This window comes from Alicyclobacillus sp. SO9 (assembly GCF_016406125.1).
In the GTDB taxonomy this organism is placed as follows: domain Bacteria; phylum Bacillota; class Bacilli; order Alicyclobacillales; family Alicyclobacillaceae; genus SO9.
Genome location: NZ_CP066339.1, coordinates 5,132,528 through 5,190,198 on the forward strand (window position 1 = coordinate 5,132,528; position 57,671 = coordinate 5,190,198).

Genomic DNA, 57,671 nt, shown 5'->3' on the forward strand with positions numbered 1-57,671 from the left:
GTAATCGTTCCTCCGCCGAGCATATCCATAGTTCCCCAGTTTTGTGCTTTCCGCAAGCTTTCAAGACAGTCTTTTAAAGCGGCTTTCGCATCCTGTGCAGCTGCCAACACCTCCTCGGTCTCCTGAACCTCTGCATTCAAGTCCGCTTCCTTATGCGTATATTCGAGTAACCGCTGCGCCAACAGACTGTTTTCCTCGGAAGCAATAGCTTGTTCTTTCTCGCGCAGAATGTTCTGGTATTGCTGCTCAATCCCACCTGTGAGCTTCAAATCACGCTGCAGTTGGAATTCATCCGCTTCCAGCCTCTCTACGAGCCCAACTGCAGTAGTCAATTTACCATTAAGTTGTACTGCTTCACGATGAATCTGTTCTTCCTTCGTGTCCTCAATCCCCTTAATGAGCACCATTAAATGCAGGAATGATAATCCATGCAATTTGTCCGGCACGTGCTGTTTGTCGGAGAGTCCTTCACGTAAATTGCTCACATGCCGTCTTGCTTCATCCAGTTGCAGCTGACATGCCTTCAATTTGCTTTGCTTGCGATCGCGAATCCGAATTTGTTCCTTCAGTTGACCGAGTTCGTCATTAAATGCGTCGAACAAGCCCTCATCCTCCAATTCTCAGTTTCTTGCAGTTTTTGTCCTATGAAGCAGTGCACATACTCCTCATGGTGCCAAAATTACGGGTGAGTTACGAGCTGTGAGCATGGGTACAGTTCTGTCAATCTTAAGAAATTCTTAAGCATTATGCAGACTTTATCTTAAGAACTAGCTTCTACAATAAACGAGTCGTCAACATTTGGAAAGTTTGGTGAGTTACTATGGTGTTAGACAACCAAATGGTTATTATGGCAGAACACGTACTTGGACTGTTGCATTCGACGGCAGTAAAGGTCATGATTATCCCCGTCCTATATGGCGTGTATCACTGCCAAGAGGCCAAGAAGTAGAGGTCTACGGAAAGGCGGATAATCGTCATGAAAACTCATTCTGTTTTAGTCGTTGATGATGACAAGGAAATTAGAGATGCGGTAAGGATTTATCTCCGTAACGAAGGCCTGTCTGTGTACACCGCAAAGGACGGTGTCGAAGCCGTCGAGGAGCTTAATCGGCATGAATTTCATCTTATCGTTCTGGACCTCATGATGCCTCGAGCTGACGGCATGGAAACAATAGTTCGGATTCGCGAACAGAAGAACATTCCAATTATCATCCTAAGCGCAAAAGGTGAAGATTATGACAAAATTCTCGGTCTTCAAGTTGGGGCAGATGACTACGTTACAAAACCCTTTAACCCTTTGGAGTTAATTGCTCGTGTCAAATCGCAACTCAGACGTTACGTTACTCTCGGCACATATCAAAGGAATACACCTGAAGAAGTCATTCGTTTAGACGGCTTGTCTTTGGATAAAGGAGCGAAGCAAGTCAGCGTAGATGGAGAGTCAATAAAACTGACACCGATTGAGTACAGGATTGTTGAGCTGTTGATGGAAAATGCCGGGCGCGTCTTCTCCATCGCTGACATCTATGAGTTGGTATGGAAGGAACCAGGATTTAAAGTGGAAAACACGGTCGCAGTACATATTCGAAAAATTAGAGAGAAAATCGAGATAGATCCTAGAAATCCAAGGTACTTGAAGGTGGTGTGGGGTATTGGATACAAAATTGAGAGATAAGGTGCTTACAGCATCGTGGATGATACTTCTTACATTTGGCTTGAGCGGTATCTTTTCACTTCTTTCATCCGGTTATACCCCGCGTCAGGGGCTTTTAGCTCTCTATGTTCTCTCTGGCACTGGAGCTTTCATCATAAGTCTGTTTCTGTACAGGAGGATTCCTGTCTTCACCTACCTTGAACCTAGACTGTGGAGTTTCTACTACGGATATGTACCCATGGATATCCGCTTCGTTATTTTTACTGTGTCAGCCATCATTACAGTGTATCACTTGCGCGATATGGGTTATCTGTTCCTGGCCAGCTTCTTGGCTTACGGAAAGAGTTTTCTGGCCACCGGACTGCTGCTTACATTCACGCTCATGCAAGGAAAGTCAATTCTGAATGTGATTCGACGACAGGACACTATGAGAGTCAACCTGAGAAACAGTCTCACGTACAGGGGAGCGGGTATCTTAAAAGACGCCTTTGCCAACACCGGGATCGCGTTGAAAACAACCTTCGTTTTAGGGGTTATGTTCGCTTCCGGATTTGGGTTCCTCGCAGTGCTTCTGGCCCATGGAACACTGATAATTTACGTGCTCTTGTTCGCAGTCGTCACCATCCCCACTTTGGTAGTAGTCTATCGGCAGGTGGGATACATCAACCAAATTACTGACTATACAACCGCACTGGTAGAGGGAAAAATGGAACCGGATTTACCTAATCGAGGACAATCTGTGGGAGCAGTCCTTGCACGAAACATCAACAAACTAAAACAAGGAGTCAAGATGTCACAGGAGGCACAGGCTAAAAGTGAACGCTTTAAGACTGAATTAATTACAAATGTTAGTCATGACCTTCGCACACCGTTAACATCCGTTATTACCTACGCAGAACTTCTCAAAACTCCTGGCATTTCAGAAGAGACTCGCAATGACTATATTGACATCATAGACAGAAAATCACAGCGGTTAAAGGTCCTGATTGAGGACTTGTTTGAAGCTTCGAAAATGGCCAGCGGGAGCATTGAATTGCATCGTACCCGCGTTGATATGGTCCAACTTCTGCAACAATCATTTGCCGAGACGGTGAATAGCAGTAATGATTCTGAGCTGGATTTTCACTTCAGGGTACCTGATGTCCCTGTGTACGCGATGGTAGACGGCCAAAAAATGTGGCGAGTATTCGACAACCTGCTAGGAAATATTTTGAAGTATTCTCTAGAGAAAACCAGAGTTTATGTCACTGTCACAAGTGTTTCGAAGCAGTTGGCAATCACATTCAAGAATATATCAAAGTATGAACTAAGTGAAAACGTGGATGATTTATTTGAGCGGTTCAAACGCAGTGACACATCACGACATACGGACGGTTCCGGACTTGGATTGGCCATTGCAAAGTCCATTGTGGACCTCCACGACGGGTATCTCAATCTGGAAGTGGACGGTGATTTATTTAAAGCCACCGTTAAATTGGACACTGCAGACTAAGTAAACGGACTGCTCTACATGTTTACAAACAATAAAAATAAAGTTGGTAACCGAACTTCTGGCTTCAAGCAGTTCAGCATCTGTCGACGAATAGTAGGATCGACAGCAAAAGTCTATAAACATACAGTAAAATGCACTATTATCCACTATGCTGAGCATATTCTTATGTAGCTAACGCCCCCTTAAGTTCAACAACTAAAGGGGCATCGAATCAACCCATATTCCAGAAACCACCGTTTGAATGGATGATTTGACCTGTTATCCATTCCGCCTCATCACTTGCAAGAAATACGATTAGCTTTGCCGCATCCCGTGGTTCTCCAATCCGCCCCATCGGAAACTTCGACAGTAGGAATTCCTTTAACTCGTCATTCATCCATCCAGAGTCCGTTGGTCCAGGATCTACGGCATTTACCGTGATGTTATGGGGTGCCAATTCTACGGCGACTGAAGTAGTAAAGACTGATATGGCACCTTTTGTAGCAACATAAGCCAGATTACCTGGCTCAGGTGTGATGTCTTGCCCAGATACCATGTTGATAATTCGCCCGCCGTGCTTTCCTTCAATCTGGCGTGCAAATTCCACAGACAGCAGCATTGTTCCCCGTACATTTACAGCGCAATGAAAATCTATCGAATCGGCAGACAGCGAACGGAAATCTTCATTCACACCGTGTGTCGCATTATTCACCAGAATGGATGGAGACCCCAGTTCTGTATGAACTTCATGAAGGAGTGTTAGATGTGAATCCTTCTCCGACAAATCGAGTTCCATCGACTCGCAACGTACACCCAAACTACGAAGTTCGATTGTAAATTGACTGGTCCAATCTTTCTCCAAAGCATATTTCATCTGTTCATCATACGTGGACCAATGCGTAAAAAAAACATCCGCTCCTTCGTTAGCTAATGCTCTGCATACCGCTGCACCGATACCATTTGTGCGGCTCACACCAGTAACGATTGCGACTTTGTTCGTTAATCTGCTCATGCGTATAGTCCCCTTTTTCGGGAACGCCAAGAGACATACCATGGGAGATGTATCCCGCCAAAAAGAAAAACGAATACCAATAAGGCATCCGCTCGGCGTGTTTATAGTACATGAACCAGCGTTCCTATAATGGTTTGATTGAACACGGGTACAAATAACCCTCTCGAATAAAGGGTTTTTGTATCCGTTCAAATTACTTTAACCATTACAGGATAATCCACATTAGGTTCATAACTCCTTTCACACATCTCCACTGTGAAAGCTACAACAGCCAAAAATGTTTGTCAATAATACTCTCCATTTGTTGCCACTGTTGCGCTATGCTGCCCGTTGATGACTTAATGATTAGTAAAGATTCAATGTATATTCATTCAAAAGCGAGTCCCATCATGATGTATGTTGGGCGTGTAGTTAGTTAACTCACAGGATTATTTAAGACAGCTAAATGAGTAAATACGCCGACAGGAAAAGACGGAACAGACGCATTGGGGTGAGTTGTCCATTCATAGAGAGTTATGTAGGTATTTCCTCGTCTGAAATAGTAGTATTTTGATGACTTGGACATATCCCACTCAAAGTATGTTTGCCCTGACTCTGTTGTTCGTTTCACCCATGGCACTCTGTGACTCTGTGGAGGAACCTTGCCGGGTGCGGTGATGATATCACTGCCATTGTAGATCCAGTTATTTGGTGAATCTCCTAACTCATAAAACCTATATTGAACACCGGGCGAGTCCCCTACTGCAAATGTGAAATTCCCATTGGAATCTGCCTGCATGATTGTTGGGTCTGGAACACCTAATCCACCCGTTATAACGTACACTTTGTGATTTTGTGCTCGGGTTCGTACGTTCCACTGAGAGATATCTTTCCAAATATGATCAAGGGTTGTATTGTTAAAATCACCGTTGTAAGGAACCTGGTCCTCAGTCCTGGATCGACTTCTGCTAACTAGGAAGGCACTTCCTCCAGCCAATATTAAAACCGCGGACAAACCAAGAACTAATCTTGTTTTGTGTAACACTGACACCCTCCCTTCGTGAATCCAATGACAAGAGTTTTGCAGTACTCCATTGGTCATTCTTCTGCACGAGAATGTATTACCGTCATTAATAACATAAGCGACGTTTTGTGATCTCGATGGAGTAACAACGTCACGACGTACCGAGCTGATTTGAGCTAGTAAACACTGCTCCTGTGTAAGCGTCAAACCACGGACACATTGCAACATCAGGCCACATCTGCCTTATTACAAGGCAGCGTTCGCTTCCTGCCCAATCCGCTACCCACTGGGGAGTTCGGCATAGCTTGCGCTCGGCTTACTGTCGTTGTGGCTGACAGACCCCATTGGGTTTACCCTGTTTCGTCAAGAATCCATCTTTGGGGTGTTTAGGTGCTCCGACTCCCGCGATAGCCCTCGGAACTGCGAATCAGCAAGGCATGAGTGCTGATTCAGGCTACGTGCCCTTTTGGCCCAAGCGTACCAGAGTGTTTCGCTTGTTCTAGGTGACGCGTGTTTATATGGGGTTCACTGGTATTCACCATGCACCTTTCAACCTAGCTCCGGCCCAAGTCACTCTCTCAGGTGCGGCTACATTGTCCCGCAGCTCCATAGAAAGGCATTACCACCAACCCATGTCGCGGTAGGTTCGCGTCCGCAGTCCTGGACGAGTGGATTTGCACCACATGATTCACGACGACTTCAAGTCGCAACATGCCATCCTAGCCTTGGCGAGATGAGGTACTCGCCAGCCACCGGAGTCGGTGGCTTCAATACATAGCGCCTCATGGCGCACTAAACATAGTTGCCCATTACGTACATAACCCATAAGCTCCAATAATGTATATTTATGTACAGGCTGCGACAAATCCTTCTTGGACATCAGCCCCCGTTAACTGATGAACGCTGTGAGTTACTCGGTTTCTGCTCGTAAATATACTGCTTTGCTGCAGATGCCTTTCCATCGATGGTACACCACACTCTTCACGGCACTGTCATTGTAACTTTTTTGACTTGTCCTGTAGTTGGATTCACCGTGTAGTATTGGTGTTTTCCGGTATTTTGTATCAAGACGTTATAGAAGTAAACCTAGTTTTGAGGACGAGCCTGTCCAGAGAGACTAGACGGTCTGGAGACAACAAACCTTGCAGAGACACTGCCTAACTGCCCCAAAATCAAGGTTTCGCCTTTCTGATAGGTTAAGTGCGGTAATGTAGCAAAGAAAAGAGCTGGTGTGATTAACATGAGAGATACGTTCGTCCAAAAAGCCGCCATGGGACGCTTTTTGGCAATCCCCCGCCACCCGCCACCCAAAGAAACGGTAACCATCAAGATGGTAGGGTACGTTTCAACTATTCCTGCGTAGTAGTGGTGATTAAGGATCCCCAAGGCTAATGCTTCCATAAACGCAAAGATAACCGATATAATTACGAGAACTGTCGTCCCTTTAATCCTGCTCCCCTCCTCCTTGCTGCAGTCTACTGCCTTATAACGTCATAATCCAAAAAATCCCTCACTGTATATTTATAGATCAATTGCGCAAGTCCTTCTCCGACATGAACCCTCGTTTGTTAAAGAAGATGTTCCATGTCTTCAGGGTGTGGCAATCTGATACGCTAATAAAAACTCCTTCATCTAGGGGCTGGGGAGTTGATATGTTGTGAGATGGCAAGAATTGACCACAATAATACTCTTCTGCATTTCTTGCGTCGTCTTAATCGCAGTATATTTCTATCTCAAGAAGAATGGGGAAGTTGGATTTTACTTACGCGAATGGAAATCTCATAAGAAAGTTTTATCACTGCTTATCCTATTGGTTGGAAGTCTCGTCGTCCAACTTGTCTGGCAAGTTATTCTTGGAATTGAAAGTCTGAGCTAACTCCAAACGCTTCTGCCCCTTTAACGCACTATATCAAGACAGCGGAGTTTTGTATAAATATTCTAATTAAATCAACAATTCCACTTGGCGTTTAATCAAGGTTATGTTATGGGCTTTTGATATATCTCCAGCTCTTTCAAGTCGATCACAAATCCTCCCGAGAGAAGAATATCAGAACCCAACAGTCCATTAATGCCCGGATGCTCGTCCAGATAAGCGAAGTCTAGATGTGCATTCAACATATGATACGAGTCAAACTGAATATGATCCATCCGCTTTCTGAGAGCAGACTCCCGACCACCGATACCAGACATGAATACAAACTCATCTTCGTTTTTTGACGAAACATCTAATAACTGAATGGCGTCCATGTCGATAATGGACTGAGCTGCTCCAGTATCTAGTACTAGATCGTGAATGGTTTCACTGATTCCTTCATGGGACACTACCAGAGATACGAATAACAATCCATTTCGATATTCTATGTTCATGGATGCTAGCCCCTTAAGTTGGGTTTGGAACGAATATGCATCACAATCTCAGGCTTGGAAGTATGGCAGATAAACTTATTACCTTTGCATTCGCGAAGTTCGTGCGATGCTTCTTTCCCATCCACTAAAGGACGAATTACAGCGACTTCTTCAACATGGACTTGTCCATCTTCAACGTAAGACTTAAGGTCTTCCATCAGTACGAACTGATTGGGGAAAATTTCACGTACCTCTGTCCACAACATCCCGCTCACCGTCCACTTTCAAGTTGTTCATATTGTACCATTTCTAATAATTTGACAGGAGGTTTACGTCGCTAAACTGCCCAATACTGACAGGTCCCAGGAAACCCTTCAATGTATATTTATGTACAGATACGACCGAATCCTGTGCCAACCAATCCTACATTTGATCAGTCAGCTTTCCTATTGTCGAGCATTGAGGTGCATAGTAGAATCCGCCAGTTAAGTTAGTTACAACAGGTTGTTCCCCGTTAGAATTAATGTACTTTCCGTTCTTCTTGAAGTAGAAGCCGTGTGCCATTTCGCTGCCCAGAAATGATGCATGATTTGTACCTACCGTGTATTGGTCAACCCAAACTTTTACCGCCTCACCAACAACAGGCTTCATCATTCCCTTGGCAGGGAGAGGATGCTTAAAGTATATGGTAACAATTGAACCACTGGGATATGGAAGCTTTGGAGTTGGCGACCTCAGCGGTCCATTAGGCGTGATGTTACTTGTTTTGAGTTTAATCGCTTGGATAGCCGTGTCGACTCCCGTGATTTTCCCTTGAAGAAGAAAATCATCCGTTCCAACGTAACGCCAGTTCGTGGACGTTGAAGGTGTCGGCTCTACGGTTACGTTTTTAACGGGGGTCTGAGATGGAGCTTGCGTTGGTTGAGTAGAATTCGCCGCACATCCTGAGAAGAATAAGGTACCTATGAGTCCAACAATCGTTGATCCAATCGATTTATTCACTGTATTCCCCCCTTCTATTGTCATAGACAGTGAGCCAAACAAAAACGTTACAGGAGGCAAACAAAGTGGGAATATCCTTCCTGCAAACGGGATGTCTCTCTCGAACATAGCTGCCCTTGTCCTACAGAACGTGGTAACTGCAGTAAGTGCATAATAATTCAGATGTCAAGAGGACAGGTCTTCAGGTTATGCCACCTATTTCTCGGTAGTGAAACCAGTAAAGGAAGAAGTCATACTAGCCTAATCTGTTTGACGGAATATCATCTGCTAAGATTATCGGTTAGCTTTTCCAACGCACCTAATAATAAAGTCTGCATTGTTTCCAACTGCTCACCGGAAGGCTTTACATCGTCCGATGACATCAAGGTTTTATCCGTCCACCAAACGGGGCCATGGACCTGGTCGCTGGCTCTGCGAGGGAACAGATGCCAATGCATATGGGAATCACCGTTACCAAGCAACTCGTAATTCAGCTTGTCTGGAACAAAGGCGTTAAAAACGGCTTCCGCCACGAGACTCATTTCAGATAAAAATTTCAATTTAAAGTCTGCATCCAAATAGTGCAACTCTGTCTCGTGTCGCTTGCACAAAAATAACGTGTAGCCATGGAATAACTGATGATCTCCAGTAACTACATAACCCGTCTCCAATCATTTACTTTTACCGAAAGTAAGACGTTCTTAGATTTTACTTACCCGTTGATAACAGAACCTGCTGGACATAGCGGTTGAGATAGACCACTTGTTTTTTTGCAAGCCAGTCTTGTAAAGCGCTCTCGGATTGACCAAGGAAATACGGGGTTACTTCATTCGGAGAAAGAAAACCCATTCCAAGGGTTCGTCCCCCATCCATCCTAAGCCCCAAATTTCCATGTACCCGCCTGGAATCCCCCAGTAGCCGTTGTCGGAACGCCTGTAAAGCAAGAGCCCAAGAGCCGGTCCTGCGCATCGAACATCGCAGCGCCACATGCTACATAATAATCTTTGTGTTACCCACCAAAGCACGAATATGTTGAATGTAATCAGGCACCTACAAGGCTCCTTTAAACAGCTTAAATCAATTATACAGTTTTCTGGAAACTAGTTGTTATTGCACTCTCCCCGAATGTCCAAGAATGGAGTCATGTGGTGCTTGAATATTCAATGCAGGACCGTATCAGCCATTTTGCTCTTTCGTTTCTCAATGTCGGAGAGCGGTCACTCTGGACGTTGTACTAGTCCCCATACGTTTTCAAACGGGTCTTTAAGCTGACATACCCAGACCTGGTCTACTCCAAAAGTTGGTCCCCGGAACTTGCTGCATCCATGAGATTCAAAATGAGCAATGGTCTTCTTAATGTCTGACACACGCCAGTATGTAACTTGTCCCGCTATGCCCGAAGAGTTCTTTTCATCGCTTGGATGCAATCCAACAGTGACATTCGCCAATCGAAAAGCACAATAACCTTCGTGGTCAAAATATGGTTCTAGTCCAAGCAACTCACCGTACCAACGCTTGGCTACTTGAACGTCAGGAACAAAAAAGAGCACTTCGTCGACTCCCCAAACACCATCCATTCAGTCCACTCCTCGTTCCTGCATTCTTCTCTCGTTATTGAAACAACCTAGAAAATTCCTCGTCGTATATTTATGTACCGGCGGGCGCAAATCCTTCTTCGATATCAGCCCCGTGAACCAAAAGGGCTACCCTGTGCTATTGACCTCGGAAAGCTCAACCATTGACTTCATGTTTATATCTCTGTGTTTCGAAACCCCGTTGATCTTCCATGAGATATCAACCGTTTGAGGGAAACTTGCCTTATTGGGAGATGCTGACTTAATGTAAAATCCAAGAGAGCTTTGGTGTGCCATTTGTGGTGAAGTTACAGTCTTACTACCACACTGGATAACCACGTCGGTTGCTGGCGAATTTCCGTTATATTGGATTTGAGCATCCATAACGAGGTTCTGTTGCTGTCTCCATAAATGCTTCGTAATAACTGTACCAGGTGCAAAGTAGACGACCCACTCAGAGGATGGTGGATGTTTTATTTGGTATGAGGCAACTTTAGCAGCAAATTTATTCAGATCAAGCTGAAATGGCAAATTGGAGTTTCCGCATGCCGAAACCATTGGTACTACTAGCATCAACACTGAGAGAATGACAGTCATTTTTCTCACAAACATGCACGGACACCTCCTTGGAAAATGATGTTGGCATCCTCAATACACTTTAGTCTAGTCGATTATTATGGTGAGATGTTATGTAGAATAAGCCCGAGCCGACCCACCCTTGATGGGGCAGTTTGGCGCTCGGACTTTTCCCCGAACCGGACTTGCGACTTTAACCGCATCCGGCTCTCCATTTGAGATATTTCACACAGTGTTACTTGTGTGCCACGCGCACCACGTTTCGATTCTCAAGTCTTAAAGACTTGAGCGATGGGAGAAAAGCGCAATCACTCCAGTACAGGAGTCCTACTTTGTCAATGCGTATGCACCTCAAACTGGAACCCTTCGCCATGTAATGGGCGTTACCCATCTCAGACTACTACGATTCCTCCGCCCCGTCACATTCACATCAACGTAGCTGTCCATCCTTATCGGACGAATGGGACGGTTCCCATGTTCACTATGTACTGTCTCGCTACCTTAGGTCGCCACTATACGCGGGGAAGATTCAGGGCGTTGCACCTCTATACTACCCTAACCACCGGCATGCCGGGTCATGATGCCAAATCCAAGGGCACCATGCTCATTCCACCCACCCGTATCATCCAACGATTTCGGGTGTTGCAGTTGACCACGCTTCTGACATGACTTTGCTTTCGCTGACCATAGCAGTTCTGCGAGGCTAGCCCCGCATCTTGGGAGGTTGGTTCCCCCTCACGGGTACATTGTTAGATGGGCTTCAAACCCTGGGTCTGCTCAAACCCAACGCATGCCATCCTAGCCTTGGCGAGATGAGGTACTCGCCAACCACCGGAGTCGGTGGCTTCAATACATAGCGCCTCATGGCGCACTAGATTTTCCTGCCCTTTAGCGCAGCAAACTGGTCTTTAGGACAGTGAATAATAATTCGCCAGCGAATTAAACATCCTGATAAATCTCCATCTTTGCAAGATTGATAATGAAGTTCCCTGCGATCAAGAGATCCAATCCGATTAGACCATCAAGATCGACATCTAGTCGTCCAAAATCAACTTGAAATCCCTCACCAATGAAGTCACCGAATTGAACCTGATCAATCCGTTTTCTGTTGGCTACATCCCGCCCACCAATTCCAAATGCGGTGATAATCTGGTCACCTACCTCGGGAACTACATCCAAAACATCCTCCACGGCATCTAGATTAACCCATGTATGTGTGCGGAGCCAGTATCAATAATTACGGATTGGAGTGTTAAGCTGTTGCCTCTGTGAGAAATGGTTAAGGGGGTTAAAAGAACGCCGTTGACGACGCTTAATTTCATCATCGGATTCCTCGAACCATCGGCTTGGTGACAACATCCATTACAATCTTCTCATTGGACGTATGGTAAATGAATTTGTTCTGTTTTGCTTCCTTGAGTGCCTGCAGAGCTTCGCTAGAATCCATGAGGGGTCGGATAACGGCTACCTCGTCAATATGAATCTTTCCGTCCTCCATGTAAGACTGCAAATCTTCAAGATACACGAATTGGTTTGGGTATAATTGACGAACCTCCGACCACAACATGTCATCATCACCGTCCACTGTTCTTGTTAACTCCATTGTACCATCTTAGTGGAATTAAATGGCTTCCTAGTGGGACATTCCTGCCCAAGAGGTCAATAACCGGGGGCAGACGACACTGAATATTCATTGAGAGATGACTTTCCCGTTGTGATACTTGCCTAAGTCCAAACATTACAGAGGTTTTCGAAGTCTGGATTGCCATTGTAACCCTAATAAGAACAGCAGTGATGGGACAGCGGAAAAGGTAACTCCTGGACCGATGTCAGTTGTAAAGAAACCTTGGACTAGGTTCAATACCCCAGCTATGCCAGCAAAAGGTGCGCTGTATGCAAAATACAGCCCAAGTGGATTGACGCCATTTGTCGGAGTGAACGTAATGAGTATGCCAATGATGAATGGAAGTATTAAAGACACGACATTCTTAACCGGTGAACCCGTGTCCTTCAAAACATACCTGCCGGTAACGACAAACAGTATCAAAGTAATGGCTAGCAATGGTACGAAAAATGCGAGTTGTGACTTTGAGTGCTGGTCAAACCTATAAATGTAGTTTGGTATTAGGTAAAGCATGTAGGTGACGACGCTAATGACAACAGTCATCAAAAATGAAATTACATTGTTTTTTACCACAACATCCCCCTATTTCATCCAATAATGGCATGACACCCACAGGGAGTCTAGCGGTTGAAATTGCTGATCGACATTGAGTTAACCTGCCCATCACTTACAGAATTCAGAAAATTACTTGTGGAATGTTTATTCATGGAACAGCAGAAAATCCGTCCTATTTAAGGCTCAATGAAACATCCATTCGGTAGTCAAAAGAATCGCTACAAATGCCAAGAAGATCAAGATAGACCCGCTGTAAAATTTCGATGTAAACCCGGACTTTTTGTCAGAAGTCTTTCCCCCCCATAGACTGGTTGCTAACAATCCCACTCCACTCATAAAGACAACGAAAAATAGTCCCATGACAAACGACCCTGTAATCCCTATGGACATGCCCACAACCGCCTTCCCCGATTAACTCAGCTCTTCTGCCAATAAGTCCCATAAGACTACTCAGCATGAACTGCATATTCATTCACAAAAGTCGCGGTGTAACTAGACGCGTGCGCTAGTTCTATCGATTATCCTTGTTTGTTTTGTTTAATTTCCAAAAGTCGTAAATCTACGACGAAACCTCCAGGACGAAGAATATCCAATCCAATAAGACCGTTGATTCCATCAATACGTCCGAAATCAAGCATGACCTCGCTAACGTGAACTCCGGCAAAGCGAATGCCATCAACACGTTTTCGAAAACTAAACTCCTCACCGCCCACGCCGTACATGCGTGATATCGGATCGGTCGGATTCGGATTGATATCAAGGAGTTCAACTGCATCGACGTGAATAATTGACCGTACCGCCCCCGTATCGATGACTACATCTTCGATGGTCTGCCTGCGCTCGTTGTATATAATTTCGATGGGTGCCACAAGTAACCCACTTCGTAGTTCCTTAATTCGCATGGTTAATTCTCAGAAGAGGATTGGGTAGAATCTCTATGACGATTTCAGGATTGACGGTATGGTAGACAAATGTGTTACCCGAGCATTGCATAAGCATTCTCTTGGCTTCCCTGCTACTGCTCAACGTCCGAATGACCGATACTTCCTCAACATGTTGTTTTCCACCCTTGATATGGGATCGTTCATTGGATACCATCACCCAGGTATTGGGATATAATTCACGGACTTTCGACCACAACATCTCTATCACCGTCCACTGTTCTTGTTCTCTTCATTGTATCATCTTGGAGGAAATAGATGACTCGTTAGCGGGGTTCCCTCTCCCAACATCGAAATTATTTTCGTTCTATCTTTACGTTTTTAGTAGAGTCGCTATGGGGTTAAACTGCCCAAGTGTTCAACATTGGTATAACGGTTAAAACGTATATGTATGCAATAAAGACAGCAGCCCTTCGTCTTTTTAACCGGTCTTTGCAACTTTCAATATCTGGCGGATAGCTCCAAGGTGATATGCTGAGTGAGACAGTGAAGCCATTACTTCATTCGCAATTGCCTGGTTCCACTCAGTAGCATCAAGTGCCGAAATTAATGCCATATATTCCGAACGCAATTGCTCTTGAACTTCCACCCAGCTGCTCTCACCAACTGAGCTTGGTTCCCAACTCTTGTCCCAGTCCATTTTTGGATAAGTACCACTGCGTATGAATTCATTGGTGCCCCACATGTGGTAACGAATGTGGTTTGCATGCCCAGCTAGTGTTGTTCCATTAACCGAAGTTGATGCTTCTCGGTGAGATGCTCCTTTTAGAGCGCCGAATATCCCGGAGTCTGGTTTATTATTCGTAAACCAAGTCTCTTGAGGATTGGTGGGACCTTCGAAACCCTCTTTGAGCATTATCATTACTGCCTCTTGTAACGCTCCACTCATCTCATATTCGCCCCTTTTGAAACGTTTTTCCAATAACAATCATTACAACCCTGTTCAAAAAACTGAAAACATCACTACTCAGTTCTTCTGCCCGTGTGTGCAACAGGCATCACCTGTCAACTCTGAATGTTTATGAAACTCACGGAGAACAACGTTTCCTCAGGATCAGCCACTGATGCGACATGAACATTGTCTGATGTCAGCGAAAATCACACAATCCTACGCACGCTTTATTTAATAAGCCCACACAACTTTGAGCCTGTTGCTATGAAGTTAAGAATTCTCATGGTAATTGGACGAAGAATTCTACGGCCACGTCGTGTTCGTAATTCTTATTGGGTCTTCTGTCTAACCAATTTCCCTTTGCTAATCTCATTGAGTACGGATGTTATCTTACCAGACGCATCACTAATCATTGTATCTTTCTCAGGCTTCCCTGAAGCACTATCGAGCTTGACTGTGTACTGAGTGGGGTTATTCGGAGCACTTGTAAACGAGATGGATGTTCCGTTTTTCATCTTAAGCTCGAGCCACTCACCGCCACCCTGTGAAATCGCCGTCTGATATGGTTTGATTGCTGTATCATTGGAAAGTCCTTTAAGCAAAGTGTTTATAAGCCTTGCTGACGTTCCTTTAGCGGGATGAATGGTAAAATTCCCAGCTGCTCCAGGACCCCATCCCTGAATAGAGATCGAATTTATATCAGTAGTCGAAATTGACAACCATGACGGTAAATCGGGGTTTTGAACAGAGTTAGGCGCTGTAAGTGTTGGGTGAGAACCGGCGGAAAATGGAAATGTCCCTGATGATGCGAGTGGCAGAGATTTAAGGATAGCGATTGCTTGTTTCTCATTAACATCTCCGCCAACTAAAACAACGTTTCCTTCGTCAAGAGTAAAGGCAAACGTTACAGCATTCTGTTTCTTCGTTATGACCCAAGCATTACTGCCATGTACCGAAACCTGCTTGGCGCCTTTTGGCATTGAAAATGGCGTTCTTAGGTATTTGGCGATCACAATGACTTTGTTCTTGTTCGAGAAGTACCAAACCTGACCTTTCGCTGTACCACCGAAAGGTAATGGACTCATTGTCGCATACTCTCCGTGGGGCAAATCAATTCCCCGAAGACTGTCACGAGTAAAGTTGGAAGGCGGAACGGAAGATGGATTCGTTATGCCAGCTATCGCCCATTTTCCGCTATTATGTAGCAAAGTAACAAGACTGTACTCTTTCGGAGATGTGTCAGGTACCGAAGCAGCGACGATGCTGTGATGCGCAAGTGAAAATGCCCACTTCATATCCTTACTCGTTGAGCTAACCATCTTTGCATTTGAAAGCTTGTATTGAAGACCTTTAGCAACGACTGTCATTGGAGCATCTGAGGAGTGAGGGTCTTCCTTAGTTATTACAGTTTTAATCGTGACTAATTTTTGAGGACTCAATTGTTGATGAGTGTCTATCTTTGTTGGCTGACTTGGGTTAATGAGATTCCGTTCAGCATAAAGTCCTCCTACAACTAGAAACAACGCTATCGCAGCCGCGGAGAATGTCCCGACACGGTTAATACGGTTCCTACGTGGTGGTGTGACTTGTCTGTTGTTATCTCGTAATTCTTCATCTAGCCTAACCCAAATTTCCACAGTCTTAGCTTCTTGCGTATTCCGGTGAATTCGGCCACCTGTTCCGATAATATGTAGGCCACTTAAACCGATAAATGTCGGCCACACATTCCAATAAGTTCGCGGCCGCTGGTTCCGGTAAATCGTAGCCGCTTGTCTATCCCCGTAACGTGGTTATCCTCTACGTATCAGAGTTTTCTACTTGTGACAAGTTACTTTTGACTTTTCGCATCGATTCTCCCTGAATTTCTATCCGGTGTGCATTGTGTACAATGCGGTCGAGTATCGCGTCAGCGAGGGTACCGTCCGTGAAATTCTGGTGCCATAACTCTAGGGGGAGTTGACTGGCAATGCAGGTGGAGTGCGTTGTCGTGCGTTCGTCTAGAATATCTAGTAGATCCCTGCTTTCCGGTGCAGACATTGGTGCAAGCCCCCAGTCGTCCAATATTAAGAGGTCGGTCTTTGAGAGCTGGCGTTGAAGTCTCCGATATGAGCCGTCACCCTTTGCCACAATGATGTCCTGAAGTAGCCTCGACACTCGATAATACCTTACGTGCAATCCCAGGCGACAAACGGCGGTGCCAAGAGCACAAGAGATAAATGTCTTACCGACGCCCGTTGGCCCGGTGATTAAAGCATTGTGGTGCAATGTAACCCACTTCCCCGTAAACAAGCTACGCAGCAAGGCATGGTCAAGGTTTCTAGCCACGTTCTGATCCATCTCCTCTGGAGTTGCTTGTACTTTTAGGTGTGCGTTCGAACAAGCCGGTTTTGGCGTTGGTTTTCGCGATGGGTCCATTCATGGTCGACTAACAGGCCAAACCGTTCCTCGAAGGAGTAGTTCTGTGAGTTCGGGTCCTCAATTTGACGCGTATACGCATCTGCCATGGCACCGAGTTTCAGTTGCCGAAGTGTTTGTATCGTGTGGTTACTGAGCAATTTATCTCTCTCCCTTGAGGGGGCGATTCGCCCCCTCTGTAGTTTGGATGAACAGAGTGACCGCTGTGGTGTGTTGGACAATTTCTTAGTTTAAAAATTTGGTTTGGAAGTAGGACGCACCTCGGATGTTGTCATGGCCCGGCGTAACTTGTTCGTCCTCCATTAGACTCAGGACAGTGTGGTCCATGCCCGTTTTGAGAATGGATTTCACACTGGCATAGGATGGAGAGTTGATGATCAGTGCACGTTCCGCCGCGCCCTCTACACGCTCGACAGGGTACTCCCGGCTCAAACTCAGGAGACCTAGACACGATCGATATCCCTGTTCCGGATGCTTGTATTTCTGCATGATTCGCTCGACCAGGATACCTGTGTTAGGACCGATACTATTTCCCCATGAAATGAGTCGGTCTGGGCTCCATTCGCCGTGTTGTTGGTGGGATTTTGGCCTGTGTAACGGGTCGGTTTGTGCCTGGCCTCTGTAGTGCAAACGCGGGTGAGAGGCCACTCGCTTGCCTTTAAGAAAGACCTCCACTGTGTTTTGGGTGAGTCGAGCTTCGACCTCTTGCCCAATGAGAGAATAGGGAACGCTGTAATAGCAGCGTCCAGCCTCGATATGGTAGTCTATATGCACCTTGCAGTGCTGCCACTTGGCGTATTCGTAAGGGAGGCTAGGCAATGGCTGAAGGGCCGGCCGGTCCGTGGCCTCAAACAGGGACTGGCGCGAGCCCTCCAGCTTTTGAAATGGTTTCTCATTAAGCTGTGCCAACAACTCTCGAATCGTCTCGTTGATCTCTGCAATACTGAAAAATCTCCGTTTGCGGAACACCGCTAATATCCAACGCTCAGCCAGTTGCACACCAAATTCCCCTTTGGCCTTGTCCTTCGGCGTATAGGGCCGTGCTGGAAGAGCCGCACAACCGTAGTGCGATACCATCTCTTGATATGAGCGATTAAGTATAGGTTCATAGCGGTCGGCTTTCCTGACACCGGCTTTGAGATTATCTGGCACGACAAGCCGCGGGACACCCCCGAAAAACTCAAACGCATGCACGTGGCCTTTGATGAATGATTCCACGTCTTGTGCAGGGTGTGCCTCAACGTAGGTGTAGTTACTTGCGCCGAGCACCGCCACGAATATTTGAGCCGTCAGAATCTCGTCGGTTTCTCGGTCGATAAAAGGAACAGTGGGACCGGCGTAGTCCACGAACATCTTTTCCCCAGCAAGGTGGATTTGGCGCATGGCTGGATTGAGTTTCTTCCTCCAGAGTCGGAAGCGCTCACAAAACTGGCTGTATTGGTAGCCGTCTGGATTTGCTTGCTTGTACTCCATCCACAATAGTTGTAATGTGACACCCTTGATTCTGAGCTCGTTGAGAACTTGCGTCCATTCGGGTTCGTCACAATTGCGCGGACGCCCTTGGGGGATTGGAAAAAGGAGAGAATCCAATTGATTCTCATCCATGTCCGTGGGTAGTGGCCACGAAATTCCGGCAGCTGCAGCTCGAGTGATGATCTTTGAGACCGTACTGCGGGAGAGTGAGACACTTGAAGAAATGGCACGCTCACTGAGTTTTGCTTGCACATGCAAGCGTAAGACTTCTTGGATTTTTCGCATTGGTGTCCTCTTTCTGGCCAATGGTGACAGCAGCCCCTCTCAGTCCAAAGATGCAGACTGATTTCTAGAGCGAATGATGTCGACCTGCCTCGGAATTTGGAACCAACGCTACGGGGAGGAGACTTTCAAACAGGTGGCCGTGATTAACCGGAATCCCTGGCTACGACTTTCCGGTTTGAGTGGCCTACGATTTACCGGATTAGGTGGCCGCGACTTTCCGGAACAACAGGCCGCCATTTACCGGATTGGGTGGCTTTTTTGCTCCGGAATACGCACTTCTGACATCTGCAGATTAGATAGGGTGTATAACTCTGGAAAATCATCGTCAACAGAGTGCTTGTTCTTAGCCATGGTGAATCACCTCCCACGCATATTCGTCATTATTTCCTTAAGCTTCAGCACTGCACGATGATCAGTCATCTTAACCTTTCCTGAAGACCATTTCAGCACTCGCGCCGTTTCTTGTATTGATACCTTTTCTATATGTCTTAGAACAAAAACCTGCCGATGCGCAGCCTTTAATTTTGTCATTGCTTCCTCAAGAACCAGACGCGTCTCTAGGTAACTCAACTTGTCGTCCATCACTTCTAGCGTGTTCTGACGAAGGAAGTTTTCTTTCCTTTGTTTCTTGCGTAACACATCATACATATAATTGCGGGCAATGCTTAGAAGCCAGGTTTTGGGACTAGAGTCCTGTCGAAATCCATTCCATGACCGAATTGCACGAATAAATACTTCTTGAACCACATCATATGCATCCTCGGAGTTACCAAGGGTATAGCGTGCAAAGCGATATAAATCATGGCGATACAAATCATACATGTCCTTTATCGCGTCGCGTTTATCAGCATCTGACTGCAACTATTCAGCCACTCCCTTGATTCACTTCTTTAATTAGACGTTTTTATGCGTGATTGGTAACAGTTGAACAGCAATATTCATAAAAATAGCCAGTGTATTTCCCCAAACACCGGCTACAAACCTATGTATACCTATATTTCCCAGGCCAAATCTTTCTAATGGAGTTTTTTACGGTTCTTGGTCATTTCTGCCCGTTAGCGACATATCTCAAACGATTTCCTCAATCGCTCTCGTAATCACATCTAATGTCTGACTGTCTCCATACTTCGGGTCGTAAGAAACGATGGTACATGCAGATATTATAAAACGCTTCTTGATTTTTCTGATTATATGTATTACATCTTCAAGAGTTAATCCGTCTTTTTCTTGATAGCTATTTGCTTTGGCTACCGAGGGGTCAAAAACATCTATGTCTAAGTGTAAATATACCTTGTGTACTTTCTTAATCAGTGACTCTAATGCAGGCGTAAGTATGTCGGCTGTTTGCTCCCGGATTTGTTTTGATTCTATTAGTGTCGTGTTTGTTTTGATGAAGTTTTCTGTTTCCTTGTCAGAAATATTACGACTACCTATATGGATGGTTTTATTTCCCTCTATTGGAGCAAAACCTTCAATGGCAGTACACATACTCCTCCAGCATAAGCCTAAACTCATGGCTAAACCCATGCCATCTAAAAAACCGCTTGTTGTTGTTTCTGGAGTATTCATGTCTGCGTGGTTGTCTAGCCAAATTATCCCTATCTCAGAACCAAGACCCGCAATAATTCCAACACAGCTATTACAATTCCCTGATAAAATAAAGGGGAATCTTTTCTGCAAAACACATTGTCTGACTCTTTCCGAAAGTAATTCGTTAAGGCGAAAAGAATTGCTGATTTCTGGAGTAAAATCCGAGTCATTCTCAATTGAATCAAAGAAGACTCGATGTCCTCGGTTTTTGATTTGTTCAACTAACCCATTTTCGACGAGGTAACTAGGTCCTCTGCCCATTCGGATATTTTTATACCCTGAATCGTATGGAACCGTTAAAATTTCTACTTCCATGGTAAGCCACCACCCCGTGTTATATATGTCGTTGTCAATCCACCTAGAAAGAGCAAGTTATTCCTGAATTATGCTACCCCTTAGCACAGTAATAATTTTAAGTCCATACTGTATATTCATGCAGTGCTACGGGGATTTCCCGAACAGGTACGGTCCTCATTCACAAAGCTCCGAGAGGGACCAGCGAGAACGTGAATCCAACGAGCACGCCAAGGAGGGTAATTCCCAGCGCCCATTCGTACAGCCTCTGTTGTTTGTTTGCAGCGGGAATCGCAAGTCCGACTCCTTGTCATCCATATCACCCCCTGGACTTCCAAGACACAACGGATATTGCTCCAGCACAATACGAAAAAACAGCCCTTTTATAGCATCTCGATGCATGAATTTTAGATACCATTTCTGTAGTTTTAGCAACTCAGTCTGCTATGAGATGGGAGGATAATCTTTACTAAATGCCTCGTTAACCACATTTCCATTTTATAGAACGAACGAATAAATATCGATATTTGAACACAAAATCTCTACCTGTACTCACTAGAGACTCGCGACAATCAATTAAGTCATACAAAAGAAACCCCAGGGCACAGGATTGTACCATGAGGTCAAAGAGTTACCAATTTATTGTCTGGTTACCAACTTTATTGTTCGTGATCACTACAAGGCACTAACCGCCTCCCCAATGACCTCCCAGGCATGCCTGGCAGCCAATTCTTGCTTGGCTGGGACGCTGTAGACTAAGTAAACGGGATCGAACAAGAAGATAAGCGGGTGAATTTTAGTTGCTTTTCATGGTGATAAACTCCAATAATAGGCGGGCGACCAGTGAGATGGGAAGTACTCACGCAGGCTACCAACCCAAGGGTATTTGTTCCCACCCACGTTGTTAGTGATCCCGTTGCGCCCTATTACCCACGCTCCACCCTGCCCCTCCCCGGATTAGTGGCCAGCGGCGCATCCCACCACGGGTGCAATAGTGATCCTTTTGCTCCCTAAGACAATGGCACGCGTCACCTTAGTGATCAGCGGGATCCCTATCACAGATACCAGCCTGATAATAGGGCATGCATTGATCCCTATTATCAGGCCGTTGCTGCCGCGCGACCGGCATTAGTGATCGTTTGTGACCTTATTATTTCGGCATCCGCATGGTAGTGATCTTTTCGATCACTATCTCAAAAGGGTTCGGCCAATAAGGCGCTTTCGGATCACTAAAATCCTGAAATCCTAAAATTCTATCATTTATCTAACCTGTTGCTCATTCGCTGATGTTGACGCCTTTGCCACAAACTCATGAATCACTTTGTTTAGTCTCCCGTTTTCGTTCAGGGACTCTTGATATTTCTTCTCCAAATGCTGGTGCTTTACGTGTTGGTCGCGCAGCTGCACTTCCAATTGCTGCTCCCTCGCTTCACTCTTTTGTCTGTATTGGTTGAAGTCCAGAAGCAGTTGCTGATTTGTCAGTTCCCGTTCTTGAAGGGTGTCCTGCAACTTTTGCAGTTTTCTACCCTGTTCCGCTTTATATGAATTAAACTCATTCAGAAGTTGGTCGTGCTGACCTTTTCTATGAGATATGTCGTCTTGTGTTTTGCTAATTTCTTCAGAAAGACTTTCGATTTTGTTCTCCAGAAAGGATTTGTCTTTGATGAGTTCTTGAATTGAGGCGTCTTTGTTGAAAATTGCGCGGTGGTCTTCTTGCAGTTTTGATTGAAAGGTTCTTCTGGATTCAAACAGCTCTTGAATTGCCTGTGAGACTTTGGTTTCCACTGAATCAATGGTTTCCATGGTTCCCGCTACTTCAATAATGCCGTTTGAGACACCTTCTGACACACTTTCCTTTTTAATTCTTGCGGGTCTTTCCACGCTCTCGTTCGTCTTTTCCTTTTCTGTACTAGTTTGATTTGACTGCAGCAACTTCATTAATTTCATCGTCATACACCTCGCGACAAAAGCTTATATTTTCAAATCTCCCCTTTAGCCCTGTTGTTTGTACGTAAATGATTGCGGCTTCACTTTCTCTATATTCCGTGCTTCCGCAACACTATATCACCCTACCTCAATCCAATGAATCCCTCCCTGCATAGACAAGCCCATAAAGACAAAGCAAACCCGTCCTGTGTCCCGGACGGGTTGATTATCCTCCAGAGACGAGCAACTGGCTGGCCTAGCAGTTGTTCTGCCGTAGCCCCTGTAGTTTTGCGTCACCATCGTTTCCAATGGGTTGCCTTTTGGTCAATCTTTCACATCGGAGTTGAATTTCCAAGTTGTTCCTTACATTCTATCAAAAACGACAAGATACGACAACCCAGACTTTAGATGACTCATTCGCTGATTTGACACTTCTGCAATACGTTGTACTTTGTACCTCAGCCGAATATAAATGGCTCAGAAGGGAGTTGACTCACATGACAGCCTTGTACGATTCTTCAGCCGATGAAAACAGAGGAGAATACGATTCCTTCATTCCCTTGGATTTTCACCTGAAAGTCCCAAAGTACAGTATGCCTGAGGATACACACGATGAACAAACAGTCTATAAGCTCATACTGGACGAACTCATGCTGGACGGCAGAGCGCGTCAGAATCTTGCTACATTTTGTACGACGTGGGAAAGCAACGAGGTCCGAAAATTGATGGACTTAAGTATTACGAAGAATATGGTGGACAGAGATGAGTATCCTCAAACAGCTGAGATTGAAAGGCGTTGTGTACATATTCTGGCAGACCTATGGAACTCTCCGCAGGCATTAAGTACTATCGGAACATCCACAACCGGCTCAAGTGAAGCGGCCATGTTAAGTGGATTAGCGTTTAAATGGAAATGGCGGCAAAGACAAGACGACAACGGGGATGCAAGCGGACAACCGAATTTAGTGACGGGATCGGTACAGGTATGCTGGCAAAAATTCGCAAAGTATTTCGATGTAGAACTGCGTGAACTGCCAATGGAAGAAGGCCGCTATACGCTTGATCCGGACAAAGTGGCTGCAGCTTGCGATGAAAATACCATTGGCGTAGTGACCACATTGGGATTAACATTTACGGGACACTACGATGACGTCGAATCTGTCAGTAGTGCATTGGACAAATTGCAGGCCGAAACGGGATGGGACATCCCAATTCACGTTGACGCTGCCAGTGGAGGTTTTATAGCCCCTTTTTTACATCCGCAGCTAAAGTGGGATTTTCGGTTGCAAAGGGTGAAATCCATTAACGCCTCAGGACACAAATATGGGTTAGCCCCCCTTGGCGTCGGTTGGGCTGTCTGGCGGGAAGCCGAGGACTTACCCGAAGACCTCGTATTTAACGTCAATTACCTAGGAGGAAGTATGCCGACGTTTGCATTGAATTTTTCAAGACCAGGAGGACAAATCGTTGCCCAATACTACAATTTCCTGCGTCTCGGAAGGCAAGGGTACACCTCGGTTATGAGGGATTTACGGGATATTGCACAATTCATCGCAAAAGCCTTGAATTCCATGAGAGTTTTCAGGGTGATTCACGGCGGCGAAGCAGGCCTCCCTGTCGTAACATGGACTGTAAGCGATGAAATGGAACTCCCATTCACGCTTAGTGACTTGTCCCATGAGTTGCGAAGCAGCGGATGGCAAGTTCCAGCTTATTCCCTGCCTGCGAACCTAGACTGTAAAATTGTAGCTAGAGTGGTTGTACGCTACGGGTTTACGCACGACTTAGCGGCATCCTTTATTGAAGATGTAAGAAACGCTCTCGAATACTTTCAAAACCACTTCCCGGCTTATTCGCTTGACACCAAAGAGGAGCATGGATTCAATCACAACTGAGTCTACTGCTCCTCACGATTGCGCTCGGTGCTGGACTGAGGCGGTTGTCCATCATGTTTGGGCAAGCGACCGCCCCGTTTCAGTGCATCTCGAAGTAAGAACTCAATATGTGCATTGACACTGCGGAACTCATCGTTGGCCCAGCGCTCAATGGCTTTGTATACCTCTGCGTCGAGACGTAACGGGTACTGTTTCTTGCCCATATTTACACTCCTAATATAACGAACCTGTATTAATGACAGGCTGCGTTGCCTTGTCTGAAGTTATAGAAACCATCAAATTGTTCACCATGGTGGCCTTTCGCTCTTCGTCTAACTCTACAACGCCGTCGTCCTCCAGCGTCTTAATAGCCATTTTTACCATGCCGACTGCACCTTCGACAATCATTTCACGTGCCGCTACAACCGCTGCAGCCTGTTGCCGTTGGAGCATTGCCCCGGCAATTTCTGAAGCATAGGCCAGATGGGTCAATCTCGCCTCAATGACCTCCACTCCTGAGACATTTAACCGCTCCTGCAGTTCCCGCTGCAATTCGTCAGCGATATCTGAAGTGTTTTCCCTCAACGAATAGCCCGGTTTTCCGTAAGTATCGTAGGGATACTGACCCGCAACATGACGTATAGCTGACTCACTTTGCACCTCTACAAAATTCTGATAGTCATCTACTTCAAAGAGGGCACCGGCAGTGTTAATGACTTTAAACACAACTACAGCTGCAATTTCGACTGGATTTCCGTCTTTGTCATTCACCTTTAACTTATCACTGTTGAAGTTTCGGACACGCAGGGATACTAAACGTCGACTCGAGAACGGAACTGTAAGCCAAAATCCGCTGTCAAGCAACGTTCCTCTGTAGCCTCCAAAGAATACTACTGCCTTCGCTTGATTAGGCTGGACAACAACCAAACCGGTCAACAATGACACAAGCACAAGGTCAACGATAACGGCGGCCACGTCCGTCCAGGTTGGGGCCATGCGAAACAGGTAGTAACTTACTGCGGCTAATACTAAGAGGAGAAATAAACCAATGAAACCGTTGATTTTTGGGGCTCTCTGTTCTTTAATCACTGTGCATCCTCCCTTTGTGGGTAAAGCCATTTACTGAAGATATGAAAGTGATATCACTATAATATCATAGGAGGGGTATTCTTAACACAATTCATTTGAAAAATGGACGCGCGGTCTCCCGCGCGTCCCTGCCCGGCGTCGACCAAATGCCCTTGCCTGCAAAAAGGAACAGCGCTTCCGCAAACCTCGGGGAGCGCTGCCCACTCTATTCTTTCGTCAATTGGATGTGGCTTCATTTACTTACTGTCTTGCCTGCGTCGCTGCCAGTACAGGACAGAAATGCCTGTCAGCATACTAAGCAGACCCGCAAGGGCCCAATACAAAGACGCAAATCCGGTAACCGGGCTGGTTGCGTCGGGTACCGGCGACGTTGTTGATGGCGCGGGCGACTGGCTCGGTTCCGGGTTTGGGCTATGACTGGGGTTCGGGCTGGGTTGCGGATTAGGGTTTGGATTGGGAGTTGGACTAGGCGCTGGAGACGGACTAACGGTGGTAACGGAGTCGGAGGCAGACCCGCTCACAACTCCCGATTTACTTAACGCCGTCACCTTAACTGCATACGTTGTCCCCGCTTTTTCTCCGATAAAGGTATAGGCAGGCGTCGCGACTGTGACCATTTTTGTCCCGTTAAGATAGACAACATAGGATGTTGCACCTATGACAGGGTTCCAGTGCTCTCTCCATCCGGTTTGGGTCACATTGGCATGTGCCAATCCAGCCGGTGTGCCGAGAACCGTCAAAACTTCTTTTGCCTCTTTGGTTGTGTTGTTTTCGCTGACCGTCGCTGTCAAATTGGCCGTTCCTGAATTGGCAGACGCAGTAAAACTCCCCGAGAATTCCCCTTTGGCGTCAGTGGTGAATGTCTTACCACTGACTGTACCTCCAGTCGACGCGATATGAACCATTTGTCCGGGAATTGGATTACCGAACATATCGGTCACCCGTCCTGTAAAGCTTGTCTTGCTCCCCGGTAAGAGTGTCATGGCTGATGATTGCAGGGTGACTTTACTCACCACACCCGGTTTCACAGTAATCGGGATGATAGTAGTCGTCTTGTAGCCTGAGAGGACTGCTTTAAGGTTCGCCGATCCCGCTTGAGTCGGCGCGACACTGCCACTAAATATACCGCTGGTGTTCGTAGCCGCAGTGGCACTTCCTCCAGCCCCGGACAAGGAGATAGTCACTGCGTCGAATGGCACTCCCGTGGCATCTTTCACCTGTCCTGTGACTTTAATGGGGTTTCCGGCGACGACTGTCGTTGGTGTTGCAGAAGAGACTGCAAAATTTAGCGGAACCTGCCACTGAAGCAACGGGTATTGGCCGTCGACGAGAGACCAAACTCCGCTTGACGCCCACCCGGTAAAAGTCTTCGACAGTTGCATGTCCTTGGTCAGTTCACCTGTAACACCTGGTGTCGTTTTCAGGTTCCCCGCACCCTGTGTCTGACCCGTTGTCTGCTGGTCAAAGAATGAATCCTTGGTCGGGTCAAGACTCGTATTTTGAAAGCCTGTGATGCCGCCAAGATAAGCACCTGTTGCGCCCGTTAGCTTGCCCCTGGCATAGGTGTTGGTCACGCTGCCGCTGCCCTGGACCCCCGCAATACCGCCCACATCTGCGCTGATTCCACCTGTTACACTGTCTGCCGCGAAAGAATTTGTGACGCTGCCGCCCATATACTGGTAGCCAATCAGTCCGCCAGTGTATGATTTTTTACCGCCGGCGACACTGCCAATCGCATAGGAATCCGTGATTGATCCCGATTGCAACCCCGCAAGGCCGCCGTTCTGCGAATAGTCCCCTCCAGTCACAGCTGCAGATGAATGAGAATTCTGAATCGAGCTCCCTTTCATTTGGTATCCAACTAATCCTCCATTGTGACCTCGCGATGCCCCCTTGACAGTCCCGTCAACGTAATCGTCCATGATGCTGCCGCCAGCCTCTGCTCCAACCAATCCGCCAACATTGCTGCCTGACGGCGCTTTCGTTCCATCCACGGCTACATTTAGTGCCAGCTTTTTAATAGTGCCGGTTGATTCGCCAAAGAAGCCTGCGTAGGGAGCCGTTGAGTTAATAGAGACATTGTAAATTAAGTGGTAATTTCCGTTGAATGTACCTGCCAGTTTTGTAACAAAACCAGGCAGTCTTCCTGTTACGCATTCGGTGTATTACTATGGACACAGCAGCCTCTAATAATTGCAGCACCGCACACCGGGAACATGAATCGAGGTTATTTGAATGGCGCACACACCGTACAAGCAGATTGGAATTGCAGCAAAGGATGCTCCTGTGACTGAGGGGGTTAAATATGCGGGATCGAAACTGAAACTTATACCGCAGATCCTTAGGCTTGTTGAAACCGTTGATGCCCATACAATTCTCGATGGCTTTTCAGGTACAACCAGGGTCTCTCAGGCCCTTGCAAAGCAGGGGTACCACGTTGTCAGTAACGATATTTCCGTGTGGTCGGAGACGTTCGCCACGTGCTATCTTCTCAACCAACGACCCGCGGCATATTATCGGGATCTCATCAATCACCTGAACTCGGTGCGTCCAACCGCGGGCTGGTTCACCGAACACTACGGAGGGCTCGAGAACAATGGCTGTGCGGTGCAAGCAGACGGCTTAAAGAAACCCTGGCAGGTCCACAATACCCAAAAGCTTGACGCAATCAGACAGGAAATTGAAGAACTGAAGTTGCCTAAAATCGAAAAAGCAGTTGTGCTGACAAGTCTGGTCCTCGCGCTAGATCAGGTTGACAACACCTTAGGCCATTTCTCCTCCTACCTGAAGCAGTGGTCTCCGCGATCGTATAAGGAACTTCTCTTGAAACCGCCCATGCTGTTTGAAAACACGGTTGTGCACAATGTCTACCGCCGCAACATCTTTGATATCTTGCCGAATCTATCCGTTGATCTCGCCTACTTTGATCCGCCATACGGCTCGAACAATGAAAAAATGCCACCCTCCAGAGTTCGATACGCGTCCTACTACCATTTGTGGACAAGTGTGTGTTTATTCGATAAATGTGACCTGTTTGGCAAAGCCAAACGTCGAGTCGACACATCCGATACAATTTCATCGTCTGAGTTTGAAGATTTTAGACGTAATGATGCTGGTCGATTCATAGCAGTACAAGCCATTGAAAACCTGATTAAATCAACCCAAGCAAAATGGATTATCCTCTCGTACAGTTCAGGCGGCAGAGCCACATCGGAGGAGCTCAATGAAGTTCTGCAAAGCAGCGGCCGCATACTCCAAGTTGTTGAAATCAATTACAAGAAAAACGTGATGGCAGGTATGAAGTGGACAAACGACTGGATTCGAGACGCACAAGAGGAAAATCGAGAGTTTCTGTTTCTTTTGGAGAAGGCTTAGCGAAGCCAGCACAGCCAGCAAAGCTTGAGGCATATTCCGAAAAGGGTGCACTCTACTCCACATGGGTAGAGTAGAGTGCAATTGTGTAAATTGACGATGATAACTTGACGGCACACCTTCATCGAATCATCAACGTACCTTGACCGGGGCCTAGTTGTTTTTTGTCCCGGTTGTACTGGCGTTTCGCGACGGTCCGGGTCCTGGCCAGAAGGACCAGCGGCCGAGAATGGATGTAATGGAAGGTACCAGAAAGGGGCGCACGATAAACGTGTCTATCAATACCCCGAGAGCAGCTACCGTACCAAATTGAACCAAGATTTGGAGTGGTAGACTTGCCAGCACAGCAAAGGTACCCGCCAAAATTAAACCTGCTGACGTAATGACACCGCTGGTTTTACTGACCCCTTCCGAGATTGCAGTAGGCAAGTCAGTCGTCTTCGACAATTGCCAGATTCGTGACACCATAAAGATGTTATAGTCCTCACCCAATGCGACGAGAAAAACAAACGAGTACAGAGGTATTGCCCCGGCAATCGCAGAGACACCGGCTATATAGTGAAGCAGTACCCAACCGAGTCCAAGCGCAGAGTAGTAGGAAAGAAGGACTGTGCCCATCAGGTATACCATGGCCGTTACAGATCGGAGATACACAAGCAGCAGCAAGGCGATAACAATAATCACGATGGGAATGACTGTCTTTGTATCTTGATTGGTATACTGCAGCGAATCGTACTCTGTTGCCGTTTCCCCCGCAATCTGCACCTTGGAAGCACTAAGACTTTCACCGCTTGCCTTAAGCCCAGCTTCCGCGGCTGACTTGATTGCCGGAATGTCGTTGGCCGATTGTCTAGAATACGGGTCTTGCTTCAACGTAACATTAATCAATTTAACTTCTGGAACAACTGTACTTGCTTTGGGCTTCGACGCAGACTCAACAAAAGGCAGTTTTGCCAGTCGAGATTGTACGGTTGTACCTGATTTCGACGTTTTGACAATCACTTGTACCGGAGCAAGAGTTCCTTTCGAAAAGTGGCTTGACAGAAGCTGAAACCCTTGCCGTGAGGGCATATCTTTTGGAAAAGACGACAGCAGATTATAAGTGGGTTTAATTTGTCCCGCAAATCCAGCCAAAACCCCAAGCGCTATCACTGTAACAATAACAACGGACCAAGGCCGTTTCGTGACAATGCGACCGTTCCATCTAGCCTGCCTGCCGCCGTTTCTGTTGGCACGACGCGGTTTTTTGCGCTGTTCTTCCATTTCAGTTGTTCTTGGAATAAACGGAAAGAATGAAGCTCTGCCAAATATCGCAAGCAGGGCCGGTACCAACGTGACGCCAACCAGACCCATAATCAAAATGGCAGCAGTAAACGGAATTGCGAATCGATGATCTGAACCGTATTTCGCAAACAGCAGCGTCAGCAACGAGACTGCGACAGTAAGGCCGCTCATAGCAATAGCTCCAGCCGCACCTCCCACTGCATGACGCATAGCCTTGTACTTGTCTCGTTCAAGCATAAGTTGTTCTCGGTACCGCGACACAAGAAACAGACAATAGTCCGTACCTGCACCAAACAGTAGAACTGTCATAATGGAAACACTCTGTGCGTCTACTGTAATCATTCCCGATTTCGCCAAGGCACCTAGCAATGGGCTGATAACTCCATACGCAAACCCAACACTGACCAGAGGAACCAATGCAAGAATTGGACTTCGATACAACAAAATCAGCAGCACAAGAACCAGCAACCCTGTTGAAGCCAGGAGTGTAAAGTCTGCATTCTTAAAAAGCCCCTGTGCATCTACCGCAATGCCTACCGGTCCAGTGATGCGAACGTGCAAGCCGCTGGCAGTGAGTTTAGAAGACAATACAGCCGATCCCGCTGAAGTCTTAATCTGCTCCTTCAGCTTCTTCACAGACTTTTCTAAAACGGTAGTCCCTGCTCCTGACTTGAAGGAGACCGGCATCACCAAGGTCGTTCCGTCTTTCGATTCAAAACCCTTCAAAGCCTGTATTGGCATTTTGTTGAGGGGCACCACCGACTTCTGTGCATCAAGAGGTGTTTGTTCCAGACTTGCCGTGACACTTTGAATAGACTTCAGTTCCGTGTTGGTCAATCCGTTCTTGTTATACCAGACCACAAGTGCAGGCTGACCTGAATTGTCCGGAAATGCCTTCTTCATCTCTTTCATTGCTTGAACACTCTGTGCCTCGTTTGGCAGCACCGCCGCATTATTGTTTTCTTGCTTGTTGACGGAAGGAAAGACAACTGTCATTAGAGCGACCAAAATGACCCAAACAGCCAACGTGATCCACTTAGACCGACGACCGGCAACAACTCTTCCCCATTTCTCAAAGAATGATGACTGATGCATATTAAACTCCTTTCAGTGAGAGCAATATGAACTTCATTGATTGCAGTCCAACACGTAGCCCCAAAACTGATTTAACTAGCGCGTATAGTCGAAGTTGACTACAATGATTTATATCGACATATTAATTTAACCGACACGTATAGTCAAGTTCGATTAAAAGGTTACATATATTTGGTTTGCTGTTAGTTAGTGTTCCTACTATAGTCCCCCCGCTCGGGCACGTCGCTACTTGCCTTTATGCGTGGAGTCGGGAAGCAAAACAACCTTTCCTAGTTTCCCTGATTTCTTAAAGTACGTTTGAGCTTCCTTTGCTTTTTGTAAAGGGAAAGTACAATCAATTACCGGTTTAATTTTTCCTTCAGAGACAGCATGAAGCATACGTCCAAACTCTTCCCTTGTACCCAACACAGATCCATACATAGTGATATGCTTTAAGTACACCGTCCTAAAATCAAGTTTTGTCTTCTGACCTCCAGCAGATCCGGAAATACAGAACTTTCCACCTTTCTTCAGTACCTGAAGGGACATTGAGAACAGAGCATCTCCTACTACATCTAACACTGAGTCAATTGGACCTCCATTTACTTCCAATATTTGCTCAGCAAGGTTTTTGGATTGATAAGACAACACATGGGCGGCTCCCAGTTCTTTCATTCTTGCTTCCAAATTTAAATCGCCTACCATTAAGTCACCCACAATGGCAATCACCTTAGCTCCAAACACTCTCGATGCAATCTGTACATTTAGGGATCCAACACCCCCATTTGCCCCAGTTACCATGACTGTTTCCCCAGGTTTAGCCTGAATTTGTTCTACCATGTGCCATGCTGTCAAACCGCTGACACTAAAAACAGCACTTTTTGTGTAATTGGAAAGCGGCATTTTAAAACAAAGCTGAGCCGGCCATACTACATACTCCGCATACCCTCCATCATATTCTGATCCTATGAAAGACATGTCTTCCGAAATATGTTCGAACCCATTTTCCCCACTTGATGTAAACGGGAAAACGACAACATCTGTCCCCAGCATCGATTCATCAACAAAATTTCCTATTTTTACGACGCGTCCTGCTATATCCGATCCGGGTGTGCGGGGAAATTGCACTCCTTCTGGTCTCCATCCGGACTTTGAATCGGTGCCATAAGCCCCTTCCCTCATCCAAATTTCTGTATTGTTAATTGCACAGGCTTTTACTTTAATCAGCACTTCATTTTCCTTGGGTTCTGGAATAGCTTCTGTAACAATTTGCAACTTGTCTACACCACCGTAACCCATTACTTTGACAGCTATCATTGGTTTTCACCTCATCTTCACTATTCTCAAACACATCATTGCATATAAATCGTCGGCTGCCTCGTGCTGCTTACCTGCAGTTGGGGGTGCTTGGCTAGTGGGCTACCGGGCTACTGGGCTACCGGCCGCCAATAGGGATCCCTTCGATCCCTAAAGCATTAGCATGCGTGACTTAGTGATCCCGCTGATCCCTATCACAGATACGACCTCATTCATAAGGATCCGATTGATCACTATTATCCGGCTGTTGATACCCTCTACCCATTTAGTGATCGTTTCGGACCTTATCATTTCGAGCCTCCACCTGTTAGTGATCTCTGCGATCACTATCGCTCCCCACCCCAGCCAATAGGGAGCTTTCGGATCACTAAGTGGGGCTGGGGCTGACCCCCCAACCCCAGACCCAGACCTAGCCTTGGCCCGAACCACCACTGCCATACTGGATGTAACCTTGGAGCCGTGCAAGGCCACGGCGTGGCGCCGGGCTACCGGGCTACCGGGCTACCGGCCGCCAATAGGGATCCCTTCGATCCCTAAAGCAGTAGCATGCGTGACTTAGTGATCCCGCTGATCCCTATCACAGATACCACCTTACTCATAGGGATCCGATTGATCACTATTATCCGGCTGTTGATACCCCTCGACCTACATTAGTGATCGTTTCGGACCTTATCATTTCGAGCCTCCACCTGTTAGTGATCTCTGCAATCCCTATCGCTCCCCACCCCAGCCAAATAGGGAGCTTTCGGATCACTAAGTGGGGCTGAGGCTGACCCCCCAACCCCAACCCCAGACCCAGACCTAGCCTTGGACCCAAACGAACCGTAGCAATGCTCTCTCTTACACCTTTGACCCAGGTCTGCCTTGTCGACGGCCCGCAGCTTGACGATTTCTACCTCGTCTCGCCTGGCCCGTTTGCTCTGTCTGCCGCCTAGACTGGCTCCTCCCAGCTTGTGCCTTAAAACCGTGTCGTTGCTTCGGTTCCGACCTTGACTCCAATTTGGACTTTTGCCTTGAATCCAACTTTTCCTCGAAATTTGCCGTCGACTTTGGACCCGACTGTACCTTTGCATTTAACGTTGGCTTTTGCTTTGCCTTTGACTCTTCCCTTACCTTCGACGTTGGCTTTTGCTTTGCCTTCCACATCGGCTTTGGCTTCCTTGTCGCACTATCCCGCATACCTCTGCTGTCCGGTTTCTTACTTACGCGTCTCGAAGTTCCTGATTTAGAAGACGCTCTATTTGAAGTCTCACTTTCAGGTCCCTGCTTTTCGATTGTCTGTCGCAGACCTCTTTCAATAGACGCCAGCCCAGGGCCGTCGGAAGGTGCAGCCAAAGTGATAGCCAGTCCAGTGTCTCCGGCCCGGCCCGTTCGACCAATTCGATGAATGTAACTCTCTGCATCAGGTGGCATGTCATAGTTGAATACGTGCGTGATCCCGTCGACATCAAGCCCCCTCGCTGCCACATCCGTTGCCACTAGCAGTTGAGTTTTTGCACTCCTGAACTTTCTGATGACGCGCTCCCGAACATTTTGAGAGAGATCCCCATGAATTTCCTCAGCTTCATATCCCTGTTTCTGTAGAAATTCACAGAGTGCCTTGACCCGGCGCTTTGTTCTGCAGAAAATAATCGCTAAATAAGGTCTTTCCTCATCAAGCAAACGCTGAAGTGTGCTTTGCTTGTTGCTTTCAGTGGATTTAACAACTCGTTGTCTCACTGTCTCGATTGCAACTTGATTCCCTTTGACGTTGATGTCTGCGGGTTTCGTTAAATAACGTTTTGCGAGCAAGCGGATTTGCTGTGGCAGTGTGGCAGAGAAGAGCATGGTTTGCCGAGACCGTCGCGTTTGCTGAATAATGGCTTCTACTTCTTCAAGAAAGCCCATTTGAAGCATTTGATCCGCTTCATCTAGGACAAGCATTGACACCTTTGATAAATCAAGTGTCTCTCGGCGCACATGGTCCAAAATCCTGCCTGGCGTTCCAATTGCAATGTGCACGGACCGTCTCAATTTTCTTGCTTGTTGTTCCACTGCCTGCCCGCCGTATACTGCTAAAACATGTATCGTCTCAAGCTCTTTAGCAAGTTTCTTCGTTTCCGTTGCAACCTGAATAGCCAGTTCTCGAGTAGGTGTGATCACCAATGCCTGAGTTACAGCATTGCCTGGATCTACTTTTTGAAGAATGGGCAATACAAAAGCAAGCGTCTTACCAGTACCTGTCTGCGCCTGTGCAATAACGTCTTGTCCCGATAGCACAACAGGTATCACCTGTTCTTGAATCGGAGTCGGATCAGTAATCCGCTGCGCAGTTAACGCAGCAACGACTTCTGCCGGGAGTTTATATTTTGAGAAACCTGACAACTAAACACCTCATCATTGAGCTTTCAGTGCTCTATTTGTTAACGACTTGTTAACCACGCTCACTGTAAACCGTTCAATTTGTACTCTAATTGCATTCCTGAACTATAGCATAATAAAGAGACTTATGATTTCAAAGTTTCGCTTGAACCTCGTTTCCCAAGCCCTTGCCGCCTTATCCCCCGCCGTAGCGGCCGTCATACGCCCAAAAACGTCACCTATTTATGGTACGGTTCCCCTCGTGCGATGCGAATTCCCCGGTAAATCTGTTCCATCAAGACTACGCGAGCCAACTGGTGCGGCAAAGTGACAGGCCCAAAACTCCAGCGAAAGTCCGCCCGGCTAAGTAGAGCGTGGCTTAAGCCGTAAGAGCCGCCGATGAGAAAGACAAGTCGGCTAAATCCTTTCCCGATGAGACGAGTGTACTCCTGGCTCCACTCGACGGACGAAAGGGATGAACCAGAAACATCCAATGCAACGATACCGTCTCTGTCACGGATGTATTTTGTGATTCTTTCCCCTTCAGTGTCCTGGATGGCTTGTTGCACTTTGACGGAGGCGTTATCCGGGGCTGGCTCATCAGCTACTTCTTGAATTTTTAACTTCACATACCCTGAGAGACGCTTCTCGTATTCAGAAACCGCGTCCTTCCAGTATCTTTCCTTCAATTTGCCTACGCAGATAATCTGAATTTGCACTTGCTGCTCCCCTAACAACGGTCTGTTCAAAACCACAGGTATATCGCGCGAAAAACAAATCGCTTTCTGCATTTTTCGGTCATCGAATTCTGCGCCTGTCCGAAAAATTAACGAAAAGATGAAAAATAAGCGGAAAGCTTTAGTAGTGTCGCGCTGTTTTTACCTTGGTAATACCGTTATTGTAGCAAACAGCTCCATGTGAAGAAAAAGATGCCGACAAAAGACGATTCAAAGGAGGCCTGGCCTTATAAAAGAGGGCCTTTAAAAAGGCCCCAAACAGTCCGCCACGGTGTGACTTGTAAATCCCATTGGCATTGGTTACTTAATAAGGTTTACCGTACTCGTATTCCGTTGAACTTCCCTACTCCCCGAAGAGGCTGGGAATTGAAGAAAAGGAATCAGGAGCAGTCGATTGTGCCGAGTGATGTGTTGTGTTTGGCGACTCCATTCTTCCGAGTTTTACTTTTAAGATAAATGGCTTGGTTCCGCGATAGACCTTAAGCTCTATGGTTTGTCCCGGTTTTGATTGAAACAAGTAGGTGCGAAGGTCAGCCATAGTTTTTACAGTCTTGCCGTTGTAGCCTACAATCACATCTTGAGCTTTCAGTCCGCCTGCTTTTGTTTCGCTGGACAAGACGGATCGAACCCAAACTCCGTAGTCAACGGGAACATCGGGCCACCATTCTTCTGGAATTGTGGTGAGTGAGATTCCCTCAATGCCGATTGAGGGATGAGCTGCATGACCTGTGCGCATTATCTGGCCAGCTATATTTTGAACTTCATTGGATGGAATAGCGAATCCCATTCCTTCCACAGTTGGGTCAACAATTTTACTACTGTTGATACCGATGATTTCTCCATTAATGTTCAGCAATGGCCCGCCGCTGTTACCTGGATTGATTGCCGCATCCGTTTGAATGACGGTCTGATAATCGAGCACATTGTGCTGCGGATCATTGGGTTGCTCGACCGGCATCACTCGGCCCCGTGCACTGACGATACCTGAAGTAACGGAATCCTCAAAGTCCAAGCCCATTGGCGATCCAATTGCTATGGCAGGTTCACCGACTTGAAGCTTGTCTGAATTTGCAAATACTACGGGGGAAACGCCCTTGACGTCCTTCTCTGGTACCTTGATAACGGCTAAATCAGTGTATGGGTCTGTTCCGACCACAGTGGCAGTGACGTGCTTTCCCTTTTTCAACACCACTTCAACTTTGGCCGCACCTTGAACCACGTGATTGTTTGTTACAAAAAAACCGTGCTTCTTGTCTTTGCTTATCAAGACACCAGAGCCTACGTCGTTCGCTTGCAATTTCGATTGTTGAGTGAAAAAGTCACTGACCCGTTTATAATTGACAATTCCGACGACCGCTGGCTCCACTTTCTTAACGGCTCGGATAATCCCGCTGTGCACCGACATATCCGCAGAAGTGGGAACCTCCCCGGATGGTACCTTCCCAAGTGGTACTTTTCCAAATGGTACTTTCCCGAGTTGTACTTTTTCAGCTGTAGAATACATAGTGGAAGTCTCAAGTGAATGCCGTCCTTGCACGTTTGGATAGGCAACTATAGCAAGCCCTGCACCCGCCAATGCAGACACTGCCGCAACGCTGGTCCAACGCAGAACTTTGATTGACGCAGCGTGTTTCCTCTTAATGTGTTTATTCGTGTTGTAGTAGCCCATGCACGTTTCCCCCTTCTTCATCCTAGCCATGCACAAACTCAGTTTGTCCTGAGTATGTGCCAACTATTCCAAAGAAAGGGTCACTGAAGGCCTGCTGAAAACGCACTGAGAACCTTGTGCAGGCGGACTGCTTCGGCTCTACTGACTGACTACTGACTACGTGGTACGAACGGTGAGACGGCTCGACACAGGGGTGTAGGCTCATGTCTGCTGGTATGATGCAAGCGCGTCTGGTCTTTGTAATGCGGTTTAATCTCATGAAGCAAAGACTCAACGGTCAACTCGGCCAAATCTCTTTGATTATTTTCTTCACTCAGGTGAGCCAGGTATACGGAGACTTCGTCTGTTCCTAATAGGTCTGCGAGGGCTAGTGTTGCGTCGTGGTTTGACAAGTGGCCTTTATCACTGAGTATTCTTCTCTTGACACTCCACGGATAACGGCCTGCTCGAAGCATGTCCACATCGTGATTTGTCTCTAATATGTATGTATGGCATCCTGTTAAGACAGATTTGATGGTGTCACTCATATATCCTAGGTCGGTGACGACGGCCAACGACTCACCGTTGCTGTCAAAGCGAAATGCAACGGGTTCTTCTGCGTCGTGAGAAACGGCGAAGGTTGTTACGGTAATATCTCCTATGGTAAGGGTGTCCTTATCCTGAACTCGGTGCCAGCGATTTATGTCAAAGCTTTCTGGATTCACTTTTGTACCGGACCCGGACCAGGTCCCCTCCGTAGCATATACGGGTGCTGTGGAATGTTTGATGACCTGTGAGAGTCCGCGAACGTGATCGATATGTTCATGAGTCAGCAATATAGCATCTATTTCATCTAACGGACTAGCGCCCACAGTTTCCAGACGGGTTCGAATTTGTTTACCGCTGATGCCTGCGTCTAATAGGATTTTCGTCGATTCAGTTTGCAGATAAAGTGAGTTTCCAGAGCTTCCGCTTGCCAAGACACTAAACTCTAACACGCGAGTTCCTCCTAGGATGGTGTTTCAATTTCTCCAGTGAATGCGTTAATGTAGTAGACGTTGTTGACAGTGACAATGCGCCATACAGGGAACCAGTAGTTAGACGAAACAGTGGAACTTGAGACATTGCTCGGAGCTTTGAGGGCGTACCCCAAGTCGATTTCCTGTATCACATTATCTTGCCCCTGAGAGGATTTGTCCACCGTGTTGTTGGCGAGACTGTTCAGCGCATCCAATGCAGAGATCGTGGGTTTGGGTGTCCCTACCACCTGAACATTACTATAAAGGGTCTGCTGAAACCCAGTGGCCGCCCCGTTTTTGTGCTGCACGTCCAACGGTGCATCAAACATCGGAAGTCCTTGAAAGTTCTCTTCGAATATCCAATTATGTGTGCCAGTGAGCGTTGCGTCTTGCTTGTACTTGTTTCCCGACAGTGCCAGTAAAGCGGCATTATCCGAATTCGAGATTTGTTTCGGTGGATTGAGTGTCACTGTCCATGTGCCTGGCTCATTGATTTTTATCTTTTGCTTGTCGACATTGACGATGCCCGCCTGTTGATTGAAAGAGAAGCTTTTTGCATTGGGGAATAACTGCTTTGCCAATTGGTGCAGATTCAAATTTGCTGTCTTTGCCTTGAGCGACGGCAAATTTGGATGAGTTTGTGGAATGCTGGCCTTAAGACTAAAATCATGTTGAGCCAACAAGGTTTTTGTGTTGGCAATCAAGTCTGTACGAGATTCGATATAGCCTTTCGTGGCCTGCCGCGACTGTACATATTGCCAGCCTAACAGGAGGTCGAGCAGAAGGAAAACAACAATTAACCACGTCTTTGCAGTTTCCCAGTTCATGAATTTGCCCCTCCCTTTATGACCAATCCGGTTACGGCATCAATCGTAGCCTTCAGTTCGCCGTCCGCGTAAATTTGATAGACTGGCTCTAAAATGCCTGTGTTGCTTCCCTTCATCTTCAAGTCGTAGCCAAGTTGCGGAGTGACACTCTGCAAGGATAAATTGAGGCTGGCCAAGGTTTTCGTGAGTTGACTCGAAGAGATTGTCTTTACTGTGCTGGAATGACTCGTGCCCGCGATGTTAATCAGCGGCCGTTGGTACGTCACAATGTGACCGTTGTCAAGGGAAATGCGGTACTGCTGCGCTGTATTTAGTATAGGAAGCCCGTTGAAGATAGACTGAAACACAAAGCTTGTCTGATACGTATTCTCCCCCAGCTTCACCATTGAGTTTTTTGGAATCCCTCCGTGGTTGGTCAGGTAATTCAGAATCGCTGAGACAGAGCCCTGCTGGCCGGCTTCCCCGGAAGCAGCATTTGGGTCTTCAAACGTCAGTTGGCGTGCGTGTGTATTCCACTGCACAGCCCTGCTGCCGTCTGTCCAAATGACTCGTCCCTTATTTTCTTGAATCCGGGTCAAGGCTTGCGTGTTGACAAAGAATGAGTGAACCAAAAGCAACAACGTAGGTTGTTCCAGACTAACTGTGTATTTCTTAACAGAGTACGATTGTTTCGGAACGAGTGTATAAGTGCTCCTATCGAGCATCAGCCACGGGTTCGTTTTGATTTCGTCACCAATAATGTGAGTAAAATGCGAAGGATCAATATCTGTCGTTCCCACATAAGTCTGCGGCCCGGCTAAAAGAGCGATTTGAACCTTGTGGGCTCCGGACGATTGCTGAAACAGAATGATTTGACTTGTCGGCGGTGTAAATGCTGTAGATGCAATGGACGGGACAAACTGGCTTACATTGTCGCGATTCAGTGTGACACCGAACTTAAATACGGCAGACCTGGCGACAGATGCCGGAGAGAAATTTGAGCGCAGTCTCAAATTAGAGACACTGAGTGTGCTCAACATCGTCATCCATCTGTTGTACTCGCCGCTGCCGGGCAAAGCAACGCTGTTTTGCGCAGGTTTCCCAGTACTCACGATAACTTGAGTTGGCCTTGTTACCTGTTGCAATGTGGGTGTCGTCGAATCGGTTGAACGTCCAGAGGACGTACTGAACCCCACTTCTGTTGGACCAAGCCAACTTCCATGCCAAATGAAGTAACTGAGCAACAAACTGAGTCCGGCCAGGAGAAATAACAACAGCGTTTTCAACCGTCGCAGCAGCATTATGTCCTCTCCTCGTTTAGCGGCAGAATAATCGTAACGGTCGTTCCTCTGTTTAGTTCGCTCGTAATCGTAATTCTGCCTCCGTGAAGGTCAATAATTTCCCTTGCGAGAGCAAGTCCCAGGCCTGTTCCGCCTTTCCTGCGTGATCGCGCTTTATCAACACGATAAAATCTCTCGAATACGTGCTCAAGGTCATCTTTTGGAATTCCGATGCCAGTGTCTTCAATTTGTATGTTCAAGTGCGCGTTTGCAGCCTTGGCGGAAATCCTAATGCTGCCCCCTGCCGGTGTATATTTCAGCGCATTCCCCAAGACATTGTCCATCACTCTATCTAGCAGGTCCTTGTCACCATAGATTTGGAGGTGTTGTGCAACATTGTACTGAATGTTCATTTTCTGCTCTTTAATTTGAAGTGCCAATCTCTGTAATGCATCTTCTACCCAACGTCGTACGGGAATTCTGATTGCAGAAGACTTGACTTTCTTGGTCTCAAGTCCGGACAACTGCAGTAAGTCCCTTGTTAGACGTACCATTCTGTCCGTTTCTTGTTCGCAAACGGCGAGAAATTGTGACCGTGTCACCTCATCAATCGTGTCTTCGCCTTCGCGCAGCGCTTCCAGATATGATTTGATACTTGTAAGAGGTGTTCGTAGTTCATGGGATACGTTTGCAACGAAGTCTCGCCTAGACTCATTCAGCTTCTCTTGCTCGGTAATATCCCGAATAACGGCAACGTAACCGGTCAACTCTCTGTTTTGTTTGAGTGCAGTCATGTGAACATGCAACAGTGCTTTACCAAGGCTTCGCACGATACTTTTCTCTTCAACACCTTGTGCCATTTCGTCTCGAAGGCCCAGCCGATCTGCCGCATGTTTTAGGTCTTCATTTCCCTCGGGGAATACTCTAACAGCCGCTTCGTTTGCAAACATGGTATCTCCGTTTGCAGCAAATGCTACCACGCCGTCTCCCATGTACGTAATGACCGCGCGCAGCCGATCCCGTTCGCGTCGATTGTCCTCCAACGCTTTTTCAAGGTGATCGGCAAGGTGGTTAATGGCTTTCCCCAAGTCACCGAGTTCGTCCTCATTGTCCGCCTCGACTCGCTGACTGAAATCCCCTGCAGCCATACCTCTGGCCTGTATCGTCACATCCAGAACCGGCTTCGTGATGGTTCTCGAGAGAATGATGGTGAGTAGAACGGTAATCAGAAGCACAGCCGCACTGGTAGTATAAAAGATTGTCGTGACCTTTCTTACTGTCGTGTACGTGCTTTGAATTGGAACGACATCCTCAACCACCCCAACAAACTTCTTGTGAAACGTGATGGGAACTGCAACCGCCAAAATGTGGTCTCCATTCTGGGGGTCGTAGCGAATACCAGCCACCTTCTTCTTACCCACGAGAACTTGTGTTGCAATGGAGTCAATGCGCTTTTGTCCAACCAAAGCGGTACCTGCAGAGGTGTCCTGAACAATGCCTCGCTTATCAAGAATATATACGATGCCGCTTAACTGTTGCGGGAACGAAGACAAAAGCGAGGATATGTCACCTGGATTCTTCTTTGAATTTGCGAGTTGCGGTGCGACGATGGTTGCAAGAAGCTTTGCTTGCCGCTCCACATTGGCGGTTTCCCCGTTCAGCAGAGAAGAGTTCAATGTCCTGACGAAGTAGGCTCCAACGAGTTGCAGAGCAAACAGGATAAGCAGAAGATAAACGAAGACTAGTTTGACGCGAATACTACGCCACATCTGTGTTACCTCCGCGCTGCAAAGTATCCGACCCCGCGTTTCGTCAGAACGTATTGAGGTTGACTAGGGTCCGTCTCGAGTTTTTCCCGCAAACGCCGCACTGTCACGTCCACGGTACGGAGGTCCCCTTCATAGTCGTCTCCCCAAACGTCTGTTAACAGTTGGTCTCGGGTATAGACCATTCCGGGATGAGCTGCCATGGTGGCCAGCAGTTCAAACTCGCGGTGTGTCAAGGGGATGTCCGTGCCTGACTTTTTCACTTCATAGAGGTTAAGGTCAATTACAACATCACCGATGAAAAGCCTGCGGTTTGAGTTTTGGTCTTGATGATTGTCTTGGTCTTGCCACTGTCTGCGAAGATTCGCCTTGACCCTCGCAACCAGTTCCCTGCCGCTAAAAGGTTTGGTCACATAATCATCGGCACCGATTTCCAATCCTAGGACCTTGTCCACTTCTGAATCTCGAGCCGTAAGCATAATGACTGGGGCCATGCTGAAATTGCGTATTTCGCGGCAGACTTCAAATCCGTCTTTTTCAGGAAGCATAATGTCTAACAGGAGCAGGTCCGGTTCATAAGCTTTGGCCATGCTGACGGCCTCTTCACCATCAAAGGCGGTGATGACTTCAAACCCTTCCCGCTCCAGTGTGAACTTCAGTATATTGGCAATCGGTTCTTCGTCCTCCACCACCAAAACCGTAAACATCTCATTGCCTCCTATGCCTGTGAGCTCTGCCAGCAGTACTGGGCCAACCTATCCTTTAATGACGGTGCACCCAGACGAATCTCGGACTTTTGACAACGGTCTGATACCGACCTAAATTGTGCAGTAACGTGGAGTATTTGTCGCGTTCAAGGGGATTCATTGAAGCAGTTTGGTAACTGCTTAAATCGAACACAGGCGGTCCGAACCACCATGACTTTCGTGTAATATAGGCATTGACTCCAACTAGCTCACCCCGCTGAGCGTATGCCGGTACATCGTATACGTAGGCGTAGCGAGACCAGAAGGCCACACAAAGCAAGATAGCCAGAACAGTAAAAGTACGTATCCAAAAGCGAGTTGTTTGTACAGACCTCAGCATACGTACACGCCGAACCCTGCTGCGTCGGCGTTTACGGATCATTCTTCTGCGCCGCGCAAGCTGCTTTTGGTGCTCACCCCTGGTTAACCTGCTATCTGTTTGTGGCGTCAATCCTGTCACCTTACTCGCTATGAGCCTTCTCTAGATTTACGAATTTGTTGTAGTTTTTCAGAAAAACAAGCTCCACTGTTCCTGTAGGACCATTTCTTTGCTTCGCAATCAGTATTTCGACAATGTTTTTCTTCTCTGATTCGGGATCATAGTAATCGTCACGATACAAAAATGCAACAATATCAGCATCCTGCTCAATACTCCCTGACTCACGAATGTCGGAGAGCATCGGGTGCTTGTCCTGCCTCTGCTCGACTGACCGACTCAACTGGGCCAACGCGACCACTGGCACTTCCAACTCTCTCGCCATCTGTTTTAACATTCGAGAGATCTCGGAGATTTCCTGTTGTCTATTTTCGCCGGAACCTCTTCGTCCATGAATCAACTGTAGATAATCAATCACGACAAACCCTAACCCATACTGCGATTTCAGTCTGCGCAACTTGCTTCGCATTTCTGGAACTGTGATGCCCGGCGTGTCGTCAATGTAAATCGGGGCGCTGCCCAAGGTACTGACCCCCATTGACAGCCTCGGCCAATCTTCATCCTCCAACGTGCCTGTGCGAAGCTTGTGACTGTCAATGTAGGCTTCAGCACACAGCATACGTTGGACAAGTTGCTCCTTGGCCATTTCTAGACTAAAGATTGCAGCGGCTTGGCCAGCGCGAACGGCCACATTCTGAGCAATGTTCAGAGCAAACGCTGTCTTACCCACGGACGGCCGCGCAGCTACAATAATCAAATCCGACTTTTGGAACCCGCTTGTCATCCTGTCCAATTCACTGTAGCCCGTTGGCACACCCGTAAGTTTGCCCTCGTTTTCAAACAACTGCTCAATTTGCTCATAGGTTGTTTCGAGCACGTCTCCGATGTGAGTAAAATCGCGGACACGCTGGTTCTGCGACAAATCGAGGATCTTTCTTTCTGCCTCTGCCAAAACATCTTCAGCATCAGAATCCGCTCGGAAAGAGGCTGTCCCAATCTCCTGGGAGACTTGAATAATTCTTCTCAGCAACGCCTTTTCGCGAACGATTGCTGCATAATGTTCCACGTGAAGCACTGTCGGCATCGCTGCGGCTAGATTGATGACATACTCAGAGCCGCCAAGACTCTCCAAGACTCCCTCATGTTTCTGAAGAGCTTCAATGACCGTAACAACGTCAACCGGATTTCCGTTTTCGTAAATTCCACGCATGGCGCGAAAAATGTGTTGGTGTCCATTGGTATAGAAATCATCCGGTTCCAGCCACTCTGCAGCTTCAGAGACTGCTTCACTGGAAATTAACATAGCGCCCAAAACCGCTTGTTCAGCTTCAATGTTGTGGGGCGGCATGCGAATTGTATCCAGATTCAAGTTGGGTTCTGGTGACCGCGCTGCACTTTCACTCATTTTGCTCTACTCCCTTAGTCATTGCTCAACCTTCCTGTACATCTACGTTGACCGTGGCAGTAACTTCAGGGTGCAATTTGATTTGGACCTTGTGGGTGCCTAAAGACTTGATGTGCTCCGATAATTGAATCTTCCGCTTGTCAACATTGAACCCCTGTTGTTCAAGAGCATCTGCAATATGCTTGGTCGTTACAGCTCCGAACAATCGACCGCCCTCACCCGCCTGCGTGGTAATCGCCACGCGATGAGTCTCCAGCTTGGAGGCCAGTTCCTCTGCAGCACGTTTCTCCGCTGCAGCCAAGCGCTGCTCTTCTTTCTTTTTGTCTTGAAGCTCCTTCATTGCCGCTTCCGTAGCTTCTACTGCAAGTTTCCTGGGTAATAAGTAATTTCTGCCGTATCCCGGTGAGACATCAACCACGTCTCCCTCTTGACCCTGACCCTTCACGTTCGTTAACAGGATTACCTTCATGAAACAAACCCCTTTCTGGAAGATGTCCATCTGCCTCTGAGACAGTAGTTCTCATTATGGCATTGCCAGCACATGTTTATTGGAAGGTCTACTCTATTTTTTCTCAATGTTATGGCGCGCTCGATTGGCAATGTCAAAGACACCAATAATGATTAAAGCCATAGAGATAAATTGAACCGTAGTCCCTATGATGAGAAGAATCAAAACCAAAAAGCGAATCCGGTTTTGATACAGTTTTCTCCAGATTAACGCCAGACCCTGAATGCCTACTAGGAAAGCGCCGATAAGTTCAATGCTATTCAAAGTTTGCCACAAGACATGGTTTCCTTTAAAGGCATTAAACAGGAGCAACAGCAGGCTGAGAAGATATGTCATTAAAACAGAGTATGGTAAGTTCCACTTGCTCAAAATAGAAATTTGCACGGTGTCCCGCAATAACCATTTCAGTATGACCATATTAGCCATCGATAGGACAATCGCGATAATGGCAAGCAGGGCAGGGAACATTAGTGTGATAAAACTCTGCATCTGCTTGATAATCGTATCGGCATTGGAGGAAGACAACCCTAGTGCCTGACTTTCCTGTGTAAAGGTTCTGGAAACCTCTGAGCTCAACGCTCCAAGAATATCGATACCCGTGTATCGGAGCAAGGCCAGCAGTACTAATTCCAGCATTATCAGAACAAGTATAAAGGTAATAAGGGGGCCGAAAAATGAAACCTGTCTCGTGAGTTGTTCGCTCACAGACCACGCCAAAAAATAAAACGCCATTGCAAGTAAGACCGCAAGCCATCCCAAACCAGTAAGTGCAAGTGCAGCAGAAGCAATCAGCGATAAGATGAAACCGGTTCGTCTGCTTCTCAAAATTGTTAGTGCAACTATGGGGGCCGGCAGAAGCCAGAGTGTCAAAACTGAAAATCCGGGAAGTAATCCAAGCGATAGCAACAGTATATACATTACCAGAGCAATGCCTGTTTCCCGATCCATCGGTTTATAGTCCAATTATCCGTTACCTCTTGTTATGAAAATGTCGTTTGAGTTTTTCAGCCCCTGCTGTATCCGCTTCATCTGGGATAATCGTTCCTAACACATTCACGTCGATGTTGCGCTCAATTTCAGCAGGAGAAAAACCGAGTTGTACTCCTAGCACGTAGGCAACCCCAATGAGAGCTCCGAGCGCCTGTTGGACTTCGCGTTGGTTTCCTGAATGTACACCTCGATAGACCTCCGTGACTTGCTGCAACAGTTCAATCTTGACCGTTTCTATAGAGCGGATCTTGCGGGCAATCTGCATGTGCGGTTCCATGTTATTCACAGTATTGCCCTCCTTTATAAGGTAAGCTGATGCGTATATTTGCCTTGCCTGCGTGTCAGCAAGCACGGGTGTCCCATCACCAGTCAATTAGGTCTATATTCCACAATGTAACCTTTGAATCCTGCCCATTTCAAGGAACAACCCAAGGGGTCTGGTTAATGCACGAAAGGACGAGAAGCGTCAAGCCTCTCGTCCTGTCCGATTTACTCCGTTGTATAAGGTAAGAGCGCCACTTGACGCGCGCGCTTAATCGCCGTCGTTACTTGGCGTTGATGGCGTGCGCAGTTGCCGGTGATGCGCCGGGGAAGAATCTTGCCCCGATCCGTGAGGAACTTTTGCAACCGACCTGTGTCTTTGTAATCGGCTACTTTAATCTGATCCACACAGAACTGGCACACCTTACGACGCTTACCGCCTCGACCTCTTCGCGGCATGCTAATCACTCCTCGTCGCAATGATTGTGCTTCTATTTGATACCGAGTGTCACCCGTTAGAAGGGCAAATCATCATCAGAAATATCAATTGTTTGACTATCATCAGCAAATGGATCGTCTTCAAATCGCTGAGACTTGGCAGGCTCTGCCTGTCTGTTATCTGAACTGGTCCCTGAGCCCGACGGCTTCTGTTGGGAGCCATACATGGTGCCAGAGTTCTGTGGATCACCCCGGTCAAGAAAGCGGACTGACTCCGCCACCACTTCTGCGATTTTGACTTTTTGACCCTCTCGATTTTCAAAGCTTCTAATTTGCAGTCTGCCATCTACGGCCGCTTGTCGACCTTTGTGGAGATATTGAGCGCAAATCTCAGCTTGTTTCTGCCACACAACGATAGGGACGAAATCTGTTTCCCTCTCCCCGTTCTGGTTAGCCCGCATACGGTCCACAGCCAGTGTGAAGTTTGCCACAGCTGTCCCGCTGTTGGTGTAGCGAAGGTCAGGATCCTGCGTAAGTCTACCAATTAAAACAATCCGATTCAGCATACTACCCCTCCAGACGAATCTATTCGCCCAAACGTACCGTGAGATACCGAAGAATGCTGTCTTCAATTCTCATGATACGTTCCAGCTCCTTCGTAAAGTCGGTATCCGCTGTGTATTGCATCAGCACATAGTAACCCTCACGGTATTTATCAATCTCGTATGCTAATCGGCGTTTGCCCATTTCCTGGAGCTCGTCGATTTGGCCTTCGTGCTCCGTTACGAGGGATTGATATTTTTCCACCAGCTCAGCCGTTTGCTCGGCCTCGAGATCCGGTTTGAGGACATACATGGTCTCATACTGGCGCATCCCTGTCACCTCCTTCTGGTCTATGGCCCTGCCACTTTAGCAGAGCAAGGATCGGCGCGATTATAAGTGTTTAAAACGTGCCAATGCAAAATGATACCACAGGCGCATACATTGTACAACTTAAAAATGATTTTGCCCGTATAAGGACAGTGTAAACTAGGCAATCGGCCCTTTCACTGCAAGCTATTTTCATAGGGCTGCCGCAGCCCAGTGACAGGTCAATGTGAACGTGGCCGGATGGTGAAGACCTAGAACTGCAAGTTCATGGATTTGAGTGTATAAGTGAAGTACTGACCGATTCTAGACAGCGATTCTAGACATTGAAACGAAAATGCATCACGTCGCCGTCCTGGACGACATAGTCTTTGCCTTCTAGTCGAAGTTTACCTGAGTCCCGTGCAGCTGCATAAGATCCGGTAGTAATGAGGTCTTCATAGGCCACTACTTCTGCGCGAATGAAGCCTTTTTCGAAGTCACTGTGTATTTTCCCGGCCGCTTGGGGAGCTTTGGTTCCTGTCTCAATGGTCCAAGCACGAACCTCCGGCTCTCCTGCCGTAAAATACGTGGAGAGACCGAGCAACTGATAAGCAGACTTAATGAGCCTGTCCAATCCTGATTCCTTCAGACCTAGGTCCCTCAAAAAGGACAACTTGTCCTCTACATCGAGCTCCGCTATCTCTGCTTCTACCTGTGCACTGACAACCACAATTTCAGCTTGTTGTTCTCTGGCTCTCTCTTTGACTTTAGCCACGTGAGGATTATCGTCTGAAGCTTGAAGGCTTCCTTCACCTACGTTCGCAACGTACAAAATTGGCTTCAATGTCAACAAGGGCAAGTCCCGCAAAAACTCAAGCTCATCCTCGCTAATTTCAAGTGAACGGGCTGCGCTTCCGTCAGATAGCGTTGCTTCCAAGCGTTCTAGAAATTCAGCCTCGATTCGATACTTTTTGTCTCCAGACTTCATGTTTTTCCGCGTTCTGTCCAGTCGCCGCTGAACTGATTCCAAATCTGAAAGCACCAATTCCAATTCAATTGTCTCAATGTCTCGAATTGGGTCGACAGACCCGGAAACATGGGTTACCTCTCCGTCTTCAAAACATCGGACAACGTGGATCACCGCGTCGACTTCGCGGATGTGTCCTAGAAATTTGTTGCCAAGGCCCTCCCCTTTGCTAGCACCTGCAACTAGGCCTGCAATATCCACAAATTCAAAGGTAGTGGGAACTATTTTTTTGGGGTGGACGATGTCGGCGAGACCTGTAAGGCGGGCATCTGGGACTTCTACAACACCCACGTTGGGGTCAATTGTGCAAAATGGATAATTGGCTGCCTCGGCGCCTGCGTTTGTAATGGCATTGAACAGCGTAGATTTCCCTACATTCGGGAGTCCAACGATTCCTGCTTGTAATGGCATAAAGTCACCTCTCTGATCTCTCCTGCAGCCTTCATTATAGCAATCCGGTTGAGTGAAACAATAACGGAGAGTGCAAATTCATTAGCTATTGCATGAGTGTTGTACATATGATGGAGTAATCGCATGTGAACTGGTCAGGCACTCCTGCAGCAGAGTGTGTTAGACTGGTAAAAAGCTTGGATTTGGGTAAGAATTATTATAAAAGGGGGGATCGGCCATGTTGAAACGTCTCCTGAGACGACTTAGACGCCGCAAACTTGTCACACGCGGACTGGCCGTCGAGTTGTACCCGAACAAGCGACGCGAGTCGCCATCACGTCATATGTCATCATGCGCTTAGCACCGTTATTGGTGCGGATGAGCCTTCCACTGTGGAGGGCTCGTTTTGTGACAGTGAAGTCGAAAAGCGGCTTTAGAAAAGCGGCTTTAATGGAAGAGAAAAGTGTTTCCCGTGAAACAAAGAATGCCACAGTTGCCGGTGCCCAACCTGTTTTGTTTGGCCTCTTTCATCTTCTCTCTCATTTCAGTATGGCGCAGCATGTTGGCTGTGATATCGTTTAGGGTGCAGATTGCAGTGAAATGTATCTGTTTAGGCTGTCGGCTTTGTGTCATCCGACAATTTCTTCTTAACGATGCGATTGAAACGTGAACGCGGAATGAGGACACTATGACCGCACGCCTCACACTTTACCCGAATGTCCATTCCCAATCTGATGATAAGCCAGCGGTTTCCACCGCAGGCATGAGGTTTTTTCAGTTGGACGACATCGTTCAACTCGTAACTGTCCCCTGCCATTCGCACATCCCATCTCCCTGCCAGCGGTTTTTGTATGCACTATAGCATACGCTCTGTAAGCCGGAAAGACCAGACAGAAGTATCTCCACAGAGTCCCTGCATCAAGTGATGCGAGATAACCTAAGTTGCCAATTAGTTCTTGTCGTCTACGCACGTGCGGCGGACAATGGAACTGTTAGGTATACAACTGAAGCAATGTGAGCAGCCTGCCAGTCAGGTGTGCTAGCAGAGATTGGGACAAAAGCCCTTGTAGAATTGAGAAGTCTTTGATCCAGGCGAGGTTGCCAACAGTCTCTACGGTCAAAAGTGTGAGGTAGACAGCGCTTATGAGACCTAACAGCATGCTCGATGGAATCCATTTCGTCGGAACGACCGGCGGGGCGAGGTCCCATAAGGCTGATACAAGTTGTCCAAGAATAACAAATACCAGAAAGACGGAACCCGTTATCGCAAAGAACAGCATGCTTTTTAGAACTGAATGGGCAATCCATTGGACCGGGATGTGTCCGCCAGTCCATGCAGATTGCGGCGGTAAAAAGTGTCCGATGACAACGGACTGCGCCCTGGTGTTCACGTGTTCTCGCAGCCAATGGAATACTTGACTAGACACTGGCGTAAGGGTGTTTTCCAACCATCCTGAAATGTTATACGCAGTGACTGCGGAGATAAATATCCCGATGGTGTACAGTAGTGCCCTCCACCGCGGCCTCGTTCCAATCCAAATCAACACCCAGGCAAGTTCCGCCACACACAGCATGTCAATCATGTCCCCGCCCCCGCTTCTAGCTTTTCACTTCTTGCTTGTCTATACAGGTATATTTCAGACTAGCTCTACGTATACTGGGAATATTCCGCGATAGGAGGATTCCCTTTGTTCGGAAGCTTAACGAGTTTCACACGTGAGTTTAATGGGCCTTTGCGTGTACCGTACGATGCAGACGACGCTGTAAGACAGTTGTCGTCCGGTTTGACTCAGGTATTTCGAAGCTGCTCTGGAAGGCCAATCGTCATTGTTTGCGTAGGTACAGACAGGTCAACTGGGGACGTGTTTGGTCCAATCATCGGGGCCAGATTACAAGAGAATTTGAACCATCCACGCATTTCGATTTACGGGACACTGGACAACCCTGTTCATGCGGTCAACTTAAGCACAAAACTAGAGGACATTCATCACATCCATAAATCCTCTAATCCGGTTCTAATAGCTATTGATGCCTGTTTGGGAAACTTTGAGCACGTGGGACAAATTGTGTTGGAAAAGGGGCCCCTTAGACCTGGTGCTGGAGTCAAAAAGACACTGCCTGAATTCGGGAGTTACACAATTACGGGTGTAGTGAATGTGGCAGGTTTTATGGAATACTTTGTACTTCAAAATACACGGCTGGGAATTGTAATGAAAATGACGGAAGTCGTGGTGGAAGCTTTGTTAGACAGTATACGATTGTGGGTGCCAAGAGCGACTGACCAACAGCCGGCACGTGAGCGAAAATTATAGAAAATGCGGGCACTACGAGTGCCCGCACAATAACCTGACATATCCGTTATATGAAAAACAAATGCTTCTGGGATTGAGAGCGTCTGAGGGATTTTACCTCTCGACGGTTTGTGCCTCTCTCCCTTGTACCAATTGTTCCTCTTCTGCTGTAAGGGCATATGTCGACTCTCCTGATACGATAGGCTTGCCGTAGGTTCTGGACTCTTCTCGCCCATATATCGAAGAAAGCACAACTCCGTTTTTCTCATCATCCAAGAGTGCTACTGAGTAGCTCAAATCACTGCCTGTGTCAGAGAAGGCATTGTACCTCAACATTTTCGCTGTTGAGACCTTCTTGTGAAGTTTGCCTTCTAGCGAATCCAATTGTGATTCCATCTGTGCCAAGCTCTGCCGCAGCTCCTCCACCTGATTTAAAGTTTGACTGTACACTTCTTCTAAATCTGCAGTGGAGTGAATTTTCTTCCATCGCTTGAATTTTCGCCGAAGGCCCGACGAAGAAGCCAGGGACAGAAGCGCCAGTATAAGAGAAAGCAGTGCCCCAAGTGCTACAACTGCTGCAAATATGTTTTGTGGTGTCCATTGAATTGTCATTAAGTACTGTCCCTCCAGACCTCTATTCTCTCTCAAGGAATAAAATCAAAAGTGAGCCGGAAAGTACAATTGCGCCCATTTAATAACGACTGCAACGACGAGCGCAGGAAGTAGGTTTCCAACGGCAATCTTGCGAATTTCGAACAAATTGAAGCCAATGCCCACGATAAGTAATCCGCCTACGGCTGTGAGACATGCAATAATCGGAGGTGAATTGATGGCGGCACCTGCAAAATATGCGGCAAGTGCAATCAGACCTTCATACAGCACAACAGGAATAGCGGCAAATGATACGCCTATTCCCATGGTCGTTGCAAACACGATTGAGGTAAAGAAATCGAGCAAGGACTTTGCGTATAAGGTCTTGTTGTCACCACTCATTCCGCTTTGAATGGCGCCGACCACAGCTAAGGAACCAACGCAGAAAATGAGGCTTGCTGTCACAAAAGCGTCCGCCATCTGTCCACTTGCCCAAGACTTGGCACGAACCTCCAAATAGTGACCGGCTCTGAGTAACCATCCCTCAATGTCAAGCCACTCACCGATTACGCCACCAACCACCAGACTGATAATAATGATTAGGATATCCTTCTGGTCCGCCAACGCAAAGCCCAGACCAATCAGGATGACAGCCAGTGCAAGTCCATGCATAATTGTGTTTTTCGTATGGGTAGGTATTGCTGGTAACATGAGGCCGATGACGGCACCAGCAACGATGGCGCCGGCGTCCACCAGTACGCCAAGAAGAAACAAACCTTGTTCACCCCTGTTCTGTCCGTTGAACCAATAAATCCATGATGCGGTCTAAGTCATCGTCTGAGAAATACTCAATCTCGATTTTTCCTCTTTTCTTCCCCCTATGGATTTTAACTGAAGTCCCAAGAAACTGCTGAAATTTTTCTTCATAATGCAAATAAGGGTTTTGTTTCGGCGGTTTAGCTGTTTCACGTGAAACAGGTTTATCTTTTTGTTTATAGATTAAGCGTTCCAATTCGCGAACACTATACTCGCCTTTCACCGTCCGATCGGCCAAGTATTGCTGCTGCTCTTCTTCCGCTATCGCCAGTAGAGCCCTGGCGTGTCCCATTGACAGTGTTCCACGTGAAACATGGTCACGAATCCCTTGAGGCAGTTGCAGTAACCTCAACATGTTTGCTACGTGACTCCGGCTCTGCCCCACCCTTTGAGCCAGCTGTTCCTGCGTCAAGTTACACTTGTGGAGAAGATTGGCGTATGCATCCGCAATTTCAATTGCATTCAAGTCTTCCCTCTGAAGATTCTCAATAACGGCAACTTCCATTAACTGAACGTCACTCAAATCGCGAACCACAGCAGGAACACTTGTTAACCCTGTCATTTGTGCTGCTCGATATCTTCTCTCACCAGCAACAATATCATACCCTTTTACGGCACTTCTTCTGACAATCAGCGGCTGAATAATGCCCTGTTCACGGATAGAATCCGCCAACTCCTGCAATTTCTCTTCGTTGAAAGTACGTCGTGGTTGATATGGATTTGGACGAAGATCCGTAACCTCAATGAGAGCAATGTGATCTTCTTCATTCACATCTAACTCAGGGATGAGCGCACTCAACCCTTTTCCTAAGCCACGCTTACTTTTCAACGCGAATCACTTCCCTTGCCAAATCCATGTACGTTTCCGCACCCTTGGACTTAGGATCGTAGTGTTGAACAGGCTGACCGTAGCTAGGCGCCTCACTCAAGCGAACATTTCTAGGAATTACAGTTTGATACACCTTGTCTCGAAAATACTTCTTTACATCCTCAATTACCTGAAGGCCCAAATTCGTCCTAGCATCCAACATTGTTAAAACAACCCCCTCAACCTCAAGGGATGTATTCAGATGCTTCTGTACCAACCGGATGGTATTCAATAACTGACTTAATCCTTCTAAAGCGTAGTACTCACACTGGATTGGAATGAGAATAGAATCCGAAGCTGTGAGGGCATTCACTGTCAAGAGTCCCAACGATGGAGGACAGTCAATGATAATATAGTCGTATTCATTTCGCAGCGACTGAATTGCTCGTCTCAGCCGAACCTCTCTCGATATCGTCGGGACTAACTCAATCTCGGCTCCTGCGAGTTGGATTGTAGCAGGTAATAACGACAAGTTCCGAATTCCAGTGTCGATAATCGCGTCCTTTACTGGAACATCGTTAATGATGACATCATACACACAGTATTTTACATCCGCCTTGTTTACCCCAATCCCGGATGTTGAATTCCCTTGAGGATCCACATCAATTAAGAGAACCTTTTTATCTAGCTCCGCTATCGAAGCAGTTAAATTCACGGCGGTTGTCGTCTTACCGACCCCACCTTTCTGATTCGCGACAGCAATTATTCGACCAGCGGTCACTCAAGTGCCCTCCTTACAGGTAAAGCTGCATACACTAACATCCATTGTACTGCAAAACGAAACAGATTTGATTGTTTCATAGTAGTTTTCATAGACCTTTTTATTTCCACAAAACCAGCACTGAATTCCTGCCATGTAAATCATAAACTACGAGCTAGTAAATCGAAGTACTAGAGAGTATCCGTCAATTTAAATCTTTACCCCGCAATTCGCTTCTACACATAAAAAAAGGGTGGCAAACCACCCCACGCTCACAGATAACTGCAGTTTGGAAAGCGAAACCCTAGTCCTGTCATGAACCAACCAGGCCGTCTCCAAATATAAACTCTTCTTTACTGCGTCGACTTTGGTACCCGAATTACAAACTCATAGTACTCCGAGTCATCCTTCTCTTCACAGTTGACAGTCATCCCGCTTTTCTCAATCATAGACAACGATTCTCGGATTGTATTAACCGCAAGTCTGACATCCTTCGAAAGCCCTTTTCGTCGGGGTCTCTTTTTGTCCTTTTTCCCCTCCAGATTCACCAATGCGTACTTAACTCGTTCTTCCATCGTTTTAACATTCCAATTGTACTCAATACAATTTTTCAGCAGTCCAATTTGCATTTCTTCATTTGGCAATGCTAAAAGCGCCCTCGCATGTCGTTCAGTTATCTCCCGCTTCATCAATGCGTGCTGCACTTCTTCCGGCAAATGAAGCAGTCTTAATTTATTGGCGATCGTCGATTGACCCTTTCCCAATCTCTGCGCCAGACTCTCTTGGGTCAAACCGTGAAGTTCCAACAACTGTTGGTAGGCCGCGGCTTCCTCAACCGGTGTCAGCCCCTCCCTCTGCAAGTTCTCAATTAAAGCTGCCGACGCTGTCTGAGCATCGTTCATCTCCTTCACAATCGCAGGAACCACTGTCCACCCAAGAAATTTCGCCGCTCGCCACCGTCTTTCACCTGCAATCAGCTCATAATGCCCATTCCGACGCCGCACTACGATTGGCTGAATCATCCCATGCGTCTGAATCGTTCGGGCAAGCTCTTGGATGGCATCTTCGTTAAAAATCGTGCGCGGCTGAAAAGGGTTTGAATAGATTTCCTCTACGTTAATGCTCACGACATTTGTATCACCATCACTTTGCCCATCGCGAATGCCGACAATCTTACCCCAAGCCTCTCGCATTTGTTACCCCTCGATTCGTTTCTGATAAATTACTCTGATACTTGACGCAACCCATCAGCATCGTTCTACCAACCTTGGCAGATTTCTTTACACTACTTTTCCAAATTCCGCTGTTCTTCGCTATATTCGACTTCAACTTTTATATTGCAGAATCCTTCTTCGACGACAAAGCTTCTAACATTTCGCCACAACATGACAGAATGTACCGTCTCTGCCGTTTCATTAAAGCGGTTGCTTCTGAGGTACCCCGGCCCTTCTTGGATATTTCGCCGCAGTCAACTTGTCCACTTGTATCACAATCAGGGTACGGCTCCCCATCTCTCTTGGTAATGCAACTGCTTCAGAAGAAACTACTCTCGCATTTAGTTCATTCAACGCATGTCTGGCATCAGTTATCTCATTTCCGACATCAGGACCTTTGTAGGCAACCACATGCCCGCCGGGCCGTGCAAAGGGGACCAGTAGTTCCGATAAAACATTTAATTTGGCCACAGCTCTCGCCAACACAATATCGTACTGGTTGCGATGCGGTTTCTGACGAGCAAATTCTTCAGACCTCGCATGAAAAATCTCTATATTATTCAAGTGCAATTCATCTCGCACGGCTTCAAGAAACTTCGTTCGCTTGTTTAAAGAGTCGCACAGTGTCACACTTATGTCCGGTCTGCAGATAGCCAGAGGGAGCCCCGGCAGGCCAGCTCCTGTCCCCACATCAATGATGCGCCTGATTGGCTCTTCTGGGTCTGTAAAGATATCAATATCAAGCACACTCAAACTATCCCAAAAGTGCTTTATAAATACATCGTCTCGTCCAACGATGGCCGTCAAGTTCATACGCTCGTTCCATTCCATCAGCATCTCGTAGTAGCGGATGAGCGCCCCTCTTTGGGACACCGTCGCAAATCTCGCCAGTAACTCTTCCACGGACTCAATCATTTGCTGCCCTTCTCCTCGTATTCTCTAGGTACACTAATAGAATGGAGATATCTGCCGGTGTCACACCGGGTATCCGAGATGCTTGACCCACCGTCCGTGGTTTCACATCGTTTAACTTCTCCCTGGATTCAATGGACAAGCTTGGCAGGTCATTGAAATCTAAACCCGTTGGAATTAGTTTTTCTTCCAGTCGCTTTTGCCGGTCAATTTCCTGTTGTTGCTTTTGAATATACCCGTGGTACTTCGTCTGAATTACTACCTGCTCTACAACATCCTTCGCTAAGTCAGCACTATCGCTTGGAATTGTCGGGTCCATTTCCCGAATATGCTCGTACTCCACTTCAGGACGTCTTAAGAGTTGGTCCAATGTCGCCGCTTCAGCCAACTGCTGCGATTTTGCCTTAGAAAGAACGGGATTAGCCCGTTCAGGCTGTACCCTTACTCCAGCCAAACGCTTCCTTTCCTTCTCAATTGCTTCCCTTTTACTCATCATTCGATCGTACTTCTTATCACTTAATGGTCCCATAGTATGCCCGTATTCCATTAAACGCAGGTCTGCGTTATCATGACGAAGCAGCAAACGATACTCAGCCCTCGACGTCAAAAGCCGGTATGGCTCGCTGGTTCCTTTAGTAACGAGATCGTCAATCATCACGCCAATATACGCGGCCGATCTCGGAAGTACTAAAGGCGGCTGAGACTTTACTTTGCGAGCGGCATTTATCCCTGCCATAATTCCCTGACCAGCCGCCTCTTCGTATCCTGACGTACCATTAATCTGACCAGCAGTGAAGAGACCTTGCACTAGTTTTGATTCGAGGGTCGGCCACAATTGCGTGGGAACAATTGAATCGTATTCAATAGCATACCCGGGACGAAGCATCTCTGCCTGTTCTAACCCTGGTATCGTCCTCAACACGCCCAACTGAACATCTTCCGGAAGACTCGTGGACATTCCCTGAACATACCACTCGGCGGTTCCGTTTCCTTCCGGTTCAAGAAAAATTT

General features: G+C 47.0%; 62 protein-coding genes and 1 riboswitch (2 of these 63 running past the window's edge). Of the genes, 7 read left to right on the plus strand and 55 right to left on the minus strand.

Annotation, left to right across the window (positions count from 1 at the left end):
• Positions 1-602: the 5' portion of a hypothetical protein gene (locus GI364_RS23955; RefSeq protein ID WP_198851655.1), read on the minus strand. Its footprint begins 346 nt before the window's first position; 602 of the gene's 948 nt are visible here — the first part of the coding sequence; it begins with the start codon at positions 600-602; the stop codon falls past the left edge of the window.
• Between the two features lie 218 nt (positions 603-820).
• On the opposite strand from GI364_RS23955, the gene GI364_RS25220 reads away from it, so the two are divergent.
• From GI364_RS25220 to GI364_RS23965, 3 genes are read left to right on the plus strand one after another with little or no spacing between them, the layout of a single operon-like run.
• Positions 821-949, plus strand: a complete 129-nt coding sequence (locus tag GI364_RS25220) for a hypothetical protein (RefSeq protein WP_255524531.1) — start codon at positions 821-823, stop codon at positions 947-949.
• Positions 950-976: 27 nt separating this feature from the next.
• On the plus strand, positions 977-1,675 hold the full coding sequence (locus GI364_RS23960; protein WP_198851656.1) for a response regulator transcription factor: 699 nt from the start codon (positions 977-979) through the stop codon (positions 1,673-1,675).
• Positions 1,653-3,146 (plus strand): sensor histidine kinase, encoded by a 1,494-nt coding sequence (locus GI364_RS23965; protein ID WP_198851657.1) that lies wholly within the window; start codon positions 1,653-1,655, stop codon positions 3,144-3,146. Before GI364_RS23960 ends, GI364_RS23965 begins: the two co-directional genes overlap by 23 nt.
• A gap of 211 nt (positions 3,147-3,357) precedes the next feature.
• On the opposite strand, the gene GI364_RS23970 is transcribed toward GI364_RS23965, so the two are convergent.
• The 23 genes from GI364_RS23970 to GI364_RS24080 form a co-directional block, all read right to left on the minus strand.
• A complete protein-coding gene (locus GI364_RS23970) occupies positions 3,358-4,137 on the minus strand; it encodes an SDR family oxidoreductase (protein ID WP_198851658.1) in 780 nt (259 codons plus the stop codon).
• A gap of 415 nt (positions 4,138-4,552) precedes the next feature.
• The gene (locus GI364_RS23975) at positions 4,553-5,161 is read right to left on the minus strand and encodes a hypothetical protein (RefSeq protein WP_198851659.1); all 609 of its coding nucleotides are present in this window, start codon (positions 5,159-5,161) and stop codon (positions 4,553-4,555) included.
• A 1,065-nt stretch (positions 5,162-6,226) separates the two neighbouring features.
• The gene (locus GI364_RS23980) at positions 6,227-6,526 is read right to left on the minus strand and encodes a hypothetical protein (RefSeq protein WP_198851660.1); all 300 of its coding nucleotides are present in this window, start codon (positions 6,524-6,526) and stop codon (positions 6,227-6,229) included.
• Positions 6,527-7,117: 591 nt separating this feature from the next.
• Positions 7,118-7,507, minus strand: a complete 390-nt coding sequence (locus GI364_RS23985) for a retropepsin-like aspartic protease (RefSeq protein ID WP_198851661.1) — start codon at positions 7,505-7,507, stop codon at positions 7,118-7,120.
• Between the two features lie 5 nt (positions 7,508-7,512).
• A complete protein-coding gene (locus GI364_RS23990) occupies positions 7,513-7,752 on the minus strand; it encodes a hypothetical protein (protein WP_198851662.1) in 240 nt (79 codons plus the stop codon).
• 157 nt (positions 7,753-7,909) lie between these two features.
• Positions 7,910-8,488 carry a hypothetical protein gene (locus GI364_RS23995; protein WP_198851663.1) on the minus strand — a complete coding sequence of 193 codons (579 nt, stop codon included), beginning with the start codon at positions 8,486-8,488 and terminating at the stop codon, positions 7,910-7,912.
• Positions 8,489-8,748: 260 nt separating this feature from the next.
• Complete coding sequence (locus GI364_RS24000; protein ID WP_370541817.1) at positions 8,749-9,138, minus strand: HIT family protein; 390 nt, start codon at positions 9,136-9,138, stop codon at positions 8,749-8,751.
• 37 nt (positions 9,139-9,175) lie between these two features.
• Entirely contained in the window at positions 9,176-9,340 is a 165-nt protein-coding gene (locus GI364_RS24005; RefSeq protein ID WP_198851665.1) for a hypothetical protein, read from the minus strand.
• A gap of 344 nt (positions 9,341-9,684) precedes the next feature.
• The gene (locus GI364_RS24010) at positions 9,685-10,044 is read right to left on the minus strand and encodes a VOC family protein (RefSeq protein WP_198851666.1); all 360 of its coding nucleotides are present in this window, start codon (positions 10,042-10,044) and stop codon (positions 9,685-9,687) included.
• Positions 10,045-10,170: 126 nt separating this feature from the next.
• Complete coding sequence (locus GI364_RS24015) at positions 10,171-10,653, minus strand: hypothetical protein (RefSeq protein ID WP_198851667.1); 483 nt, start codon at positions 10,651-10,653, stop codon at positions 10,171-10,173.
• Between the two features lie 903 nt (positions 10,654-11,556).
• A complete protein-coding gene (locus GI364_RS24020) occupies positions 11,557-11,796 on the minus strand; it encodes a hypothetical protein (RefSeq protein WP_198851668.1) in 240 nt (79 codons plus the stop codon).
• A gap of 142 nt (positions 11,797-11,938) precedes the next feature.
• A complete protein-coding gene (locus GI364_RS24025) occupies positions 11,939-12,220 on the minus strand; it encodes a hypothetical protein (RefSeq protein ID WP_233095945.1) in 282 nt (93 codons plus the stop codon).
• A 135-nt stretch (positions 12,221-12,355) separates the two neighbouring features.
• On the minus strand, positions 12,356-12,814 hold the full coding sequence (locus tag GI364_RS24030; RefSeq protein ID WP_198851669.1) for a hypothetical protein: 459 nt from the start codon (positions 12,812-12,814) through the stop codon (positions 12,356-12,358).
• Between the two features lie 165 nt (positions 12,815-12,979).
• Positions 12,980-13,186, minus strand: a complete 207-nt coding sequence (locus GI364_RS24035; protein WP_198851670.1) for a hypothetical protein — start codon at positions 13,184-13,186, stop codon at positions 12,980-12,982.
• A gap of 128 nt (positions 13,187-13,314) precedes the next feature.
• Positions 13,315-13,665 carry an aspartyl protease family protein gene (locus tag GI364_RS24040; RefSeq protein WP_198851671.1) on the minus strand — a complete coding sequence of 117 codons (351 nt, stop codon included), beginning with the start codon at positions 13,663-13,665 and terminating at the stop codon, positions 13,315-13,317.
• A 493-nt stretch (positions 13,666-14,158) separates the two neighbouring features.
• The gene (locus tag GI364_RS24045; protein WP_198851672.1) at positions 14,159-14,665 is read right to left on the minus strand and encodes a hypothetical protein; all 507 of its coding nucleotides are present in this window, start codon (positions 14,663-14,665) and stop codon (positions 14,159-14,161) included.
• Between the two features lie 293 nt (positions 14,666-14,958).
• Positions 14,959-16,266, minus strand: a complete 1,308-nt coding sequence (locus GI364_RS24050) for a hypothetical protein (RefSeq protein WP_198851673.1) — start codon at positions 16,264-16,266, stop codon at positions 14,959-14,961.
• A 160-nt stretch (positions 16,267-16,426) separates the two neighbouring features.
• The gene (locus GI364_RS24055) at positions 16,427-16,954 is read right to left on the minus strand and encodes an ATP-binding protein (RefSeq protein ID WP_255524532.1); all 528 of its coding nucleotides are present in this window, start codon (positions 16,952-16,954) and stop codon (positions 16,427-16,429) included.
• Between the two features lie 35 nt (positions 16,955-16,989).
• The gene (locus GI364_RS25225) at positions 16,990-17,184 is read right to left on the minus strand and encodes an ATP-binding protein (protein ID WP_198851675.1); all 195 of its coding nucleotides are present in this window, start codon (positions 17,182-17,184) and stop codon (positions 16,990-16,992) included.
• An 85-nt stretch (positions 17,185-17,269) separates the two neighbouring features.
• Positions 17,270-18,802, minus strand: coding sequence for an IS21 family transposase (istA, locus tag GI364_RS24065; RefSeq protein ID WP_370541818.1), 1,533 nt, complete (start codon positions 18,800-18,802; stop codon positions 17,270-17,272).
• Positions 18,803-19,159: 357 nt separating this feature from the next.
• On the minus strand, positions 19,160-19,663 hold the full coding sequence (locus GI364_RS24070; protein WP_198851677.1) for an RNA polymerase sigma factor: 504 nt from the start codon (positions 19,661-19,663) through the stop codon (positions 19,160-19,162).
• A gap of 207 nt (positions 19,664-19,870) precedes the next feature.
• Complete coding sequence (locus GI364_RS24075) at positions 19,871-20,707, minus strand: arginase family protein (RefSeq protein ID WP_198851678.1); 837 nt, start codon at positions 20,705-20,707, stop codon at positions 19,871-19,873.
• A gap of 1,239 nt (positions 20,708-21,946) precedes the next feature.
• On the minus strand, positions 21,947-22,633 hold the full coding sequence (locus GI364_RS24080) for a hypothetical protein (protein WP_198851679.1): 687 nt from the start codon (positions 22,631-22,633) through the stop codon (positions 21,947-21,949).
• Positions 22,634-22,851: 218 nt separating this feature from the next.
• Positions 22,852-22,940, minus strand: a riboswitch (cyclic di-GMP riboswitch).
• Positions 22,941-23,109: 169 nt separating this feature from the next.
• Here GI364_RS24080 and GI364_RS24085 point away from each other — a divergent pair.
• The gene (locus tag GI364_RS24085) at positions 23,110-24,507 is read left to right on the plus strand and encodes a glutamate decarboxylase (RefSeq protein ID WP_198851680.1); all 1,398 of its coding nucleotides are present in this window, start codon (positions 23,110-23,112) and stop codon (positions 24,505-24,507) included.
• Positions 24,508-24,509: 2 nt separating this feature from the next.
• On the opposite strand, the gene GI364_RS24090 is transcribed toward GI364_RS24085, so the two are convergent.
• The 3 genes from GI364_RS24090 to GI364_RS25260 form a co-directional block, all read right to left on the minus strand.
• Positions 24,510-24,710: a type II toxin-antitoxin system antitoxin gene (locus tag GI364_RS24090; RefSeq protein WP_198851681.1), complete on the minus strand. Its 201-nt coding sequence runs from the start codon at positions 24,708-24,710 to the stop codon at positions 24,510-24,512.
• Between the two features lie 10 nt (positions 24,711-24,720).
• Positions 24,721-25,572: an SPFH domain-containing protein gene (locus GI364_RS24095; RefSeq protein WP_198854196.1), complete on the minus strand. Its 852-nt coding sequence runs from the start codon at positions 25,570-25,572 to the stop codon at positions 24,721-24,723.
• Positions 25,573-25,811: 239 nt separating this feature from the next.
• Positions 25,812-27,569 carry an Ig-like domain-containing protein gene (locus GI364_RS25260; RefSeq protein ID WP_198851682.1) on the minus strand — a complete coding sequence of 586 codons (1,758 nt, stop codon included), beginning with the start codon at positions 27,567-27,569 and terminating at the stop codon, positions 25,812-25,814.
• A 241-nt stretch (positions 27,570-27,810) separates the two neighbouring features.
• On the opposite strand from GI364_RS25260, the gene GI364_RS24105 reads away from it, so the two are divergent.
• Positions 27,811-28,950, plus strand: a complete 1,140-nt coding sequence (locus tag GI364_RS24105) for a DNA adenine methylase (protein WP_198851683.1) — start codon at positions 27,811-27,813, stop codon at positions 28,948-28,950.
• A 150-nt stretch (positions 28,951-29,100) separates the two neighbouring features.
• Here the strand turns inward: GI364_RS24105 and GI364_RS24110 are convergent, their stop codons facing one another.
• The 19 genes from GI364_RS24110 to ychF all read right to left on the minus strand — a co-directional run bounded on the left by GI364_RS24110 (position 29,101) and on the right by ychF (position 49,289).
• The gene (locus GI364_RS24110; RefSeq protein ID WP_198851684.1) at positions 29,101-31,326 is read right to left on the minus strand and encodes an MMPL family transporter; all 2,226 of its coding nucleotides are present in this window, start codon (positions 31,324-31,326) and stop codon (positions 29,101-29,103) included.
• A gap of 225 nt (positions 31,327-31,551) precedes the next feature.
• Positions 31,552-32,622 (minus strand): zinc-binding dehydrogenase, encoded by a 1,071-nt coding sequence (locus GI364_RS24115; protein WP_198851685.1) that lies wholly within the window; start codon positions 32,620-32,622, stop codon positions 31,552-31,554.
• 840 nt (positions 32,623-33,462) lie between these two features.
• Positions 33,463-34,986 carry a DEAD/DEAH box helicase gene (locus tag GI364_RS24120; protein WP_198851686.1) on the minus strand — a complete coding sequence of 508 codons (1,524 nt, stop codon included), beginning with the start codon at positions 34,984-34,986 and terminating at the stop codon, positions 33,463-33,465.
• A 215-nt stretch (positions 34,987-35,201) separates the two neighbouring features.
• A complete protein-coding gene (gene rlmH, locus GI364_RS24125) occupies positions 35,202-35,681 on the minus strand; it encodes a 23S rRNA (pseudouridine(1915)-N(3))-methyltransferase RlmH (protein WP_198851687.1) in 480 nt (159 codons plus the stop codon).
• Positions 35,682-36,042: 361 nt separating this feature from the next.
• The gene (locus GI364_RS24130; protein ID WP_198851688.1) at positions 36,043-37,368 is read right to left on the minus strand and encodes a S1C family serine protease; all 1,326 of its coding nucleotides are present in this window, start codon (positions 37,366-37,368) and stop codon (positions 36,043-36,045) included.
• Between the two features lie 149 nt (positions 37,369-37,517).
• Entirely contained in the window at positions 37,518-38,345 is an 828-nt protein-coding gene (locus tag GI364_RS24135) for an MBL fold metallo-hydrolase (protein ID WP_198851689.1), read from the minus strand.
• A gap of 11 nt (positions 38,346-38,356) precedes the next feature.
• Complete coding sequence (gene yycI, locus GI364_RS24140; protein ID WP_198851690.1) at positions 38,357-39,193, minus strand: two-component system regulatory protein YycI; 837 nt, start codon at positions 39,191-39,193, stop codon at positions 38,357-38,359.
• Positions 39,190-40,473: a two-component system activity regulator YycH gene (gene yycH, locus GI364_RS24145; RefSeq protein WP_198851691.1), complete on the minus strand. Its 1,284-nt coding sequence runs from the start codon at positions 40,471-40,473 to the stop codon at positions 39,190-39,192. The genes yycI and yycH overlap by 4 nt, the downstream gene beginning before the upstream one ends.
• On the minus strand, positions 40,473-42,221 hold the full coding sequence (locus GI364_RS24150) for an ATP-binding protein (RefSeq protein WP_198851692.1): 1,749 nt from the start codon (positions 42,219-42,221) through the stop codon (positions 40,473-40,475). Before GI364_RS24150 ends, yycH begins: the two co-directional genes overlap by 1 nt.
• 5 nt (positions 42,222-42,226) lie before the next feature.
• The gene (locus tag GI364_RS24155) at positions 42,227-42,925 is read right to left on the minus strand and encodes a response regulator (RefSeq protein ID WP_198851693.1); all 699 of its coding nucleotides are present in this window, start codon (positions 42,923-42,925) and stop codon (positions 42,227-42,229) included.
• Positions 42,926-42,980: 55 nt separating this feature from the next.
• The gene (locus GI364_RS24160; protein ID WP_198851694.1) at positions 42,981-43,415 is read right to left on the minus strand and encodes a hypothetical protein; all 435 of its coding nucleotides are present in this window, start codon (positions 43,413-43,415) and stop codon (positions 42,981-42,983) included.
• A 10-nt stretch (positions 43,416-43,425) separates the two neighbouring features.
• The gene (dnaB, locus tag GI364_RS24165) at positions 43,426-44,805 is read right to left on the minus strand and encodes a replicative DNA helicase (RefSeq protein WP_198851695.1); all 1,380 of its coding nucleotides are present in this window, start codon (positions 44,803-44,805) and stop codon (positions 43,426-43,428) included.
• Positions 44,806-44,830: 25 nt separating this feature from the next.
• The gene (gene rplI, locus GI364_RS24170) at positions 44,831-45,274 is read right to left on the minus strand and encodes a 50S ribosomal protein L9 (protein ID WP_198851696.1); all 444 of its coding nucleotides are present in this window, start codon (positions 45,272-45,274) and stop codon (positions 44,831-44,833) included.
• 93 nt (positions 45,275-45,367) lie between these two features.
• Positions 45,368-46,276, minus strand: coding sequence for a DUF2232 domain-containing protein (locus tag GI364_RS24175; RefSeq protein WP_198851697.1), 909 nt, complete (start codon positions 46,274-46,276; stop codon positions 45,368-45,370).
• 7 nt (positions 46,277-46,283) lie between these two features.
• A complete protein-coding gene (locus tag GI364_RS24180; protein WP_233096216.1) occupies positions 46,284-46,580 on the minus strand; it encodes a MazG-like family protein in 297 nt (98 codons plus the stop codon).
• Between the two features lie 212 nt (positions 46,581-46,792).
• The gene (rpsR, locus tag GI364_RS24185) at positions 46,793-47,023 is read right to left on the minus strand and encodes a 30S ribosomal protein S18 (RefSeq protein ID WP_198854197.1); all 231 of its coding nucleotides are present in this window, start codon (positions 47,021-47,023) and stop codon (positions 46,793-46,795) included.
• A 56-nt stretch (positions 47,024-47,079) separates the two neighbouring features.
• The gene (gene ssb / locus GI364_RS24190) at positions 47,080-47,568 is read right to left on the minus strand and encodes a single-stranded DNA-binding protein (protein ID WP_198851699.1); all 489 of its coding nucleotides are present in this window, start codon (positions 47,566-47,568) and stop codon (positions 47,080-47,082) included.
• Positions 47,569-47,587: 19 nt separating this feature from the next.
• Complete coding sequence (gene rpsF, locus GI364_RS24195; protein WP_198851700.1) at positions 47,588-47,875, minus strand: 30S ribosomal protein S6; 288 nt, start codon at positions 47,873-47,875, stop codon at positions 47,588-47,590.
• 313 nt (positions 47,876-48,188) lie between these two features.
• Complete coding sequence (ychF, locus tag GI364_RS24200; RefSeq protein WP_198851701.1) at positions 48,189-49,289, minus strand: redox-regulated ATPase YchF; 1,101 nt, start codon at positions 49,287-49,289, stop codon at positions 48,189-48,191.
• A gap of 387 nt (positions 49,290-49,676) precedes the next feature.
• On the opposite strand from ychF, the gene GI364_RS24205 reads away from it, so the two are divergent.
• Positions 49,677-49,850 (plus strand): hypothetical protein, encoded by a 174-nt coding sequence (locus tag GI364_RS24205; RefSeq protein ID WP_198851702.1) that lies wholly within the window; start codon positions 49,677-49,679, stop codon positions 49,848-49,850.
• 28 nt (positions 49,851-49,878) lie between these two features.
• Here GI364_RS24205 and GI364_RS24210 read toward each other — a convergent pair whose 3' ends face one another.
• Both GI364_RS24210 and GI364_RS24215 read right to left on the minus strand, forming a co-directional pair.
• On the minus strand, positions 49,879-50,085 hold the full coding sequence (locus tag GI364_RS24210) for a DUF951 domain-containing protein (protein WP_198851703.1): 207 nt from the start codon (positions 50,083-50,085) through the stop codon (positions 49,879-49,881).
• Positions 50,086-50,260: 175 nt separating this feature from the next.
• Positions 50,261-50,851, minus strand: coding sequence for a hypothetical protein (locus GI364_RS24215; protein ID WP_198851704.1), 591 nt, complete (start codon positions 50,849-50,851; stop codon positions 50,261-50,263).
• A 105-nt stretch (positions 50,852-50,956) separates the two neighbouring features.
• Between GI364_RS24215 and yyaC the strand changes: the two genes are divergently transcribed.
• A complete protein-coding gene (yyaC, locus tag GI364_RS24220) occupies positions 50,957-51,580 on the plus strand; it encodes a spore protease YyaC (protein WP_233095946.1) in 624 nt (207 codons plus the stop codon).
• 93 nt (positions 51,581-51,673) lie between these two features.
• Here yyaC and GI364_RS24225 read toward each other — a convergent pair whose 3' ends face one another.
• The 7 genes from GI364_RS24225 to mnmG form a co-directional block, all read right to left on the minus strand.
• Entirely contained in the window at positions 51,674-52,171 is a 498-nt protein-coding gene (locus GI364_RS24225) for a DUF4446 family protein (protein WP_198851705.1), read from the minus strand.
• A gap of 45 nt (positions 52,172-52,216) precedes the next feature.
• Positions 52,217-52,924 (minus strand): DUF554 domain-containing protein, encoded by a 708-nt coding sequence (locus GI364_RS24230; RefSeq protein WP_198851706.1) that lies wholly within the window; start codon positions 52,922-52,924, stop codon positions 52,217-52,219.
• A gap of 7 nt (positions 52,925-52,931) precedes the next feature.
• The gene (locus tag GI364_RS24235) at positions 52,932-53,795 is read right to left on the minus strand and encodes a ParB/RepB/Spo0J family partition protein (protein WP_233095947.1); all 864 of its coding nucleotides are present in this window, start codon (positions 53,793-53,795) and stop codon (positions 52,932-52,934) included.
• Positions 53,785-54,555 (minus strand): ParA family protein, encoded by a 771-nt coding sequence (locus tag GI364_RS24240; protein ID WP_198851707.1) that lies wholly within the window; start codon positions 54,553-54,555, stop codon positions 53,785-53,787. The genes GI364_RS24235 and GI364_RS24240 overlap by 11 nt, the downstream gene beginning before the upstream one ends.
• 332 nt (positions 54,556-54,887) lie before the next feature.
• A complete protein-coding gene (gene noc / locus GI364_RS24245; protein ID WP_198851708.1) occupies positions 54,888-55,727 on the minus strand; it encodes a nucleoid occlusion protein in 840 nt (279 codons plus the stop codon).
• 222 nt (positions 55,728-55,949) lie between these two features.
• Positions 55,950-56,663: a 16S rRNA (guanine(527)-N(7))-methyltransferase RsmG gene (gene rsmG / locus GI364_RS24250; RefSeq protein WP_198851709.1), complete on the minus strand. Its 714-nt coding sequence runs from the start codon at positions 56,661-56,663 to the stop codon at positions 55,950-55,952.
• Positions 56,656-57,671: the 3' portion of a tRNA uridine-5-carboxymethylaminomethyl(34) synthesis enzyme MnmG gene (mnmG, locus tag GI364_RS24255; RefSeq protein ID WP_198851710.1), read on the minus strand. Its footprint extends 880 nt past the window's final position; 1,016 of the gene's 1,896 nt are visible here — the last part of the coding sequence; its start codon lies beyond the right edge, outside the window; its stop codon occupies positions 56,656-56,658. The genes rsmG and mnmG overlap by 8 nt, the downstream gene beginning before the upstream one ends.

Excerpts from the sequence above, each read along its gene's own strand:
- GI364_RS25220 (WP_255524531.1), top strand. The coding sequence starts at position 821 with ATGGTGTTAGACAACCAAATGGTTATTATGGCAGAACACGTACTTGGA.
- GI364_RS23960 (WP_198851656.1), top strand. The coding sequence starts at position 977 with ATGAAAACTCATTCTGTTTTAGTCGTTGATGATGACAAGGAAATTAGA.
- GI364_RS23970 (WP_198851658.1), bottom strand. The coding sequence starts at position 4,137 with ATGAGCAGATTAACGAACAAAGTCGCAATCGTTACTGGTGTGAGCCGC.
- GI364_RS23985 (WP_198851661.1), bottom strand. The coding sequence starts at position 7,507 with ATGAACATAGAATATCGAAATGGATTGTTATTCGTATCTCTGGTAGTG.
- GI364_RS23990 (WP_198851662.1), bottom strand. The coding sequence starts at position 7,752 with ATGTTGTGGACAGAGGTACGTGAAATTTTCCCCAATCAGTTCGTACTG.
- GI364_RS24005 (WP_198851665.1), bottom strand. The coding sequence starts at position 9,340 with ATGGATGGGGGACGAACCCTTGGAATGGGTTTTCTTTCTCCGAATGAA.
- GI364_RS24010 (WP_198851666.1), bottom strand. The coding sequence starts at position 10,044 with ATGGATGGTGTTTGGGGAGTCGACGAAGTGCTCTTTTTTGTTCCTGAC.
- GI364_RS24015 (WP_198851667.1), bottom strand. The coding sequence starts at position 10,653 with ATGTTTGTGAGAAAAATGACTGTCATTCTCTCAGTGTTGATGCTAGTA.
- GI364_RS24025 (WP_233095945.1), bottom strand. The coding sequence starts at position 12,220 with ATGGAGTTAACAAGAACAGTGGACGGTGATGATGACATGTTGTGGTCG.
- GI364_RS24035 (WP_198851670.1), bottom strand. The coding sequence starts at position 13,186 with ATGTCCATAGGGATTACAGGGTCGTTTGTCATGGGACTATTTTTCGTT.
- istA (WP_370541818.1), bottom strand. The coding sequence starts at position 18,802 with ATGCGAAAAATCCAAGAAGTCTTACGCTTGCATGTGCAAGCAAAACTC.
- GI364_RS24075 (WP_198851678.1), bottom strand. The coding sequence starts at position 20,707 with ATGGAAGTAGAAATTTTAACGGTTCCATACGATTCAGGGTATAAAAAT.
- GI364_RS24080 (WP_198851679.1), bottom strand. The coding sequence starts at position 22,633 with ATGAAATTAATGAAGTTGCTGCAGTCAAATCAAACTAGTACAGAAAAG.
- GI364_RS24085 (WP_198851680.1), top strand. The coding sequence starts at position 23,110 with ATGACAGCCTTGTACGATTCTTCAGCCGATGAAAACAGAGGAGAATAC.
- GI364_RS24090 (WP_198851681.1), bottom strand. The coding sequence starts at position 24,710 with ATGGGCAAGAAACAGTACCCGTTACGTCTCGACGCAGAGGTATACAAA.
- GI364_RS24105 (WP_198851683.1), top strand. The coding sequence starts at position 27,811 with ATGGCGCACACACCGTACAAGCAGATTGGAATTGCAGCAAAGGATGCT.
- GI364_RS24110 (WP_198851684.1), bottom strand. The coding sequence starts at position 31,326 with ATGCATCAGTCATCATTCTTTGAGAAATGGGGAAGAGTTGTTGCCGGT.
- GI364_RS24115 (WP_198851685.1), bottom strand. The coding sequence starts at position 32,622 with ATGATAGCTGTCAAAGTAATGGGTTACGGTGGTGTAGACAAGTTGCAA.
- GI364_RS24130 (WP_198851688.1), bottom strand. The coding sequence starts at position 37,368 with ATGGGCTACTACAACACGAATAAACACATTAAGAGGAAACACGCTGCG.
- yycI (WP_198851690.1), bottom strand. The coding sequence starts at position 39,193 with ATGAACTGGGAAACTGCAAAGACGTGGTTAATTGTTGTTTTCCTTCTG.
- yycH (WP_198851691.1), bottom strand. The coding sequence starts at position 40,473 with ATGCTGCTGCGACGGTTGAAAACGCTGTTGTTATTTCTCCTGGCCGGA.
- GI364_RS24150 (WP_198851692.1), bottom strand. The coding sequence starts at position 42,221 with ATGTGGCGTAGTATTCGCGTCAAACTAGTCTTCGTTTATCTTCTGCTT.
- GI364_RS24155 (WP_198851693.1), bottom strand. The coding sequence starts at position 42,925 with ATGTTTACGGTTTTGGTGGTGGAGGACGAAGAACCGATTGCCAATATA.
- dnaB (WP_198851695.1), bottom strand. The coding sequence starts at position 44,805 with ATGAGTGAAAGTGCAGCGCGGTCACCAGAACCCAACTTGAATCTGGAT.
- rplI (WP_198851696.1), bottom strand. The coding sequence starts at position 45,274 with ATGAAGGTAATCCTGTTAACGAACGTGAAGGGTCAGGGTCAAGAGGGA.
- GI364_RS24180 (WP_233096216.1), bottom strand. The coding sequence starts at position 46,580 with ATGGAACCGCACATGCAGATTGCCCGCAAGATCCGCTCTATAGAAACG.
- rpsR (WP_198854197.1), bottom strand. The coding sequence starts at position 47,023 with ATGCCGCGAAGAGGTCGAGGCGGTAAGCGTCGTAAGGTGTGCCAGTTC.
- ssb (WP_198851699.1), bottom strand. The coding sequence starts at position 47,568 with ATGCTGAATCGGATTGTTTTAATTGGTAGACTTACGCAGGATCCTGAC.
- rpsF (WP_198851700.1), bottom strand. The coding sequence starts at position 47,875 with ATGCGCCAGTATGAGACCATGTATGTCCTCAAACCGGATCTCGAGGCC.
- ychF (WP_198851701.1), bottom strand. The coding sequence starts at position 49,289 with ATGCCATTACAAGCAGGAATCGTTGGACTCCCGAATGTAGGGAAATCT.
- GI364_RS24210 (WP_198851703.1), bottom strand. The coding sequence starts at position 50,085 with ATGGCAGGGGACAGTTACGAGTTGAACGATGTCGTCCAACTGAAAAAA.
- GI364_RS24215 (WP_198851704.1), bottom strand. The coding sequence starts at position 50,851 with ATGATTGACATGCTGTGTGTGGCGGAACTTGCCTGGGTGTTGATTTGG.
- GI364_RS24225 (WP_198851705.1), bottom strand. The coding sequence starts at position 52,171 with ATGACAATTCAATGGACACCACAAAACATATTTGCAGCAGTTGTAGCA.
- noc (WP_198851708.1), bottom strand. The coding sequence starts at position 55,727 with ATGCGAGAGGCTTGGGGTAAGATTGTCGGCATTCGCGATGGGCAAAGT.
- rsmG (WP_198851709.1), bottom strand. The coding sequence starts at position 56,663 with ATGATTGAGTCCGTGGAAGAGTTACTGGCGAGATTTGCGACGGTGTCC.